Origin of the sequence: Paraburkholderia tropica (assembly GCF_900109265.1) — a bacterium.
Taxonomy (GTDB): domain Bacteria; phylum Pseudomonadota; class Gammaproteobacteria; order Burkholderiales; family Burkholderiaceae; genus Paraburkholderia; species Paraburkholderia tropica.
This window is the reverse complement of the sequence record NZ_FNZM01000011.1, coordinates 285,607-340,868: the sequence shown is the minus strand read 5'-3', so window position 1 is coordinate 340,868 and position 55,262 is coordinate 285,607. Positions and strand designations below refer to the sequence as shown.

55 protein-coding genes and 1 tRNA gene (1 of these 56 running past the window's edge) are annotated in these 55,262 nt (G+C 64.1%); 18 read left to right on the top strand and 38 right to left on the bottom strand.

Annotated features, from left to right (window positions below):
* Window positions 1-509 precede the first annotated feature (509 nt).
* From BMY06_RS20525 to BMY06_RS20510, 4 genes are all read left to right on the top strand, one after another.
* Window positions 510-1,724 (top strand): DUF2863 family protein, encoded by a 1,215-nt coding sequence (locus BMY06_RS20525; protein WP_065064632.1) that lies wholly within the window; start codon window positions 510-512, stop codon window positions 1,722-1,724.
* A gap of 206 nt (window positions 1,725-1,930) precedes the next feature.
* Window positions 1,931-2,869, top strand: coding sequence for a response regulator transcription factor (locus BMY06_RS20520; protein WP_074984837.1), 939 nt, complete (start codon window positions 1,931-1,933; stop codon window positions 2,867-2,869).
* Between the two features lie 10 nt (window positions 2,870-2,879).
* Window positions 2,880-3,554 carry an energy-coupling factor ABC transporter permease gene (locus tag BMY06_RS20515; protein WP_065064652.1) on the top strand — a complete coding sequence of 225 codons (675 nt, stop codon included), beginning with the start codon at window positions 2,880-2,882 and terminating at the stop codon, window positions 3,552-3,554.
* A gap of 311 nt (window positions 3,555-3,865) precedes the next feature.
* Window positions 3,866-4,573: a BspC domain-containing protein gene (locus BMY06_RS20510; RefSeq protein WP_074984835.1), complete on the top strand. Its 708-nt coding sequence runs from the start codon at window positions 3,866-3,868 to the stop codon at window positions 4,571-4,573.
* A 114-nt stretch (window positions 4,574-4,687) separates the two neighbouring features.
* Here BMY06_RS20510 and BMY06_RS20505 read toward each other — a convergent pair whose 3' ends face one another.
* Both BMY06_RS20505 and yaaA read right to left on the bottom strand, forming a co-directional pair.
* On the bottom strand, window positions 4,688-5,851 hold the full coding sequence (locus BMY06_RS20505) for a M14 family metallopeptidase (RefSeq protein ID WP_065064626.1): 1,164 nt from the start codon (window positions 5,849-5,851) through the stop codon (window positions 4,688-4,690).
* Window positions 5,852-5,921: 70 nt separating this feature from the next.
* Entirely contained in the window at window positions 5,922-6,719 is a 798-nt protein-coding gene (gene yaaA, locus BMY06_RS20500; RefSeq protein ID WP_065064624.1) for a peroxide stress protein YaaA, read from the bottom strand.
* A gap of 65 nt (window positions 6,720-6,784) precedes the next feature.
* On the opposite strand from yaaA, the gene BMY06_RS20495 reads away from it, so the two are divergent.
* Window positions 6,785-7,276 carry a putative toxin-antitoxin system toxin component, PIN family gene (locus BMY06_RS20495; RefSeq protein ID WP_065064622.1) on the top strand — a complete coding sequence of 164 codons (492 nt, stop codon included), beginning with the start codon at window positions 6,785-6,787 and terminating at the stop codon, window positions 7,274-7,276.
* Window positions 7,277-7,349: 73 nt separating this feature from the next.
* Window positions 7,350-8,543: a pyridoxal phosphate-dependent aminotransferase gene (locus BMY06_RS20490; RefSeq protein ID WP_074984834.1), complete on the top strand. Its 1,194-nt coding sequence runs from the start codon at window positions 7,350-7,352 to the stop codon at window positions 8,541-8,543.
* A 94-nt stretch (window positions 8,544-8,637) separates the two neighbouring features.
* Here the strand turns inward: BMY06_RS20490 and BMY06_RS20485 are convergent, their stop codons facing one another.
* Entirely contained in the window at window positions 8,638-9,279 is a 642-nt protein-coding gene (locus BMY06_RS20485) for a glutathione S-transferase family protein (RefSeq protein ID WP_065064618.1), read from the bottom strand.
* Window positions 9,280-9,551: 272 nt separating this feature from the next.
* Here BMY06_RS20485 and BMY06_RS20480 point away from each other — a divergent pair, with 272 nt between their 5' ends.
* The 4 genes from BMY06_RS20480 to BMY06_RS20465 all read left to right on the top strand — a co-directional run bounded on the left by BMY06_RS20480 (window position 9,552) and on the right by BMY06_RS20465 (window position 13,567).
* A complete protein-coding gene (locus tag BMY06_RS20480; RefSeq protein WP_074984832.1) occupies window positions 9,552-10,343 on the top strand; it encodes an oxepin-CoA hydrolase, alternative type in 792 nt (263 codons plus the stop codon).
* On the top strand, window positions 10,340-11,059 hold the full coding sequence (locus BMY06_RS20475; protein WP_074984831.1) for a histidine phosphatase family protein: 720 nt from the start codon (window positions 10,340-10,342) through the stop codon (window positions 11,057-11,059). Before BMY06_RS20480 ends, BMY06_RS20475 begins: the two co-directional genes overlap by 4 nt.
* Window positions 11,060-11,098: 39 nt before the next feature.
* A complete protein-coding gene (locus tag BMY06_RS20470; RefSeq protein ID WP_074984829.1) occupies window positions 11,099-12,214 on the top strand; it encodes a phosphotransferase in 1,116 nt (371 codons plus the stop codon).
* Window positions 12,215-12,307: 93 nt separating this feature from the next.
* Window positions 12,308-13,567, top strand: coding sequence for an acyl-CoA dehydrogenase family protein (locus tag BMY06_RS20465; protein ID WP_065064610.1), 1,260 nt, complete (start codon window positions 12,308-12,310; stop codon window positions 13,565-13,567).
* Window positions 13,568-13,636: 69 nt separating this feature from the next.
* Here the strand turns inward: BMY06_RS20465 and BMY06_RS20460 are convergent, their stop codons facing one another.
* Window positions 13,637-14,206 carry a hypothetical protein gene (locus BMY06_RS20460; protein ID WP_074984871.1) on the bottom strand — a complete coding sequence of 190 codons (570 nt, stop codon included), beginning with the start codon at window positions 14,204-14,206 and terminating at the stop codon, window positions 13,637-13,639.
* 200 nt (window positions 14,207-14,406) lie between these two features.
* Here BMY06_RS20460 and BMY06_RS20455 point away from each other — a divergent pair, with 200 nt between their 5' ends.
* Window positions 14,407-15,123, top strand: coding sequence for a glutathione binding-like protein (locus tag BMY06_RS20455; protein ID WP_074984828.1), 717 nt, complete (start codon window positions 14,407-14,409; stop codon window positions 15,121-15,123).
* A gap of 121 nt (window positions 15,124-15,244) precedes the next feature.
* Here the strand turns inward: BMY06_RS20455 and BMY06_RS20450 are convergent, their stop codons facing one another.
* From BMY06_RS20450 to BMY06_RS20315, 28 genes are all read right to left on the bottom strand, one after another.
* A complete protein-coding gene (locus BMY06_RS20450) occupies window positions 15,245-15,715 on the bottom strand; it encodes a MaoC family dehydratase (protein WP_065064606.1) in 471 nt (156 codons plus the stop codon).
* The gene (locus tag BMY06_RS20445) at window positions 15,712-16,185 is read right to left on the bottom strand and encodes a MaoC family dehydratase (RefSeq protein ID WP_065064604.1); all 474 of its coding nucleotides are present in this window, start codon (window positions 16,183-16,185) and stop codon (window positions 15,712-15,714) included. Before BMY06_RS20445 ends, BMY06_RS20450 begins: the two co-directional genes overlap by 4 nt.
* A gap of 68 nt (window positions 16,186-16,253) precedes the next feature.
* A complete protein-coding gene (locus BMY06_RS20440) occupies window positions 16,254-17,381 on the bottom strand; it encodes an acyl-CoA dehydrogenase family protein (RefSeq protein WP_065064602.1) in 1,128 nt (375 codons plus the stop codon).
* An 11-nt stretch (window positions 17,382-17,392) separates the two neighbouring features.
* Window positions 17,393-18,601, bottom strand: a complete 1,209-nt coding sequence (locus BMY06_RS20435) for an acyl-CoA dehydrogenase family protein (protein WP_065064600.1) — start codon at window positions 18,599-18,601, stop codon at window positions 17,393-17,395.
* Between the two features lie 66 nt (window positions 18,602-18,667).
* Window positions 18,668-19,120: a DUF1178 family protein gene (locus BMY06_RS20430; RefSeq protein WP_074984826.1), complete on the bottom strand. Its 453-nt coding sequence runs from the start codon at window positions 19,118-19,120 to the stop codon at window positions 18,668-18,670.
* A 268-nt stretch (window positions 19,121-19,388) separates the two neighbouring features.
* Complete coding sequence (locus BMY06_RS20425) at window positions 19,389-19,982, bottom strand: NUDIX domain-containing protein (protein WP_065064597.1); 594 nt, start codon at window positions 19,980-19,982, stop codon at window positions 19,389-19,391.
* A gap of 92 nt (window positions 19,983-20,074) precedes the next feature.
* Entirely contained in the window at window positions 20,075-20,377 is a 303-nt protein-coding gene (locus BMY06_RS20420; RefSeq protein WP_065064595.1) for a DUF2818 family protein, read from the bottom strand.
* Window positions 20,377-21,849: an NADH-quinone oxidoreductase subunit NuoN gene (gene nuoN, locus BMY06_RS20415; protein ID WP_065064593.1), complete on the bottom strand. Its 1,473-nt coding sequence runs from the start codon at window positions 21,847-21,849 to the stop codon at window positions 20,377-20,379. Before nuoN ends, BMY06_RS20420 begins: the two co-directional genes overlap by 1 nt.
* A gap of 24 nt (window positions 21,850-21,873) precedes the next feature.
* Entirely contained in the window at window positions 21,874-23,373 is a 1,500-nt protein-coding gene (locus BMY06_RS20410; protein ID WP_065064591.1) for an NADH-quinone oxidoreductase subunit M, read from the bottom strand.
* Window positions 23,374-23,386: 13 nt separating this feature from the next.
* Window positions 23,387-25,438, bottom strand: coding sequence for an NADH-quinone oxidoreductase subunit L (gene nuoL, locus BMY06_RS20405; RefSeq protein WP_074984824.1), 2,052 nt, complete (start codon window positions 25,436-25,438; stop codon window positions 23,387-23,389).
* Window positions 25,439-25,449: 11 nt separating this feature from the next.
* Entirely contained in the window at window positions 25,450-25,755 is a 306-nt protein-coding gene (gene nuoK / locus BMY06_RS20400) for an NADH-quinone oxidoreductase subunit NuoK (RefSeq protein ID WP_006052894.1), read from the bottom strand.
* Window positions 25,756-25,772: 17 nt separating this feature from the next.
* Window positions 25,773-26,477, bottom strand: coding sequence for an NADH-quinone oxidoreductase subunit J (locus BMY06_RS20395; protein WP_074984823.1), 705 nt, complete (start codon window positions 26,475-26,477; stop codon window positions 25,773-25,775).
* Between the two features lie 171 nt (window positions 26,478-26,648).
* Entirely contained in the window at window positions 26,649-27,137 is a 489-nt protein-coding gene (gene nuoI / locus BMY06_RS20390; protein ID WP_065064585.1) for an NADH-quinone oxidoreductase subunit NuoI, read from the bottom strand.
* A 14-nt stretch (window positions 27,138-27,151) separates the two neighbouring features.
* Window positions 27,152-28,216, bottom strand: coding sequence for an NADH-quinone oxidoreductase subunit NuoH (nuoH, locus tag BMY06_RS20385; protein WP_065064583.1), 1,065 nt, complete (start codon window positions 28,214-28,216; stop codon window positions 27,152-27,154).
* Complete coding sequence (gene nuoG / locus BMY06_RS20380; protein ID WP_074984821.1) at window positions 28,217-30,550, bottom strand: NADH-quinone oxidoreductase subunit NuoG; 2,334 nt, start codon at window positions 30,548-30,550, stop codon at window positions 28,217-28,219.
* Between the two features lie 112 nt (window positions 30,551-30,662).
* Window positions 30,663-31,991 carry an NADH-quinone oxidoreductase subunit NuoF gene (nuoF, locus tag BMY06_RS20375; protein WP_065064579.1) on the bottom strand — a complete coding sequence of 443 codons (1,329 nt, stop codon included), beginning with the start codon at window positions 31,989-31,991 and terminating at the stop codon, window positions 30,663-30,665.
* Complete coding sequence (gene nuoE / locus BMY06_RS20370) at window positions 31,988-32,473, bottom strand: NADH-quinone oxidoreductase subunit NuoE (RefSeq protein ID WP_065064576.1); 486 nt, start codon at window positions 32,471-32,473, stop codon at window positions 31,988-31,990. Before nuoE ends, nuoF begins: the two co-directional genes overlap by 4 nt.
* 148 nt (window positions 32,474-32,621) lie before the next feature.
* Window positions 32,622-33,875, bottom strand: a complete 1,254-nt coding sequence (locus BMY06_RS20365; protein WP_065064574.1) for an NADH-quinone oxidoreductase subunit D — start codon at window positions 33,873-33,875, stop codon at window positions 32,622-32,624.
* A 9-nt stretch (window positions 33,876-33,884) separates the two neighbouring features.
* Entirely contained in the window at window positions 33,885-34,490 is a 606-nt protein-coding gene (locus tag BMY06_RS20360; protein WP_065064572.1) for an NADH-quinone oxidoreductase subunit C, read from the bottom strand.
* Between the two features lie 22 nt (window positions 34,491-34,512).
* Window positions 34,513-34,992 carry a NuoB/complex I 20 kDa subunit family protein gene (locus BMY06_RS20355; RefSeq protein ID WP_027819582.1) on the bottom strand — a complete coding sequence of 160 codons (480 nt, stop codon included), beginning with the start codon at window positions 34,990-34,992 and terminating at the stop codon, window positions 34,513-34,515.
* Between the two features lie 72 nt (window positions 34,993-35,064).
* Window positions 35,065-35,424: an NADH-quinone oxidoreductase subunit A gene (locus tag BMY06_RS20350; RefSeq protein ID WP_065064571.1), complete on the bottom strand. Its 360-nt coding sequence runs from the start codon at window positions 35,422-35,424 to the stop codon at window positions 35,065-35,067.
* A 163-nt stretch (window positions 35,425-35,587) separates the two neighbouring features.
* Window positions 35,588-35,672 (bottom strand) — tRNA-Leu (locus BMY06_RS20345).
* Between the two features lie 111 nt (window positions 35,673-35,783).
* A complete protein-coding gene (gene secG, locus BMY06_RS20340; RefSeq protein WP_074984820.1) occupies window positions 35,784-36,176 on the bottom strand; it encodes a preprotein translocase subunit SecG in 393 nt (130 codons plus the stop codon).
* Window positions 36,177-36,283: 107 nt separating this feature from the next.
* Window positions 36,284-37,066, bottom strand: coding sequence for a triose-phosphate isomerase (tpiA, locus tag BMY06_RS20335; protein ID WP_065064567.1), 783 nt, complete (start codon window positions 37,064-37,066; stop codon window positions 36,284-36,286).
* Window positions 37,067-37,254: 188 nt separating this feature from the next.
* The gene (locus BMY06_RS20330; RefSeq protein ID WP_074984819.1) at window positions 37,255-38,262 is read right to left on the bottom strand and encodes an NAD(P)H-quinone oxidoreductase; all 1,008 of its coding nucleotides are present in this window, start codon (window positions 38,260-38,262) and stop codon (window positions 37,255-37,257) included.
* Window positions 38,263-38,402: 140 nt separating this feature from the next.
* Window positions 38,403-40,541 (bottom strand): polyribonucleotide nucleotidyltransferase, encoded by a 2,139-nt coding sequence (pnp, locus tag BMY06_RS20325; protein ID WP_074984817.1) that lies wholly within the window; start codon window positions 40,539-40,541, stop codon window positions 38,403-38,405.
* 344 nt (window positions 40,542-40,885) lie between these two features.
* Window positions 40,886-41,155 (bottom strand): 30S ribosomal protein S15, encoded by a 270-nt coding sequence (gene rpsO, locus BMY06_RS20320; RefSeq protein WP_027795476.1) that lies wholly within the window; start codon window positions 41,153-41,155, stop codon window positions 40,886-40,888.
* Between the two features lie 187 nt (window positions 41,156-41,342).
* The gene (locus BMY06_RS20315) at window positions 41,343-42,662 is read right to left on the bottom strand and encodes a branched-chain amino acid ABC transporter substrate-binding protein (protein WP_074984816.1); all 1,320 of its coding nucleotides are present in this window, start codon (window positions 42,660-42,662) and stop codon (window positions 41,343-41,345) included.
* Window positions 42,663-42,810: 148 nt separating this feature from the next.
* On the opposite strand from BMY06_RS20315, the gene BMY06_RS20310 reads away from it, so the two are divergent.
* Window positions 42,811-43,371, top strand: coding sequence for a hypothetical protein (locus BMY06_RS20310; RefSeq protein WP_080180698.1), 561 nt, complete (start codon window positions 42,811-42,813; stop codon window positions 43,369-43,371).
* A gap of 98 nt (window positions 43,372-43,469) precedes the next feature.
* On the opposite strand, the gene BMY06_RS20305 is transcribed toward BMY06_RS20310, so the two are convergent.
* The 6 genes from BMY06_RS20305 to BMY06_RS20280 all read right to left on the bottom strand — a co-directional run bounded on the left by BMY06_RS20305 (window position 43,470) and on the right by BMY06_RS20280 (window position 50,569).
* A complete protein-coding gene (locus BMY06_RS20305; protein WP_074984814.1) occupies window positions 43,470-45,020 on the bottom strand; it encodes a 2-isopropylmalate synthase in 1,551 nt (516 codons plus the stop codon).
* A 344-nt stretch (window positions 45,021-45,364) separates the two neighbouring features.
* Complete coding sequence (gene pssA, locus BMY06_RS20300) at window positions 45,365-46,240, bottom strand: CDP-diacylglycerol--serine O-phosphatidyltransferase (protein WP_065064555.1); 876 nt, start codon at window positions 46,238-46,240, stop codon at window positions 45,365-45,367.
* Window positions 46,241-46,251: 11 nt separating this feature from the next.
* Window positions 46,252-46,905, bottom strand: a complete 654-nt coding sequence (locus tag BMY06_RS20295; RefSeq protein ID WP_035534386.1) for a phosphatidylserine decarboxylase — start codon at window positions 46,903-46,905, stop codon at window positions 46,252-46,254.
* A 138-nt stretch (window positions 46,906-47,043) separates the two neighbouring features.
* Window positions 47,044-48,060 (bottom strand): ketol-acid reductoisomerase, encoded by a 1,017-nt coding sequence (gene ilvC, locus BMY06_RS20290; RefSeq protein WP_065064553.1) that lies wholly within the window; start codon window positions 48,058-48,060, stop codon window positions 47,044-47,046.
* 127 nt (window positions 48,061-48,187) lie between these two features.
* Window positions 48,188-48,679, bottom strand: a complete 492-nt coding sequence (ilvN, locus tag BMY06_RS20285; RefSeq protein ID WP_065064551.1) for an acetolactate synthase small subunit — start codon at window positions 48,677-48,679, stop codon at window positions 48,188-48,190.
* A 114-nt stretch (window positions 48,680-48,793) separates the two neighbouring features.
* The gene (locus BMY06_RS20280; protein ID WP_074984869.1) at window positions 48,794-50,569 is read right to left on the bottom strand and encodes an acetolactate synthase 3 catalytic subunit; all 1,776 of its coding nucleotides are present in this window, start codon (window positions 50,567-50,569) and stop codon (window positions 48,794-48,796) included.
* A gap of 609 nt (window positions 50,570-51,178) precedes the next feature.
* Between BMY06_RS20280 and BMY06_RS20275 the strand changes: the two genes are divergently transcribed.
* The 6 genes from BMY06_RS20275 to BMY06_RS20250 all read left to right on the top strand — a co-directional run.
* Entirely contained in the window at window positions 51,179-51,742 is a 564-nt protein-coding gene (locus tag BMY06_RS20275) for an RNA polymerase sigma factor (protein ID WP_065064549.1), read from the top strand.
* Window positions 51,739-52,170 carry a DUF3619 family protein gene (locus BMY06_RS20270; protein WP_065064547.1) on the top strand — a complete coding sequence of 144 codons (432 nt, stop codon included), beginning with the start codon at window positions 51,739-51,741 and terminating at the stop codon, window positions 52,168-52,170. Before BMY06_RS20275 ends, BMY06_RS20270 begins: the two co-directional genes overlap by 4 nt.
* A 25-nt stretch (window positions 52,171-52,195) precedes the next feature.
* Window positions 52,196-53,017 (top strand): DUF3106 domain-containing protein, encoded by an 822-nt coding sequence (locus tag BMY06_RS20265; RefSeq protein ID WP_074984813.1) that lies wholly within the window; start codon window positions 52,196-52,198, stop codon window positions 53,015-53,017.
* A 154-nt stretch (window positions 53,018-53,171) separates the two neighbouring features.
* Window positions 53,172-53,714, top strand: a complete 543-nt coding sequence (locus BMY06_RS20260) for an RDD family protein (protein WP_065064644.1) — start codon at window positions 53,172-53,174, stop codon at window positions 53,712-53,714.
* A 264-nt stretch (window positions 53,715-53,978) separates the two neighbouring features.
* Window positions 53,979-54,929 carry a UDP-2,3-diacylglucosamine diphosphatase gene (locus tag BMY06_RS20255; protein ID WP_074984811.1) on the top strand — a complete coding sequence of 317 codons (951 nt, stop codon included), beginning with the start codon at window positions 53,979-53,981 and terminating at the stop codon, window positions 54,927-54,929.
* 173 nt (window positions 54,930-55,102) lie between these two features.
* Window positions 55,103-55,262, top strand: partial view of a glycosyltransferase family 4 protein gene (locus tag BMY06_RS20250; RefSeq protein WP_074984810.1) — the 5' portion only. It continues 872 nt past the right edge of the window; the window shows 160 of its 1,032 coding nt (coding positions 1-160); it begins with the start codon at window positions 55,103-55,105; its stop codon lies beyond the right edge, outside the window.

Sequence of the window (55,262 nt, the reverse complement as noted above, 5' to 3'; positions counted from 1 at the left end):
CAGGTCGCATCACCTATCAAGCGCCCACACTTATCGGCTGTAAATTTTTAAAGATCGCGTCGCCCAAACTGCCCGGTTCGACTGCCGCACCGTAGTGCGCTGTACTACCCGGCGTTTGCTGCGTTGCTGCGTCAGCAGCAGAGAAACGAGATTATGAAGTCTCTTTTTCGTTTCGTCAACATCTTTTTTTACGTCGCCGCTTAAAAAGCTTGCTGATCCTGCGAACCCGCTCGTTTCGTCGCGGGCTTCGCGCTGCGGTGTCAGTGACATCGAATTGCGAAGGAGGCGAATTCTAGTCACACGCATGACTTATTGCAAGCGGATTTTTGGTATGTCCTTCAAGCGTCAAACCGAGGCTTCAAACCGCACGACACCCCCAGCAGAAGCCCGCCAACGCATAGAACGGCACGCGGCCGCACGCCCTCTTCTCCCCATCCTGTAGGGCAAACCGATGGCCTGCGCGGAACAGACTAGAATATGGGGTTCTCTGCATCCCAACTCACAGATTTATGCGCTCGCGAATCGCCAAACGCCTCCCCCCTGACGCCGACAAGCTTGTCGGCCTGTCGCTCGCCCTGTTCGCCTCGGGCAGCCGCACCGAAGACCGCTTCTGGGAGGCCAAGCTCGACACGCTCCTAGCGAAGGTCGTGCGAAACGGCAATCAGACCACGCTCGACGCCGCGCTCGATCATCTGCAGCAGAATCATCCGGACGCCTACGGCGCGCTCGCTGACATGGCGGAAACGCATAGCGAGTCGTTCATTCTCGAGCACGAGGGCGAGAAGTACGAAGCGCTGCTGGTTGCCGCGCCCGTGCTCGCCTGGACGCGCTACGTGATTCCGTCGGGTCCGCTGAAGGCCGATGCCTCGGACGCCCTGCGCACGCATCTGCAGGCACACGTGCTGGCGAGCGGCACGCATGTCGCGATGGCGCCCTATCTCTATAGCATCGACCAGCTGCCGCGCCATCACGTGGAAACGTGGCGCCTCGCCCAGCAGCTTTCGCAGTCGGCGCTGACCGGCAACGTCGCGAAGATCAGCACGGGCGAGCTGCCCGAGACGTCGCCGATCCTCGCCGATCCGCGTTTCCTGCTCGCCGTGGTGGCTGCACCGCTCGGCGCGCCGCTGTTCCGCTGGCAGGAAGAAGAAAACGGCTCGCGCATCGAGCGCGGGCAGTGCCTCGAACAATGGGCCACGCAGGGCGGTGCCAATCTGGCCGTCGTCATGCCGGGCTGCGAGTTCGAATGCCTGCTGCCGGACGCGTACTACTCCGCCTGCCGCGACGCCGACGAGCGCGTGCGCCCGCACACCATCCGCACCGCCGTACGCTATCTGCTCGACACGATCGGCGCGACGGCGCAAGACCTGCGCGCCGTTGTCGCTGGCTTCGGCGAGCGCCGCATCGACGAATACCGTATCGGCTTCACGAAGCGCGGCAGCAATGACGTGCTGTACGGCGTCGTCTGGCCGCTCTACGGTCGCGAAAACGGCGACGCGGAGATCGACGAAGAGCCGTCCGAAGAAAGCGACGCCACCGGCCCGCTCGAAGAAATCGTGACGCTGCTCAAGGAATCGGGCATCACCGATATCCGTCGCCACGCGGGCCGCTTCGAGCCGGAATATTGCGACGATTGCGGCGTGCCGCTCTATGCCGATCCGCTCGGTGAAATCGTCCACGCCGAGATGCCGGAAGATGCTGAGCCCGTTCAGCCGCACTTCCACTAAGCAACGCGGCGTATTCCTACCCGCTGCATCCCAAGTCCCGCCACTGTGCGGGATTTTTTTTTGCCCTACGTCCTACGCCATCTGGACAGGCCGTCAAACGGCGGCCTTTTTGTCATCATGGTGCGGTAGTTCCGGTTTCGAGCGACGTGTGCCGAAGGTACGCGCAGCACAACATTTCGAGAGGCAATACACGGGAGGGCAGTGTTATGCGGTTTGCTGTATTCAATCCGGACGCCGAACGGCGCGAAGGGCTCAAGGCGCTGTTAAGACAAATCGACCGTCGCGCGCGTTTCAGCGACGCCCCGGACTGGCGTAGCGCCGAACGCGCGGCGCAACGTTTCACCCCGAATCTGTTCGTGATCGACTGGCACGACGGCATCGTCGCCGGCGAACTGCGTCAGTTCGTGAGCCGGCACCGCACGCTGCCCATCGCCGTGCTCGTCGATCGCACCGAACCGCCGCATAAGGTTCGCGCCCTCCTCTCCGAAGGCGCGCGCGGCATCATCCGCCGCACCACGGATTCGATTCTGATCGTCAAACTGCTCGAACTGATTCTGCTTGGCGGCGACCATCTGCCCGCCGATGTCTTTGGTCCGACGTTCTGCCCGCCCGGTGCGTGGCCGGTTCCGCCACGCCGCAATGCACGCGGCATGCCACTGCCGCGCAAACTCTCGACCCGGGTGGCACTCTCGCCGCGCCAGGAGCAGATCCTGCGTTGCGTGCATATGGGCAGCACGAACAAGATGATCGCGCGCGCACTCGGCATCAGCGAAGGCACGGTCAAGGTTCACCTGGCGAGCATCTTCCAGCAACTCGGCGCGCCCAACCGGGCGGCGGCCGTGGCGATCTACAACGGCTTGCTGTCGAATCAGCTGCAGGTGCTGCGCACGCGTCGCGACAGTCCGCGCAAACCCGCACATGGCGAACACGGCCCCACGCCACTGCGCGCCCGCGTAGAAGCGGAGTTCCGCTATCCGTTGCTGACAGACGACACCTTCGCGCCGCTACCGATGGCCGCGGAGCCCACGCCGCCTTACGGCGACACGGCGCCCGCGCCCTGCAACCCGCCCGGGACCACCCTCGTCGATACAGAAGACCCCGAAGCGCCGCCAGGCAGCGCACACGTTTTGCCCTCCAACGAGTAATATGAAGCTCATGGGGTTCCTCTATACGCCACTACCGTTGTGGGTCATCGTCGGTGCATGGGTTGCATCGGCGGGTCTGCTCGCGTTCGCGCTATGGAACAACCCGTTCAAGCGTCTGCAGGACGCGACGCTCCAGCACGTGTGGCTCGCCATTATCGTGGCCGTCTCCGTGCTGTGGGCGAGTAACGCGTGGCTCGAAGACGGCACCGTGCTGCATCTGCTCGGCGCCACCCTCGTGGTCACGCTGTTCGACTGGGGCCTGGCGCTCATTGCCATGGCCGTGGTCGTCGCCCTCGCGGCGCTGGTGTTCGACTCGCCGTGGGACGGCGTCGCGCTCACCTTCCTCGTCTACGGTGCGTTTCCGGTCTGCCTGTCGGCGTTGCTGCAGCGCGCCTTCACGGCCTGGCTGCCGCGCAATCTCTTCATGTTCATCGTCGGGCAGGGCTTCGTCTCACCTGCCATCGCCGTCTCCGCCGCGGCGTATCTCGCGCTCGGCACGCACATCGCGCTCAACAACGGCTCGATGCTCGCGGTGCCGGCCGGCTACGCGTTCAGCGTGTTCCTGCTCGCGTCCGGCGAGGCCTGGTTCACCGGCATGGCGACCGCACTGATCGCTGTCTACCGTCCCGCGTGGGTCACGACTTACGACGTGCGACGCTATCGCCTCGGCGGCCCTCGCACCTGAGCCAGGCTGAGCAAAACCGAGCGCACCTGAGAGCACCTGAGAGCACCTGAGAGCACCTGAGAGCACCTAAGCAACGCTGACGCAAGCAACGCGTCGCCTCCCTGATGGTTTCCTCGATTGCGGTCCGCCGGTCGTACGCTAGAATGAATCGGCGCCTGCGGCCACACGCCGCGTCGCGCTCAGTGCGTGTGCGGCAACAACGGTCGATCCCACGAGGGCAACGCGCGAAATAATTGTTTCAGGATTGAACTCAACCACGCAGCGCAGCATCTTACGGTGCCAGACGTTCCACCCTCATCCAGAACAATCAGATGGACCGCAACATCGCTTTCCGCCAGTTGCTGCGTACTGGAGGCCGACTGGTCGCCTGCGCCGCGAGCCTGATGCTCGTCTGCACGCTGCCCGCCGAGGCCGATCAGCTCGAGCAGCAAAACGATCTCGTCAACACCTACGTCACGCAGATGCATGCCGATCCGCTGGTCGCGCGTTGCGCCGCGCACGGCAACTTCATCGCCGGCACGTCGAGTGTGCTCGATCACGTCGAATTCCCGCCCAGTTCCTTCGATAGCGCGCACGCCACCGTCACGCCCTGGAACGATTCCTTCGATGAAGGCAAGCAGCGCGTGAAGGTTGATACGATCGTCACCGTCGACGGCATCGGCATTCCGCAAGACAGCAGCCACGCGCCGTACGATCTCAAATTCCGTTGCGGCTACGTCGGTCAGCAGATCCTCGCCTTCAGCTGGAACGATCCCGAACCGCCCGCACGTGCGCGCAGCGAGCGCAGCAGCGCGTCGCCCGGCGCGGCGCACGTGAGCGGCAAACACACCGCCAAGTCGAAAAAGGCGACCGGCAAGAGCAAGGGCACGACGAAGAAGTCGACGAGCAAGTCCAGCCACAAGTCCTCGTCCACCTCGTCGAAGAGCGCCACGAAGTCCGCATCGAAATCGACCACGAAGTCCACCGCGAAAGCCACAGCGAAGAAGTCGTCGACGAAGAAAAAGTCGACGGCGCAGTAAGCGCGGCACGACAGTTCACGCACACAACAGCGCGAACAAAAAAGGGGGAAGCGGCTCACACCGCTTCCCCCTTTTTCATATCGTCACCGTCGTGGCGATGCCGTCAGGCGAACCTCAGGCGAAGGTCTCAACGTGATGGAGAATGGCCTGCAGCATCGCCGCACCGAGCGACGCGCTGCGCTCGCCGTTCCAGCCCACGCGCTCGTCGGGCAGATTCGCGTTGTCCTTGAACGGCATTTCGAGCGTGAGCGAGAGACAGCCGTAACGATGGCCGATGTACTTCGACGCCAGCTTGAGCGCGTCCTCGCGATAGCGGCTCGCTTCGTAGCCGTGCTTGTCCTGGAAGTCGGGGCTCGCGATCTTGAAGGCGTCGATGAACGCCTTCTGCTCCGTGCGCTGCTGATCCGTGAAACCCGGCAGCATTTCCGATCCCGCCACGAACACATAAGGCAGCGTTTCGTCGCCGTGAATGTCGAAGAACAGATCGCAGCCGGTCTGCTCGATCGCGTCGCGCACCACGAGCACTTCCGGGCTGCGCTGCGCATCCGGCTCCATCCATTCGCGATTGAGGTTCGCGCCCACGGCGTTCGTGCGCAGATTGCCGTGCACGCTGCCGTCCGGGTTCATGTTCGGCACGATGTGGAAAATCGCTCGGTCGAGCAGCTTGCGCGCGACCGGATCGCCCGACCAGTCGCCCCAACCCGCCAGCCGCTTCACGAGACCTTCGACGAACCATTCGGCCATCGATTCGCCCGGATGCTGGCGCGCGATGATCCACACGGTCTGCTTGGGCTTGCCTTCGGGCGTGGTGTCGCCGGGCATGCCGAGCGAGAGCAGCGACATCGGCCGGCCCTCGACGCTCTGGCCGAGCTCGCTCAGCGTGGCGTGCGGCAACTGCTGCAGCGCGCCGAGGAATTCCGAGTGGCGCTCCTCGCCGTACGGCTCGAAATACGCGTAGTAAATGCTGTCGAAATCGGGCGTGTGCTCGATGGTCAGCGCCTTGCCGTCGTACGAGGTCGGCACGCGGAACCAGTTCACGCGGTCGTAGCTCGCGACGGCCTGATAGTCGCGCCAGCCTTCGGGAAACGCGCATGCCGATGCGTTTTCGAAGGTCATCGTGCACGGCTCGCCGCGCGCGCCCGTCAGGCGGAAGTAGAACCACTGCGCGAATTCGGACTGATTGTCGGGGCGCACGCGCAGGCGGATGTCGTCGGGCTGCTCGCACGACAGCACTTCGATCGCGCCCGCGTCGAACTGGCTGGAGATGGAAATCGTCATGGCAATATCCTTGGCTGGATCGGTGCTCGCGCGCCGCTCAAACGGTCAATCTATCAATCGGTCAAATCGCTCAATCGGCGATGCGACGGCGGAATACGTAGGTCGAATCGTTCGATGCGCCCGCATCGAATGCATAGCCTTCGCTGTCGAAGGCCTTGAGCGCTTCGGGTTCGGCGATGCGGTTCTCGACCGCATAGCGCGCCATCAGACCGCGCGCGCGTTTCGCGTGGAAGCTGATGATCTTGTAGCGGCCGCCCTTCCAGTCTTCGAAAACCGGCGTAATCACAGGCGCGTCGAGCTTCTTCGGCTTCACGGCCTTGAAGTATTCGTTCGACGCGCAATTCACGAGCACGCGTGCGCCGTGCTTCGCGCTCTTCGCGTGGTTGTGCTCGAACTGCGCGTTGAGCGCGTGCGTGATGCGCTCGCCCCAGAACGCGTAGAGATCTTTGCCGCGCGCGTTCTCGAAGCGCGTGCCCATCTCCAGGCGATACGGTTGCAGCAGGTCGAGCGGACGCAGCAGGCCATAGAGACCCGAAAGCACGCGCACGTGGTTTTGCGCGTAGTCAAGGTCGGCGTGCGAAAGCGATCGGGCGTCGAGACCCTCGTACACGTCGCCGTTGAACGCGAGCACGGCCTGCTTCGCGTTGCTCTGGCTAAAGCGCGTGGACCAGTCGGCGTAACGCTGGAAATTCAGGCGCGCGAGCGGGTCGGAAATGCTCATCAACGTGCCGATCTGCTGCGGCGACAGGCGGCGCAGGCCGTCGATCAGCTCGGCCGCGTCGTCGACGAAATCGGGGATGGTGTGGGTGTCGACGTGCGCCGGCGTGTCATAGTCGAGCGATTTGGCCGGCGACAGAACGATTATCATAGAGGCTTGCAGGGCACGCGGTGCCCATGTTCAAAGGCGAAAGCCCGATTGTAGCGAATTCACGAATGACCGGTTTTACGCCCCGGAATCCCGACGCGCCCATCGTGGTGCTCGACTCCAATGTCTGGCTCGACATCCTCATCTTCGACGATCCCCACACGCGGCCGATCCGCGCCGCGCTCGAACGCGGCGCGCTCACGGCGCTGATCGACGCGCGCTGCCGCGGCGAGCTCGCGTTCGTGCTCGATTATCCGCATCTGCAGGGGCGCGGCGTGGACAAGGCCGGCGCGCTGGCCGCGCTTGCGCCGCTCGTCTCGCTGATCGAGCCGCCCGAATTGCCCGCCGACGCGCGCGCGCTGCCGCAATGCCGCGACCGCGACGACCAGAAGTTTCTCGAACTCGCGCGCGCGAGCGGCGCGGCGTGGCTGGTCTCGAAGGACCGCGCCGTGCTCAAGCTCGCGAAGCGCATCGCGCGCGACTTCGGTTTCCGGATCGGCACGCCCGATGTGTTCGTCGCCGAATGCGGGCTGGGCGGCGCGGCCGAAGCCGCCGCCTGAACCGGCGCACGCAGCCGCGCCGATTTCCCTACAATCAGGCTTTCCTGTTCCTCCGATTCCAGACGACCGCGCCATGAACGCACCGCATCCTTCGCAAGCTCCGTCGACGCAGAACCTGCTCACGCCCTCTTTTCCGTCGCGCCTGCCCGACGTCGGCACGACGATCTTCACGGTGATGAGCGCGCTCGCCGCCGAAAAGGGCGCGGTCAATCTCGGTCAGGGCTTCCCCGATTTCAACTGCGATGCGCGCATCGTCGACGCGGTGGCGCAAGCCATGCGCGACGGGCACAACCAGTATCCGCCGATGGCCGGCGTCGCTGCGCTGCGCGAAGCGATCGCCGGCAAGATCGAGCAGGTCTACGGCCGCCGCTACGACGCCAACAGCGAAATCACGGTGACGGCGGGCGCCACGCAGGCGCTCCTCACGACGATTCTCGCGACCGTGCATCCCGGCGACGAAGTGATCGTGGTCGAGCCGACCTACGACAGCTATCTGCCGTCGATCGAACTCGCGGGCGGCAAGCCCGTGTTCGTGACGCTCGAAGCGCCCGATTACGCGATTCCGTTCGACCGCCTCGCCGCGGCCATCACGCCGAAAACGCGCCTGATCCTCATCAACACGCCGCACAACCCGACCGGCACGGTCTGGCGCGCCGAGGAAATGCGCAAGCTCGAAGAGATCGTGCGCGGCACCAACGTGCTGATCCTCTCCGACGAAGTCTACGAACACATGGTCTACGACGGCCAGCCGCACGAGAGCGTGGCGCGCTATCCGGAACTGGCCGCGCGCAGCTTCATCGTGTCGAGCTTCGGCAAGACGTTTCACGTGACCGGCTGGAAAGTGGGCTACGTGGCCGCGCCCGCGCCGCTCACGGCCGAATTCCGCAAGGTGCATCAGTTCAACGTGTTCACGGTGAATACGCCGATGCAGGTGGGTCTGGCGCAGTATCTGCGCGATCCGCAGCCGTATCTGGACCTGCCCGCGTTCTATCAGCGCAAGCGCGACTTCTTCCGCGCTGGCCTCGCGAACTCGCGCTTCAAGCTGCTGCCGTGCGAAGGCACCTACTTCCAGTGCGTCGATTATTCGGCGATCAGCGACCTGCCCGAAGCGGAGTTCTCGAAGTGGCTCACTTCGGAGATTGGCGTGGCGGCTATTCCGGTGTCGGCGTTCTATCACGAGTCGCACGAATCGGGCGTGGTGCGCTTTTGCTTCGCCAAGCAGGAGAGCACCCTCGCCAGCGCGCTCGAACGGCTCGCGCGGCTCTGAGCGCGTAACATCCCGCCGCCCCGCCAGCGCGATGACGCCGCGAACCGCCTTGAGGCGTGTCCGGTCATCGCACGGCAGGGCGCGCTTGCGCGCGTTACGCGTTCGCTTCGAGGTACGCCTTGCGGTCGGCGCCCACGCGCTGCGCGGCCGGGCGCTCGCTCACGAGCTTGACGTACGCCTTCCAGTCCACGCCGGCCTCGGCGAGGAAATCGCGGCCGTAGACCTTCTGCGTCGCCATGCCGACGAGCGGCAGGCTCACGAACGCCGCCATGTCGGCCACGCCGAACTGCTCGCCGCCCACGTACGGCGCGAACTTCGCGAGCCGCTTGAAGCTCGCCACATAGCGGTTCAGGCGCTTTTCGACCGTCGCCTTCACTTCGTCGCTGGCCTTGCCGCCGAAGAACGCCTCGCCGTACAGCTCGCGCGCGACCAGCTCCAGATGCGTTTCGATGAAGGTGATCAGCTCGCGTTCCTTCGCGGCCTGCCACGGATCGGCCGCGAAGATGCGCTTCTCCGGAAAGCGCGCCGCCAGATACTCGACAATCACTTCCGACTCGCACAGAAAGCCCTGCTCCGTTTCGATGTAGGGCACCTTGCCGCCCGGCGATTCGGCGAGCTGCGCCTCGGCGAGCGGCAGCTTTGTCAGCACTTCCTCGAACGGAATGCCGTGCTCGAGCAGCACGAACTTCACCTTGTTGTAGTAGTTCGAGACCGCAAAACCATGCAGCTTGATCATCCTCGTCTCCTCCTTGGGGGCGATGCGCGGCAATCCCGGATTGCCGAACCGTTTTCATGAAAATGTACGACCGTGCTATTCTAGGCCAATCATGGAGCCAGGCTTCCAATGACTTTCCATCATTTCAATATTGAGACACCCGGCGACGATGCGGCAACGTATCCCGCCGACACCTTCGCGAAACTCGCCGTAAAAGGCAAGTCCGGCAAACGCGCCGCGTGCAGCGTCACGCGCCTGCGCGCCGTTACCATCGCATCGAACGAGGCCCAGTCATGAGCGCCGAACTCCTCAGCACCCGCCCGCACGGCCACGAATCGACGCTCGTGCTCACGCTCTCGAATCCCGGCGCGCGCAATGCGCTGCATCCCGACATGTACGCCGCCGCGATCGAAGCGTTCGACACCGCCGAGCGCGATCCGTCGCTGCGCGCGATCGTCCTCACGGGCGCCGACAACTTCTTCTGCGCGGGCGGCAACCTGAACCGCCTGCTCGAAAACCGCGCGAAAGACCCGTCGGTGCAGGCCGCCAGCATCGACATGCTCGCCCAATGGGTGACGGCCATGCGCCAGTGCAGCAAGCCCGTGATCGCCGCCGTGGAAGGCGCCGCGGCAGGCGCGGGCTTCTCGCTCGCGCTGGCCGCCGACCTGCTGGTGGCCGCCGAGGACGCGAAGTTCGTCATGGCCTACGCGCGTGTCGGCCTCACGCCCGACGGCGGCGGCTCGTGGTTCCTCGCGCAGTCGCTGCCGCGCGCGCTCGCGTTCGAATTGATGGCCGAAGGCAAGCCGATCGCCGCGCCGCGCCTCGCCGAACTGGGCGTCGTCAACCGCCTCGCCAAACCGCACGGCGCGCTCGACGCCGCGCTCGCCTGGGCCGACGAACTCGCGAAGATCGCGCCGAACTCGGTCTCGCGCATCAAGGGCCTGACGAACGTCGCCGTCACGCACACGCTCGACGAGCAGCTCGCCGCCGAACGCGACAACTTCGTCGCCTCGCTGCATCACAGCGACGGCCTCGAAGGCATCACCGCGTTCCTCGAAAAACGTTCCCCGGTCTACAAGCGATGAGCGAATTCCAGTTGCCGCAGCGCCGCCGCATCTATCTGATGCGCCATGGCGACGTCACCTATTTCGACGATTCAGGCCGCGCGATCGATCCGGACACCGTGCCGCTCAACGACAACGGCCGCGCCCAGGCGAGCGCCGCCGGCGCGGCGTTCGCGCAGCAAGGCGTGCGCTTCGACCGCGTGATCGTGAGCGGCTTGCGGCGCACGATCGAAACCGCGCGACATGTGCTCGACGCGACCGGGCAGCAGATCGCCCTCGAAGACCAGCCGGCGTGGCAGGAAATCCGCGGCGGCCGTCTCGCCGACATCGCGCCCGCGGACATCGAGAACGCGTTTCTGCGCGCCTTCGACGGCGTCGTGTCCGAAGAGACGCGCTTTCTCGGCGGCGAAAGCATCGGCGAACTGCTCGATCGCGTGCTGCCCGCTATCGCCGAACTGCGCGCCGATCCCGCCTGGGACACGGCGCTGCTCGTGCTGCACGGCGGCGTGAACCGCGCGATTCTCTCGCACGCGATCACGGCGGGCGGCCGCATGTTCTTCGGCCACCTCGCGCAGACCACCGGCTGCATCAACGTGCTCGATGCGGGCGCGGCGCCGCACGACTGGGTCGTGCGCGCGCTGAACCATGCGCCGCCCTCGCCTTTGCATCGCGACACCCGCAACACCACGATGGAGATGCTGTACGCGCAATATCTGCGCTATCGCCCGCAGCGCTAGCGCGTTGCACCGACGGCTTACACAAGAACGGAGACAAACATGGCGCAAGCCACCCCGGATGGAGACAAGAACGCCGCCGACAAGTCCACCGACTTCTCGGCGTTCGAAGGCACGCGGCCCGTGGCCGACCGTCAACGTTTCGATATCGACGCCTTGAGCGCATGGCTCGCGGCGCACGTCGCGGGCTTCGCCGGACCGCTCACGGTCGAGCAGTTCGCCGGCGGCCAGTCGAATCCCACCTTCAAGCTCGTCACGCCCACGCGCAGCTACGTGATGCGCGCGAAGCCGGGGCCGAAGGCGAAGCTGCTGCCTTCGGCGCACGCCATCGAACGTGAATATCGCGTGATGGATGCGCTCGGCGCCACCGATGTGCCCGTCGCAAAGATGCTCGCGCTGTGCGGAGACGAAGCCGTGATCGGCCGCGCGTTCTATGTGATGGAGTTCGTCGAGGGCCGCGTGCTCTGGAATCAGGCGCTGCCCGGCATGACGCGCGAAGAACGCGGCGCGATCTACGAGGAAATGAACCGCGTGATCGCCGCGCTCCACAACGTGAAGCCCGACGCCATCGGTCTCGCGGACTTCGGCAAGCCCGGCAATTATTTCGCACGCCAGATCGATCGCTGGAGCCGTCAATATCAGGCCTCGGAAACCGAGTCGATCGACGCGATGAATCGCCTGATCGAATGGCTGCCGCAGCATATGCCCGACGATCAGGGCTCGCGCGTGTCGGTCGTGCACGGCGACTTCCGCCTCGACAACCTCATCTTCCATCCGACCGAGCCGCGCGTGCTCGCCGTGCTCGACTGGGAACTCTCGACGCTCGGCGATCCGCTCGCCGACTTCTCGTATCACTGCATGGCGTGGCACGTCGAGCCTGGCCAGTTCCGCGGCATCGGCGGACTCGACTGGCAGGCGCTCGGCATTCCCGACGAGCAGCATTACGTGCAGCGGTATTGCGAGCGCACCGGCCTCGAAATCCGCGGCGACTGGAACTTCTATCTCGCCTACAACATGTTCCGCATCGCGGCCATCCTGCAAGGGATCATGAAACGCGTGGTCGACGGCACCGCCGCCAGCGCCCAGGCCGCCGACGCCGGACGCCGCGCGCGGCCGATGGCCGAACTCGCGTGGCACTACGCGCAAAAGGTGCGCTAGCCGCGCGCCGGATTTCCTGACTCATCATCGGCAAACCGATCAGCAAACCCATCGCACTCGAAACGTATTCGGTGCTCTTTAGCGAGGTCCCAGATGAATTTCGATTACACCCCGAAAGTGCAGGCGCTGCGCGAGAAGCTGCTCGCGTTCTTCGACGAACACATCTATCCGAACGAGTCCGTCTATCACGAGGAAGTCGAGCGCAACCGCGCCGCCGGCAACGCGTGGGTGCCCACCGAAATTGTCGAGAAACTCAAGGTCAAGGCGCGCGAAGCCGGACTGTGGAATCTGTTCCTGCCGGAGTCGCATCGCGGCGCGGGCCTGACGAACCTCGAATACGCGCCACTGTGCGAGATCATGGGCCGCGTGATCTGGGCGCCCGAAGTGTTCAATTGCAGCGCGCCCGACACCGGCAACATGGAAACCATCGAGCGCTACGGCACCGAGGAACACAAGCGCCAGTGGCTCGATCCGCTGCTGCAGGGGCAGATTCGCTCGGCCTTCCTGATGACGGAGCCGGAAGTCGCTTCGTCGGATGCGACCAACATCCAGACGCGCATCGAGCGTGACGGCGACGACTACGTGATCAACGGCACGAAGTGGTGGTCGTCGGGTGCGGGCGATCCGCGCTGCGCGGTGTACATCGTGATGGGCAAGACCGATCCCGATGGTCCGCGCCACGCGCAGCAGTCGATGATCCTCGTGCCGTCCGACGCGGCGGGCATCACGGTCAAGCGCCCGCTCACGGTGTTCGGCTACGACGACGCGCCGCACGGCCACATGGAGATCAAGCTGGAAAATGTGCGCGTGCCGGCGTCGAACATCCTGCTCGGCGAAGGGCGCGGCTTCGAGATCGCGCAAGGCCGTCTCGGGCCGGGCCGCATCCATCACTGCATGCGGCTGATCGGACTGGCGGAACGCGCGATCGAATTCATGGCGAAGCGCGCGCTCGCGCGCGTCGCGTTCGGCAAGACCATCGCGCAGCAGACAGTCACGCAGGAACGTCTCGCCGAAGCGCGCTGCATGATCGAACAGGCGCGCCTGCTCACGCTGAAGACCGCGTACATGATGGACACGGTCGGCAACAAGGGCGCGCGCGGCGAGATCGCGATGATCAAGGTGGTCGCGCCGAGCATGGCCTGCCAGGTACTCGACTGGGCGATTCAGGTGCATGGCGGCGGCGGCGTGAGCGGCGACTTCCCGCTCGCTTACGCGTATGCGCAGGCACGCACGCTGCGTTTCGCCGACGGCCCGGACGAAGTGCACCGCAACGCCATCGCCAAGCTCGAACTCGCGCGTCATCTGGAGCCGGGCGCGGCGTCGCGCGTGGAAATGCCGGTCACGCGCTCGTAAGTTCGGCGTAGCACTCAGCGCCGCATCGTGCGGATGGAACTCCGCTCGATGCGTGCGCTCAGTCAGATCTCAGTTTGCGCTCGCGCGCTGCGCCGCGAGCGATCTGGCCACCGACGCCAGCGTTCTGCGCCGGATCCAGCCGCTGGCCGCACGGATCGCGAGCCAGTACGGCGTCATCAACATCCGGGTGGACCACGACGGGCAATGCACGAACGTCTCGGTCACGAGCCGCGACGCGCGCTCGCCCTCCTCCACGCGAAACCGCAGCACCAGCTTCGCGATATCGGTGCGCGCAAGCGCGAGAAAGGCCGCCGCATCCGCGACATCGACGAGCCCGAAATCCGGACGCCAGAAGCGCCCCGCCAGCCCGAACGACAACTCGCGCTCACCGCGATCGAGCGGCGTGAACGTACTCAGGCCGAACGGCGCGCGCGCCTCGCCATGCAGGCGCTGCACCAGACGCGTCGGCGCTTCGCGCACGCGCATCAGCGTATCGATGACCCAATCGTCGCGCATGTCGAGCGCCACGAGCGCGTCGAGAATGCGCGCCGGCGACGTCTCGTCCACGGACGCCGCGTGTCGCTCATAGAACTGGTGACTCGGCAAAAAGCGCGTGTGTGCGGCAGCGGATGCAGTCATCGTCGACGTGTGCGCATGCGGGTGCAAAGCGCGAAAGTGGGACACTGCGCAACATGATGCCACCGCCGTGCGCCCGCGCGATCCCACGCTGACATTGAGGTCACTTTGCGGGCTTCTGCGCGGCGCGGCGAACTATGCTAATTTGCGCCAGTTCAGGCGCCGACGCCCATACCGTGGCGCCATCGTCCCAAGGAGCCACGATGATCGACGTCTACAGCTGGGCCACGCCCAACGGCCACAAAGTCCACATCATGCTCGAGGAAACGGGCCTCGAGTACCGCGCGCATCCGATCGATATCGGCGCGGGCGACCAGTTCAAGCCCGAGTTTCTCGAGATCAGCCCCAACAACAAGATTCCGGCGATCGTCGATTCCGGAGGCCCGACGCGCGCCGACGGCAAGCCGTTCTCGCTGTTCGAATCGGGCGCGATTCTGATTTATCTCGCGGCGAAAACCGGCAAGTTCATGCCCGACGATCTCGCCGCGCGCTACGACGTGCTGCAGTGGGTGATGTTCCAGATGGGCGGCCTCGGCCCGATGCTCGGCCAGGCGCACCACTTCCGCATCTACGCGCCCGAGAAGATCGAGTACGCGGTCAACCGCTACACGAACGAAGCGAAGCGTCTCTACAACGTGATGGAAACAAAGCTCGAAAAGAGCGAGTATCTGGCCGGCGACGACTACACGATCGCCGATATCGCCGCGTTCCCGTGGACGCGTTCCTGGCAGAACCAGGGCATCGATCTCGACGCGCTGCCGAACGTGAAGCGCTGGCATGAAACCATCGCCGCGCGACCGGCGGTCAAGCGCGGCGTGGAAGTGCTCGCGAACGCGCGCAAGCCGCTGATGGACGACAAGGCGAAGGAAATGCTGTTCGGCGCGACGCAGTACGCGAAGCACGGCGCGAAGGCGGCGTGATTCGCCCGCAGACTCCGCGCCCGCGCTAAAAGAAAAGCGGCGTCCGGTTTGCACCGGATGCCGCTTTTTTCATGGATCGAGCGCGTGGCGCCCAAAGGCTCAGAAGCTCCTCAAAAGCGCCTCAAAAGTAATGCCGCGTGATGAATTCGGCCACGCAGGCCGGACGCTCGCTGCCTTCGCACTCGATCGTCACGTCCCACACGACCTGCGCGCCGCCGCGTTCGACCTCGCTCACTTCCTTCACGCCGAAGCGCCCGCGCACGCGCGCATCCACCGGCACCGGCGACGTGAAGCGCACGCGGTTCATCCCATAGTTCACGCCCATGCGCTGACGCAGCGAAATCGTCGACTCCAGCAGCACCGGCACGAGCGACAGCGTGAGAAAGCCATGTGCGATCGGACCGCCGAACGGCGACTCGCGGCGCGCGCGCTCGGCGTCGAGGTGAATCCACTGATGATCGCCGGTGGCGTCGGCGAAACCCTGCACGCTCGCCGCGCTCACGGTGCGCCAGCCGCTCACGAACGGCTCGGCGCCCACGCGTGCGCGCAAGGCGTCGAGATCGGCGATTTCGATAACGGATGCTTCGCTCATTTCGCCTCTCCAGAATGACGCGCGCCGGGGTGGCGCAAACCGAACAACGCCTTCGAACTGACCGTCACGACGACTTCGCCGTGCTGATTGCGCCCTTCCCAGCGCGTTTCGACGATACCGCGATCCGGCTTGCTCTCCGACACGCGCTTGCTGACGATGCTGTTGACCATCGTGAGCGTATCGCCGACTCGCACCGGCTTGATCCAGCGGATTTCGTCGATGCCCGGCGAGCCCATCGACGTCGAACCGTCGAGGAAATTGCGCACGAGCATGCCCATCATGACCGAGCAGGTGTGCCAGCCGCTCGCGACGAGGCCGCGGAACATCGACGCCTCGCCGCCCGCCTCGCTCACATGGAACGGCTGCGGATCGTATTGCTGCGCGAACTGCACGATCTCGTCGCGCCCGAACGTGTGCGAGCCGACTTCATACGACTTGCCCACTTCGAGGTCTTCGTAACTCACGCCCATCGCTAACTCTCCGTTTCATGATGCCGCCGACGCTGGCGATGCTAGCGACGCCGGCGTCGGCGCGCGGCTCAGGCGGCCGCTTGTGCGAAGCCCGGCAGCGAGGCGAAGCGTTCGAGGTGGTAATCGACGTCGCCGAGCGTGGTTTCGATAATCGCGAGGCGCTTGAACAGATGCGCCGCCGCGACTTCGTTGGTCACGCCCATGCCGCCATGCAGTTGCACGGCCTGCTGACCGACGTAGCGCGCCGCCTGGCCCACCCGCGCCTTCGCCGCCGAAATCGCGCGACGACGCTCGTCGGGCGACTCGCTACTGTAACGCGCGGCCGCGAGGTAGGTCAGCGAGCGCGCCTGTTCGCCGTGGATCAGCATCTCGGCCATGCGGTGCTGGAGCGCCTGGAAGCGCGCGATCGGCACGCCGAACTGCTGACGCGTTTTCGTGTATTCGACCGTTGCGTGATTGAGCGCGTCGATGGCGCCGACCGCTTCCGCGCACAGCAGGAAGGTGGCGTAATCGGCGATGCGCTCCCACATGGCCGCGCCCGTTTTCGCGTCGCCCAGACGGCGGCCCTGCACGGCGTCGAACCGGATCGTGGCGGCGCGCTGGCCGTCGATCGTGCGGTAGTCGCTGAGCGTCACGCCCTTCGCGTCGCGCGCGACCACGAACAACGCGACTTCGCCCGCGAGGCGCGCCGGCACGATCCAGAAGTCCGCTTGCGCGCCGTGCTGCACGACCGACTTCGCGCCGCTGAGCGCGAAACCGTTGCCGGTTTCCTTCGCCGTGGTGGCAAGCGAGAACAGGTCGTAGCGCGCTTCCGGTTCGTGGAACGCGGGCGCGAGCTTGACCTCGCCGCTCGCGACGCGTTCGAGCAATTGCGCGTTTTCAGCGTTGTCCGCGCCAGCGAGCTTGAGCGCCTCGACGCCCACGACCGTCGCCCAGTACGGCTCGATCACGAGCGCGCGGCCCAGTTCCTGCATGACCACGAGCATGTCGAACGGCGTGCCGTCGAAACCGCCCTGCGCTTGCGGCACCGGCAACGCCGTGAGGCCGAGTTCGACGAACGCATTCCAGTGGTCGGCCGAGACGCCCTCGGGCGTCTTCACGATCGACTGACGCGCTTCGAAGCCGTAGTTCTTGTCGAGATAGCGACGCAGCGCGTCGGCGAGTTGCTGTTGCTCTTCGGTGAAATTGAAGTCCATTGCGCCGCTCCTCAAATCCCCAGGATCATCTGCGAGATGATGTTCTTCTGGATTTCGTTCGACCCGCCGTAAATCGACGTCTTGCGATAGTTGAAGTAGTACGCCGCGAGCGGGGCCGCGTCGTCGTCGCCGCCTGCTGCGTGCGCGTGCTCGCCTTCGAGGAACGCCGGATCGAACGGCGCGGCCAGCGGACCGACCGCATCGACCATCAACTCGGTGAGCGCCTGCTGGATTTCGGTGCCCTTGATCTTCAGCATCGACGCTTCGGGACCGGGACCGCGACCGTTGCTGGTGCTCGCGATCACGCGCTCGGCGGTGACTTCGAGCGCCATCAGTTCGATTTCGACGGCGGCCACGCGCGCGGCGAACACCGGATCGAGCAGCAGCGGCTTGCCGTTCTTCTTCTGGTTCAGCGCGACGGTCTTGAGGAACGCGAGTTCGCGGTTCGAGGCGCCCACGCGGGCGATGCCCGTGCGCTCGTGGCCGAGCAGATATTTCGCGTAAGTCCAGCCGCGGTTCTCCTCGCCGACGAGATTCTCGACCGGCACCTTCACGTCCTCGAAGAACACTTCGTTGACCTCATGGTCTTCGTCGAGCGTGATGATCGGACGCACGGTAATGCCAGGCGTCTTCATGTCGATCAGCAGGAACGAAATGCCTTCCTGCTTCTTCGCGGCGGGGTCGGTGCGCACGAGGCAGAACATCATGTCGGCGTGCTGGCCGAGCGTGGTCCAGGTCTTCTGGCCATTCACGACGTAATGGTCGCCCGCCGCGTCCTGGACACGAACGGCGCGCGTGCGCAGCGAAGCGAGATCGGAACCGGAACCGGGTTCGGAATAGCCCTGACACCACCAGTCTTCGCCCGAACGGATGCGCGGCAGATAGCGACGCTTCTGCGCTTCGTTGCCGTACTTCATGATGACGGGCGCGACCATCGACACGCCGAACGGCAGCACCGGCGGCGCGCCGATGCGCCCGCATTCCGCGTCCCAGATATGGCGTTGCGCTTCTGTCCAGCCGGGGCCGCCGAATTCGACGGGCCATGCGGGTACGGACCAGCCCTTCTGGCCGAGCAGCGCGTGCCAGCTGGCGATGTCGTCGCGCGAGAGGCGCTTGTGATTCAGGACTTTGTCGCGCATGGCCTGAGGCAAATTGGCCTCGAGCCAGGTGCGGACTTCGGCGCGGAATGCGTCGTCGGTGGGGGAGTAATCGAGATCCATGCGGGTTGTCTCCTGGCCGCGGCTGGTTGGGGACGATCCCCCCAGCCTCGACGAAGACCCGCATGGCTATTGCAGCGGACCCTTCAGCGCGGCCGGCACCGGCAGCGGCATCACATCGATGCCTTCTTCGACGAGAGCTTGCGCATCCTCCACGGAAGCGACTCCGCGAATGTTGCGCGACGGCGCTTCGTTGTAGTGAATGCGCCGCGCCTCCTCGACGAAACGGTCGCCTACGTTCTCCGTCTTCTCCAGGACCTCGCGCATCACGCGCATCACCTGCGCCTGCCACTGCGCCGCCTGCTCAGCGTGTTCGCCCTGAGCGCGGGGCGGCGTGTCGGACGCTGCGCGCGCGCCCGACAAATTCAGCCGGGGCGCGGACGGCAGGCGCGTGACTTCGTTCGCGCCGCACATCGGACATTCGACCAGCTTGCGCTCGCGCTGCGACTCGAAGTCGTCTGCGGAAGCGAACCAGCCTTCAAACCGATGGCCGTCTGGGCACTGTAGATCGAGGACCTTCATGGGGAATCAAGGCTTGCGTTGAAGTGTAGCGTAAATCGAAAATTTGTGAACGACCGTTCGTAAATTTTTGGGGTGGGGTATTCACTGCCCTGCCCGCTTCGGTTGTGGCATCGATGCGCCGGGAATGCCGGTGATGGATTGTAGCGCCGCCCGATTTTGCGCGCTGATGCAGCCGGGCCGACAACCGCGCGCCAGAATGCACACGGCGGCCTCGCGGGCCGCCGTGTTTGCTGTACACCTCATGCGTGGGTGCCGCGCGGATTCGGGATCAGCCCTGCTCCGCCTTGCCGAGCGGCCACTCGCCCGACAGCGCCTTTTCGAGCCAGAACGTGCCGATCACCGTCTTCACGTCGGTGATCTTGCCGTCACGCACCCATTCGAGCAGTTCGGGCAGCGTGGCCGTGAAGGTTTCGAGGAATTCGCCTTCGTCGAGCTTCGACTCGCCCGCCGTGAGGCCACGCGCGAGATAGATGTCGATGAACTCGGTCGAGTACGAAATGACCGGGTGAATCTTCGTCAGATAAATGTATTCGCGCGCCGTGTAGCCGGTCTCTTCCTTCAATTCGCGGATCGCGCATGCGAGCGCGCCTTCCTGCGGATCGAGCTTGCCTGCCGGAAACTCGGTCATCACGCGCGACAGCGGATAGCGATACTGGCGCTCCATCAGCACGCGCCCGTCGTCGAACAGCGGAATCACCATGACCGCGCCGGGATGCTGCACGTATTCGCGCGTGGCGTGCTTGCCGTCCGGCAGCGCGACCGTATCGCATTTGAGCGTGAGAAATTTGCCCGCGTGGAGCGTCGTGCTTTCGACGCACGTCTCGGCGAGCGCCGGGTCGTGTTTCTGATCTTCAGCAGCCATGTTGAAACCTCGGAAAGACGCGTGATCGGGAAGGCGCGGGAAAGCCGCGAGAAACTGACAACGCGCGCCTCGTGCGGGACGAGGCGCGCGCATCACGCCTGACGGCGTTTGACGAGATATTGCCAGGCGAAGCCGGGAAACGCGAACACGACAAAAAGACTGAACGTGATGGCGTAGAACTGCCAGCCCTGGTCAAAGCGGTTACCGGCGCGCGCTTCCAGCAGGAAGCCGAACGCACCGACCACGAAATACAGCACGATCAGTTCGGCGATGCGGATCCACGCGCTCTTCTTCTGCGCGCGCACCGGCACCAGGCCGAACAACCGTTGATTGAAGAACGGCAGGTTGGCGCCTGCAAGCGCCAACAACACAATAAACCAGCCAGCAGACGACATTACAGCGGCAGCGTATGCGAAACGGCTTGCAGGCAGACGGACATCAGCGGACCCGGGATGATACCCAGTGCCAGCACGGCCACGCCGTTGAGCGTGAGCAGCGCGCGATTGCAGCTATGGCTTTCGATCGGCGTGGTGTCGGTCGGCGCGTCGAAGTACATCAGCTTGACGATACGCAGGTAGTAGAACGCACCGAACAGCGACGTCACGACGGCGAGGATCGCGAGCCACGTGAGGCCGGCGTTCATCGTCGCTTCGAGCACGGCGAGCTTCGCATAGAAGCCGACCGTCGGCGGAATGCCGGCGAGCGAGAACATCATGACCATCATGACCGCCGCGAACATCGGGCTGCGGTGATTCAGGCCCTTGAAGTCGTCGAGCGTTTCGGCTTCGAAGTCGCGACGCGACAGCAGCATCACGATACCGAACGCGCCGAGCGTGGTGATCAGGTAGACGATGCTGTAGAACATGGCCGAGCTGTATGCGCTGGCCGCGCCCGTCGCCTTGTTGTCGACGATGCCGGCGAGCAGGCCGAGCAGCACGAAGCCCATGTTCGAGATGGCCGAGTACGCGAGCATGCGCTTGACGTTGCGCTGGACGATACCCGTGATGTTGCCGACGATCATCGACAGCGCCGCCAGGATGATCAGCATTTGCTGCCAGTCCACGGCCAGCGGCAGCAGACCCATGACCAGGAAACGCACCGCCCAGGCGAACGCCGCGACCTTCGGGCCGCCGCCGGTCAGCAGCGACATGGCCGTGGGCGCGCCTTGATAGACGTCGGGCACCCACATGTGGAACGGCACCGCGCCCATCTTGAACGCCACGCCCGCCACGATGAACACCACGCCGAACAGCAGCACGATGTCGTTGATGTGGCCTGACGCAACCGCCTTGAACACTTCGCCGAGTTCGAGCGAACCGGTCGCGCCGTACAGCATCGAGATGCCGTAGAGCAGGAAGCCCGATGCGAGCGCGCCCAGCACGTAGTACTTCATGGCCGCTTCGTTCGACTGCGTCGCGTCACGGCGCAGCGCGATGACCGCGTACAGCGACAGCGACATCAGCTCGAGGCCGAGGTACAGCGTGAGGAAGTTGTTGCCCGAGATCATCACGAGCTGGCCGAGCAGCGAGAACATGCCAAGCAGGAAGAACTCGCCCCGGAACATGTCGCGGTCTTCGAGATACTTGCGCGAATAGACAATCGACACGGCGTAGCCGAGCGTGACGACCGCCTTCATGGCACTGGCGAACGCATCCACCACGTACATGCGCGTGAAGTAGTAGTACACGTGCGGGTCGAACGCGTTCACCGCAAACCAGATACCGGCGATGACCGTGGTCAGCAGCGCGATAAAGTAGGTCGTGCGCCGGCCCGAAGGACCGGAGAACGTGTCGTTGAGCCACGCGACGATGAGGCCGGTCATCACCAGCGCGTCGGGTAGCAGAGCGTTCATAGGGGCGTTTGGCATGATCTTTTGTTCCTCCGCTCGGTATTACTGTGACAGCGGCAGTTTCGACACTGCGACGTGGGAGAGGAGGTTTTCCACGGAGACGTGCATCACATCGGTAAAGGGCTTCGGGTAGATGCCCATGAAAAGCGTGAACAGCGCGAGCACCGCAAGAATGAAGTATTCGCGACCGTTGATGTCCTTCAGCTCGCGAACATGATCGTTCGAGATGGCGCCGAAGTACACCCGCTTGTACATCCACAACGTATAGGCCGCGCCCAGGATCAGCGTGAACGCCGCCCCGAATGCGATCCAGAAGTTGAACTTCACAGCCGCCAGAATCACCATGAATTCGCCGACGAACCCGGAGGTGCCCGGCAGGCCGCAGTTGGCCATGGCGAACAGCATGGCCAGCGCCGCGAACTTCGGCATCGTGTTGACGACGCCGCCGTAATCGGCGATCTGACGCGTATGCATGCGGTCGTACAGCACCCCGATGCACAGGAACATGGCGCCCGAGACGAAGCCGTGCGAAATCATCTGGATGATCGCGCCTTCAATCGCAAGCTGGCTCGACGGGCCGAACATAAAGAAGCCGAGCGTGACGAAGCCCATGTGGGCGATCGACGAATACGCGACCAGCTTCTTCATATCCGCCTGCACCATCGCCACGAGACCGATGTAGATGACAGCGATCAGCGAGAGCGTGATGATGACCGGCGCCAGGTAATGACTCGCGTCCGGCGTGACCGGCAACGAGAAACGCAGGAAACCGTATGCACCGAGCTTCAGCATGATGGCGGCCAGCACCACCGAGCCGCCCGTGGGCGCCTCGACGTGCGCGTCCGGCAGCCACGTATGAACCGGCCACATCGGCACCTTCACGGCGAACGCGAAGAAGAACGCGATGAACAGCAGAATCTGCGGCGTCATGGCGAGCTTGGCGTCCTGCCAGGTGGCGAGGTCGAACGTGTGCGTCACACGGTACATGTACAGCAACGCGACCAGCATCAGCAGCGAGCCGGCCAGCGTGTACAGAAAAAACTTGAAGGCCGCATACACGCGATTCGGGCCGCCCCAGATACCGATGATGATGTACATCGGGATCAGCGTGGCTTCGAAGAACACGTAGAACAGCAGGCCGTCAGCCGCGCAGAACACGCCGATCATCAGACCCGACAGGACAAGGAAGGCGGCGAAATACTGCGCGACGTCTTCCTTGATGACCTGCCAGCCCGCGATCACGACGATCACGGTAATGAGCGCCGTCAGCACCACGAACCACATCGCGATGCCGTCGACGCCCAGGTGATAGGCGATGTTGAACCGGTCGATCCAGACCGCCTTCTCCTCGAACTGCAGCGCAGCCGTGGTGGTGTCGAAGCCCGAAACGAGCGGAAGCGTGACGAGGAAACTAAGCACTGAACCGATAAGCGCGAGCCAGCGGGCTCGGCCCGGGTTCCGGTCGGAACCCACTACTAGAACGACGACGCCGAATAAAATCGGCATCCAGATCGCAATACTGAGAATCGGAGTTGCGTGCATGCGTTTCCTCGCCTTATTTGCCGCTGAGCGTTACAAACAGGGTAAGGAGGCCAAGCATGCCAATGATCATGGCAAATGCGTAGTGGTAGATATAGCCGGATTGCAGGAATCGAATAACAGTCGCAAACCAGCCGATAAACTTGGCGCTCCCATTTACGACGCCGTCGATCACGACGACATCGCCCTCCTTCCACAGACCGCGACCGATTGCGACCGCTCCGCGAGCGAAGACGATTTCGTTGATCTTGTCGAGGTAATACGCGTTAGCCAGCAGCTTGTAGACCGGTGCGAACGTACGCTGCACGACGGCCGGCAGATCCGGGCGCTTCATGTAGAAGAACCACGCCACCACCACACCCGCCAGCGCGAGCCAAACCGGCAGACCCGAGAACGCATGCGCGCCCATCGCGGCCCAGCCCTGGAATTCCGAAGCCATTTCCGTGAGTGCTTCGTGGTTCTGACCGATGAAGATCACCTTGTCGAACGCCACGCCGTTCTGGAAGAACGAGCCGAACAGCAGCGGCTGGATCGCGTACGCACCGGCGATCACCGACGGAATCGCGAGCAGCACCAGCGGCACCCAGATCACCCACGGCGACTCGTGCGGCACGTGCACGTGATGCTCGTCGTGACCATGATCGCCGTGACCGTGGCCTTGCGCCGCCTCGATCGCCATCGGCGATTCCGGATGCTTCGGACCGCGGAAACGCTCCGGACCGTGGAACACGAGGAAGTACATGCGGAACGAGTACAGCGCGGTCACGAACACGCTCGCCACGACCGCGAAGTACGCGAAGCCCGAACCCGGCAGGTGCGAGAGCTTCACGGCGTCGATGATCGAGTCCTTCGAATAGAAGCCCGAGAAGAACGGCGTGCCGATCAGCGCGAGCGAACCGACCAGCGAGGTGATCCACGTGATGGGCATGTACTTGCGCAGGCCGCCCATGTTGCGCATGTCCTGGTCGTGGTGCATGCCGATGATGACCGAACCCGCGCCGAGGAACAGCAGCGCCTTGAAGAACGCGTGCGTCATCAGGTGGAAGATCGCGACCGGATACGCCGACACGCCGAGCGCGACCGTCATGTAACCGAGCTGCGAGAGCGTCGAGTAAGCAACCACGCGTTTGATGTCGTTCTGCACGACGCCGAGGAAGCCCATGAACAGCGCGGTGATCGCACCGATCACGACGATGAACGACAGCGCCGCTTCGGAAAGTTCGAACAGCGGCGACATGCGCGCGACCATGAAGATACCGGCCGTGACCATGGTTGCCGCGTGGATCAGTGCGGAGATCGGCGTCGGGCCTTCCATCGAGTCGGGCAGCCAGACGTGCAGCGGGAACTGCGCCGACTTACCCATCGCGCCGATGAACAGGCAGATACACGCGACCGTGAGCAGATTCCACGAGGTGCCCGGGAACGTCAGCGCCGCGATTTCGTGGCCCTTCGCGAACACGTCGTTGTAGTTCAGCGAGCCGCCGTAGGCGAGCAGCAGACCAATGCCCAGCAGGAAGCCGAAGTCGCCCACGCGGTTCACGAGGAACGCCTTCATGTTCGCGTAGATGGCGCTTTCACGCTTGAAGTAGAAGCCGATCAGCAGGTACGAGACGAGGCCCACCGCTTCCCAGCCGAAGAACAGCTGCAGGAAGTTGTTGCTCATCACGAGCATCAGCATCGAGAAGGTGAACAGCGCGATGTACGAGAAGAAGCGCTGGTAGCCCTCTTCCTCGGCCATGTAGCCGATCGTGTAGATGTGCACCATCAGCGACACGAAAGTCACGACGATCATCATGAGCGCCGTCAACGAGTCGATCAGGAAGCCGACCTCGAACTTCAGGCCGCCGACCGACATCCATTCGTACACCGTGGCGTTGAAGCTCGCGCCGTTCAGCACGTCCAGGAACGTGATGCACGAGAGCACGAACGCGATCGCCACGCCGAGAATGGTCACCGTATGCGCGCCCGCGCGCCCGACCGTCTTGCCGAACAGACCGGCAATGAGGGAACCGGCGAGAGGCGCAAGCGGAATCGCCAGCAATAAGGATTCGTTGAGTGTTGTTGCCATAGCAGCCTGCCTTAGCCTTTGAGCTGATCGAGGTCCTCGACGTTGATCGTGTCGAGGCTGCGGAACAGAGTCACAAGAATAGCCAGACCAATCGCGGCTTCCGCGGCCGCAACAGTTAGCACGAAGAACACGAAAATCTGTCCGTGAACGTCACCGAGGTAATGCGAGAACGCGACGAAGTTCGTGTTCACCGCCAACAGCATCAGCTCAATCGCCATCAGGATGATGATGACGTTGCGCCTATTAAGAAAGATTCCGACGATCGAGATCGCGAAGAGGATCGCGCCGAGCACGAGGTAATGGGCCAGAGTCAACATGTTTCGCTCCTTCGCGCTTAGCTCTTCGTTGCCGGTGCGGCCGGGGCAGCGGGCGCCGCGCCGGCGGCAGGCGCCGCAGCTGCCGCGTCTTCCGGCGCCGGTTCCGGCTCCGGCACTTCCACGACGGCCTGCATCTTCACGAGACGCACGCGGTCTTCGCGACGCACGGCCACCTGCTTCGAGACGTTCTGGCGCTTGCTGTCCTTCGGCTCGCGCACGGTCAGGCTGATCGCGGCGACGATCGCCACCAGCAGCACGAGGCCCGCGACTTCGAACGCGAAGATGTAATCGGTGTAGATGATCTTGCCGATCAGGTGCGTGTTCGACAACGACGCCGCAGCGGCCGCCGAGGTATCCGGCACCGGTGCGCTCGTCGCGCCGTAGCCATGCCACAGGATCAGCGCGGTTTCGACCACGATGATCGCGCCGACGATGGTCGCCACCGGGATGAAGCGCTTGAAGTCGCGGCTCAGCACGTCGATGTTGATGTCCAGCATCATCACCACGAACAGGAACAGCACCATCACCGCGCCCACGTAGACGAGCACCAGCAGGATTGCGAGGAATTCGGCCTCGAGCAGCATCCAGACCGCCGCCGCGTTGAAGAACGCGAGCACGAGAAAGAGCGCCGACGAGACGGGATTGCGCGAGGTGATCACCTTCAGCCCTGATAGCGTGAGCAGCAGCGCGAAGATGTAAAACAGGACGGTCGTGAATTCCATGATTACTGGTTCATCGTTGAGGCCATCGTGAGGCGGATTGCGCGGCGCGGACTGGCGGCCAGACCAGAGTGCGCCGCGGCGGCGGTCAGACTGCGGCGCGCGGCGTTTTGCGGCACGCGCGTTCCCCGCAGCCGGCCCGAACCGCGGGCCGATGCAGCGTCAAGCTTAAGATCAACGGTACGGTGCATCTGCTGCCTTGTTCGCCGCGATCTGCGCTTCGTAGCGGTCGCCGACGGCCAGCAGCATGTCCTTCGTGAAATACAGATCGCCGCGCTTCTCGCCGTGATACTCGAGAATGTGCGTTTCGACGATCGAGTCGACCGGGCAGCTCTCTTCGCAGAAACCGCAGAAGATGCACTTGGTCAGGTCGATGTCGTAGCGCGTCGTGCGGCGCGTATTGTCCTCGCGCACTTCCGATTCGATCGTGATCGCCATCGCGGGGCACACGGCCTCGCACAGCTTGCACGCGATGCAGCGCTCTTCGCCATTTTCATAGCGGCGCAGCGCGTGCAGACCACGGAAACGCGGCGACATCGGTGTCTTCTCTTCCGGGAACTGCACGGTGACCTTGCGCTTGAACGTATAACGGCCCGTCAGCGCCAGACCTTTGAGCAGTTCGGTCAGGAAGAACGTCTTGAAGAAGTTTTGAATCGCGTTCATGTTTCGTTCGCCCCTTATTTCCAGATGCTCAGCGGCGACATATACCAGAAGCCGACCACGATCAGCCACACCACGCAGACCGGAATGAACACCTTCCAGCCCAGACGCATGATCTGGTCATAGCGGTAACGCGGGAACGTGGCACGTGCCCAGATGAACACCGACAGCAGGCAGAAGACCTTCAGCACGAGCCAGAACACGCCCGGGATGAAGTCGAGGAAGCCGAACGGCGCGCTCCAGCCGCCGAGGAACAGCACCGAAGCCAGCGCCGAGATCACGATCATGTTGATGTACTCGGCGAGGAAGAACAGCGCGAAGCCCATCCCCGAGTAGTCGACCATGTGACCCGCGACGATTTCCGACTCCCCTTCCACCACGTCGAACGGGTGGCGGTTCGTTTCGGCGATGCCCGAGATGAAGTAGACGACGAACATCGGCAGCAGCGGCAGCCAGTTCCACGAGAGGAACGTGATGCCCCAGCTCGCGAACATGCCGCGCATCTGACCCTGGACGATGTCCGAGAGGTTCAGGCTGCCCGACACCATCAGCACCACGACGAGCGCGAAGCCCATCGCGATTTCGTACGACACCATCTGCGCCGCGGCGCGCATCGCGCCGAGGAACGCGTACTTCGAGTTCGAGGCCCAGCCCGCGAGAATCACGCCGTAGACGCCGATCGACGAGATCGCCATCACGTAGAGCAGACCCGCGTTGATGTTGCCGAGCACCGCGCCCGCCTGGAACGGAATCACCGCCCAGACCGCGAAGGCCGGCACCACCACCATGATCGGCGCGATCATGTAGACCCAGCGGCTCGCCTGCGCGGGCTGAATGACTTCCTTGAGCAGCAGCTTCAGCACGTCGGCGATCGGCTGCAGCAGGCCGCCGGGACCGACGCGGTTCGGGCCGAGACGCACGTGCATCCAGCCGATCAGCTTGCGCTCCCAGAGGATCAGGTACGCCACGCACAGCAGGATCACCACCGCGACGACGAGAATGCGCACCAGCGCCCAGACCGTGGGCCAGGCCACGCCGAGCAGCTGGCTGCCGCCTGCATTGATCGTATCGAACAAGCTCATTTACGCCTTCTCCACCAGCAGTTCACCGAACAGGCTGCCGAGCTGCGCGCCGGCCGGCGTGGCCGCCGACACGCGCACCGTCGTCGGCGCAAGATTCGCATCGCGCGTTGCCGGCGCGGTCACCGACAGCTCGCCCTGGCGCACGCGCACGGCGTCGCCTTCCTTCAGGCCGAGCTGATCGAACAGCGCTGCCGGCAGGCCGACCGTGTTCGCGACGCGGGCCGCCATCGTGAGTTGCAGGGCTTCGCCACGGCGCACGATCGGGTCGGCGCTGTAGATGGGCACGTCGGCGACGCGCTCGAAGCGCCCTTCCGCCGCCTTGGCGACGCTGCCGCGCGCGACCTGCGCCACGGCCTTGTTCGACAGACGCGTGTCGAAGCTGCCGTCGCCGAGCGCCTTGCGGCGCACTTCGTCGGCCGTTTCGTATTCGAAGCCGGGCAGCTTCATGAGCGTGCCCAGCACACGCAGGACCTTCCAGGCCGGACGCGTGTCGCCGAGCGGACGCACCACGCCGTTGAAGGTCTGCACCGTGCCTTCGGCGTTCACGAACGTACCCGAGGTTTCCGTGAACGGCGCGACCGGCAGCAGCACGTCCGCGTAGTCGAGGCCCGTCTTGTACGGCGAGAACACCGCGACCATTTCGGCCTGCGAGAGCGCGGCGCGCGCGGCGGCCGGATTGGCCGTGTCGAATTCCGGTTCGACGTTGAACAGCAGATAGCCCTTGCGCGGCTGCTCGAACGCTTCGCGTGCGTTCAGGCCGTCGCGGCCCGGCAGTGCGCCCACGAGGTGCGCGCCGACCGTGTTGGCCGCTTCCGTGAGGAAGCCGAGCGTCGCGCCCGTGTGTTCGGCGATGAACTGCGCTGCTGCGTGCAGCAGCGCAAAATCGGGATGCTGCACGACGGCGTTGCCGATCAGCACGAAGCGGCGTTCGCCCGTCGAGAGCGAAGCGGCAACCTGCTTCGCCGCGTCGTTCGACTGCGTGCCCGCGAAGGCTTCCGGCAGCGCCACGCCCTTCGCTTCCGACACCGCGGCCGCGATCGTGGCGAGTTCGTCGAGCCATGCCGACGGCGCGGCGACGATGCGTTGCGCGTTCGGGATCAGCGAGCCGTCGCCCGTTGCGTTGAGCAGCGTGATCTGCGCGCCGCCCTTGGCAGCCTGACGCAGACGCGCGGCGAACAGCGCGTGGTCGCGGCGCAGGAACGAGCCGATCACGAGCGCCGAGTCGGCGAGCGAGAGTTCTGCGATCTTCGTGCCGAGCCACGGCGCGCCCGAAAGCGGCGCCGAGAAGTCGCTCTGACGCAGACGGAAGTCGACGTTCGGCGTGCCGATCGCGTCGGCCAGCTGCTTGACCAGATAGAGTTCTTCAGCCGTGCTGTGCGGGCTCGCGAGCATGGCGAGATGGCTCTCGCCGTGTTCGTCGCTGATGCCCTTGATGCCCTTCACCACGTAGTCGAGCGCGGTCTGCCAGTCGGTTTCCACCCACTCGCCGCCTTGCTTGATCATGGGGTGCGTGAGGCGATCTTCGCTGTTCAGACCTTCGTACGCGAAACGGTCCTTGTCCGAGATCCAGCATTCGTTGATGGCTTCGTTCTCGAACGGCAGCACGCGCATCACGCGGTTGTTCTTGACCTGCACGACGAGGTTCGCGCCCGTGCCGTCGTGCGGACTCACCGACTTGCGGCGCGACAGTTCCCACGTACGCGCCGAGAAGCGGAACGGCTTGCTCGTGAGCGCGCCCACCGGGCACAGATCGATCATGTTGCCCGACAGTTCCGAGTCGACGGTCTTGCCGAGGAACGTGCTGATTTCCGAATGCTGGCCGCGGCCGAGCATGCCGAGTTCCATCACGCCGGCGATCTCGTCGCCGAAGCGCACGCAGCGCGTGCAGTGAATGCAGCGCGACATCTCTTCCATCGAGATGAGCGGGCCCACGTTCTTGTGGAACACCACGCGCTTTTCTTCGCTGTAACGCGATGCCGATTTGCCGTAGCCCACCGCCAGATCCTGCAGCTGGCATTCGCCGCCCTGATCGCAGATCGGGCAGTCGAGCGGGTGGTTGATCAGCAGGAATTCCATCACGGCTTGCTGACCCTGCACGGCCTTGTCGGACGTCGTGCGCACGATCATGCCTTGCGACACCGGCGTGGCGCACGCAGGCACGGCCTTCGGCATCTTCTCGACATCGACGAGACACATCCGGCAGTTGGCCGCGATCGACAGCTTCTTGTGATAGCAGAAGTGCGGGATGTACGTGTCCACCCGCTGCGCGGCCTGGATCACCATGCTGCCCTCGGGCACCTGCACCTTCTTGCCGTCTATTTCAAGTTCAACCATGATGGTTAATCGTCCCTAACCTGTTACCGCTCAATTTCACAGCGGTCTACCCCGTTGCGTCGAGCCACGCGGCCCGCGCACAACGCGCTAACGCTTACGTCTGCCCGTACCCTCAGGCGGCCACCGATTCCGAGGCCGCGTGCGAGCCGGCATGTCCGCCGACGAGACAGCGCTTGTTGTGCACGTGATATTCGAATTCGTCCCAGTAATGCTTGAGCATGCCGCGCACCGGCATGGCCGCTGCGTCGCCCAGCGCGCAGATCGTGCGGCCCATGATGTTGCCCGCGACCGAGTTCAGCAGATCCAGGTCTTCCTGACGGCCGAGGCCGTGCTCGATGCGGTTCACCACGCGGTACAGCCAGCCCGTGCCTTCGCGGCACGGCGTGCACTGGCCGCACGACTCTTCGTAGTAGAAGTACGAGAGACGCAGCAGCGAGCGCACCATGCAGCGCGTTTCGTCCATGACGATGACCGCGCCGGAGCCGAGCATCGAGCCCTGCTTGGCGATCGAGTCGTAGTCCATGTCGGTCTGCATCATCAGGTCGCCCGGAATGACCGGCGCCGACGAGCCGCCCGGAATCACGGCCTTCAGTTTCTTGCCGCCACGCACGCCGCCGGCGAGTTCCATGAGCGTCGCGAACGGCGTGCCGAGCGGAATCTCATAGTTGCCCGGACGCTCGACGTCGCCCGAGATCGAGAAGATCTTGGTGCCGCCGTTGTTCGGCTTGCCCAGTTCCATGTAGGTCTGCGGACCGACGGTCAGCAGGAAGGGCACCGCCGCGAACGTTTCGGTGTTGTTGATCGTGGTCGGCTTGCCGTACACGCCGAAGCTCGCCGGGAACGGCGGCTTGAAGCGCGGCTGGCCTTTCTTGCCTTCGAGCGATTCGAGCAGCGCCGTTTCCTCGCCGCAGACATACGCGCCGTAACCGTGGTGCGCGTGCAGCTGGAACGTGAAGTCGGTGCCCAGAATGTTGTCGCCGAGGTAGCCCGCCTGGCGCGCTTCTTCCAGCGCGGCCTCGAAGCGGCGATAGACCTCGAAGATCTCACCGTGGATGTAGTTGTAGCCGACCGTGATGCCCATCGCGTACGCGCCGATCGCCATGCCTTCGATCACGGCATGCGGATTCCAGCGCAGGATGTCGCGGTCCTTGAACGTGCCCGGCTCGCCTTCGTCCGAGTTGCAGACGAGGTACTTCTGCCCCGGGAACTGACGCGGCATGAAGCTCCACTTCAGACCAGTCGGGAAGCCCGCGCCGCCGCGGCCGCGCAGACCGCCTGCCTTGACGTCGGCGATCACCTGCTCGGGCGGAATTTTCTCTTCGAGAATACGGCGCAGCTGCTTGTAGCCGCCGCGCGCGACGTAGTCCTCGAGATGCCAGTTCTCGCCGTTGAGGCCCGCGAGAATCAGCGGTTTGATGTGACGGTCGTGCAACGAAGTCATTTCGAAAGCTCCTCGAGCAGCTGGTCGATTTTCTCGCGGCTCATGAAGCTGCACATGCGGTGGTTGTTCACAAGCATCACCGGTGCGTCGCCGCACGCGCCCATGCACTCACCTTCTTTCAAGGTGAACTTGCCGTCGGACGTGGTTTCGCCGAAGTCGATACCGAGCTTCTGCTTCAGGTAGTCGGCGGCGCTCTCCGAGCCGCCATCGGGGCCGAGCTGGCACGGCAGATTCGTGCAGAGCGTGATCTTGTGCTTGCCGACGGGCTTCGTCTCGAACATCGTGTAGAACGTGGCGACTTCCTCGACGGCCACCGGCGGCATGCCGATGTAGTCGGCCACGAACTGCATGAGTTCGGGGGACAGCCAGCCATGCTCTTCCTGAGCAACGGCCAAAGCCGCCATCACGGCGGACTGTCGCTGATCGGCGGGGTACTTCGACAACGCGCGATCGATTTCTTTCAGGCCTTCAGCTGAGATCATTTTCTGTCACGGCTCGTTAATTCATTTCACACCAGACACAACCCTGCCGCGCGTGTAGCGCACTGCTCGCTGCGACAGACGTGGTATTCCCGGTATTCTCGCGCGGCGCGCCTCCTCTTGCTTCGGGGGCGCACCGGCTGTTGCTGCCTTAGCGGTCGATTTCGCCGAACACGATGTCCTGCGTGCCGATGATCGTGACCGCGTCGGCAATCATATGACCGCGCGCCATCTCGTCCAGCGCGGCCAGGTGGGCGTAACCCGGGGCGCGGATCTTCAGACGATACGGCTTGTTCGCGCCATCCGACACCAGGTAGATGCCGAATTCACCCTTCGGATGTTCCACTGCTGCGTAGGCTTCGCCTTCGGGCACGTGGAAGCCTTCCGTGAAGAGCTTGAAGTGGTGAATCAGCTCTTCCATGTTCGACTTCATGTTCACGCGCGACGGGGGCGCAACCTTGTGATTGTCGACCATCACGGGACCCGGATTCTTGCGCAACCACTCAATGCACTGTTTCGCGATGCGGGTCGATTGACGCATCTCCTCCACACGGACGAGATAGCGGTCGTAACAGTCGCCGTTCACGCCGACCGGAATGTCGAAATCGAGCTGGTCGTAGACTTCGTACGGCTGCTTCTTGCGCAGATCCCACTCGATGCCCGAACCCCGCAGCATCGCGCCCGACAGACCAAGCTGCATCGCACGCTCGGGGCTCACCACGCCGATGCCCACGAGACGCTGCTTCCAGATGCGGTTGTCGGTGAGCAGCGTTTCGTACTCGTCGACACAACCCGGGAAGCGCGTGAAGAAGTCGTCGATGAAATCGAGCAGCGAGCCCTGGCGCGCCTCGTTCATCTTGGCGAGCGCCTTCTCGTTGTGGATTTTCGACGCCTTGTATTGCGGCATCGCGTCGGGCAGATCGCGATAGACGCCGCCCGGACGGTAGTAGGCCGCGTGCATGCGCGCGCCCGACACCGCCTCGTAGACGTCCATCAGGTCTTCCCGCTCGCGGAACGCGTAGAGGAACACCGCCATCGCGCCCACGTCGAGACCATGCGAGCCGATCCACATCAGGTGGTTCAGCACGCGCGTGATTTCGTCGAACAGCACGCGGATGTATTTGGCGCGGATCGGCACTTCGATGCCGAGCAGCTTTTCGATGGCCATCACGTAGCCGTGCTCGTTGACCATCATCGACACGTAGTCGAGACGGTCCATGTACGGCACGGACTGCAGGAAGGTCTTGCTTTCGGCAAGCTTCTCGGTCGCGCGGTGCAGCAGACCGATGTGCGGATCGGCGCGCTGGATCACTTCGCCGTCGAGCTCGAGCACGAGGCGCAGCACACCGTGCGCTGCCGGGTGCTGCGGGCCGAAGTTGAGCGTGTAGTTCTTGATCTCTGACATGCGACCCTCTTAGTGTTTCCTCAGACCGCCGTAACGATCCTCGCGGATCACGCGCGGCGTGATTTCGCGCGGCTCGATGGTGACCGGCTGGTAGACCACGCGCTTCTGCTCCGGGTCGTAACGCATTTCGACGTAGCCGGAGACGGGGAAGTCCTTGCGGAACGGATGGCCGATGAAACCGTAGTCGGTCAGGATGCGGCGCAGGTCGGGGTGGCCTTCGAAGACGATGCCGAACAGGTCGAACGCTTCACGTTCGTACCAGTTGGCCGAACTCCAGATTTCGACGAGCGAAGGCACGATGGGCACGTCGTCGTCCGGCGCGTAGACGCGCAGACGCAGACGCCAGTTGTTCGTGACGGAGAGCAGATGCGACACAGCCGCGAAGCGCGGGCCTTCCCAGGCGCCGTCGCCATAGGTTTGGTAGTCGACGCCGCACAGGTCCATCAACTGCTCGAAGCGGAGCGACGCATTGTCGCGGAGTTCCTGCGCTACGTTCAGGTAATCTACCGCCTTTATGACCAAGGTCAACTCACCGAGCTTTTCAGTGAGAGTGACGATGCGCGCACCAAGGGCCGCTTCGAGGTTCGCTTTCAGGGTCTCGAGTTTGCTTGCCATATTGTGGGGAGGCGCTTGGCCTTTATTGACGGGCGATGGTGCTGGTGCGGCGAATCTTCGCCTGCAACTGGATCACCCCGTAGACCAGAGCTTCCGCGGTGGGCGGGCAGCCTGGCACATAGACATCGACCGGCACGATGCGGTCACAACCGCGCACGACCGAATACGAATAATGATAGTAGCCGCCGCCGTTGGCGCACGACCCCATCGAGATCACCCAGCGCGGTTCGGCCATCTGGTCGTAGACCTTGCGCAGCGCGGGCGCCATCTTGTTGCAGAGCGTGCCGGCCACGATCATGACGTCGGACTGCCGCGGGCTCGGACGGAACACCACGCCGAAGCGGTCGAGGTCGTAGCGGGCCGCGCCCGCGTGCATCATCTCGACCGCGCAACACGCAAGCCCGAACGTCATCGGCCACAGGGAGCCGGTGCGCGTCCAGTTGATCAGCTTGTCAGCCGTGGTGGTGACAAACCCTTCCTTCAAGACCCCTTCGATACTCATGTGCTTTCCACTCCAGCGGACGGCCTGCAGTTGTCCCTACAGTGCCGCCCATGCTAACCGGCGATTAACCCCTCATTCCCAGTCGAGACCACCTTTCTTCCAGATGTAGGCAAAGCCCAGCAGGAATTCGAGCAGAAACACCATCATCGACAGAAAGCCCGGCCAGCCGATATCGCGCAGGGCTACGCCCCACGGAAACAGGAATGCCGTTTCGAGATCGAAGATGATGAAGAGAATGGCCACGAGGTAATACCGTACATCGAACTTCATGCGCGCGTCTTCGAACGCTTCGAAGCCGCACTCGTACGGAGAATTCTTTTCGCTGTCGGGCCGGTTGGGACCGAGGATCTTGCCGATTGATACCAGCGCTACGCCCAGACCAAGACCTACGAGAAGGAACAACAGGACGGGGTAATAGGTAGCGAGGTTCAAGGCTATCCTCTATCGGTTGGTTCTGAGGTTCCGCAGGAACACATCATGTCGCACTGCGGGAATCACTTTACGTACTTCGCGCTGCGAACGAAACAAACACGACGTATAAAGCAAAAATGCCAGCCGAAGCTGAAGCAAGCGGCTGGCATTTTGTAGATACATTTGGTGCCGACGGCGAGACTCGAACTCGCACAGCTTTCGCCACTACCCCCTCAAGATAGCGTGTCTACCAATTTCACCACGTCGGCACTGCATGCAATCCGGGACAACAATTTATTGAAACCCGCGAATCGCTTCAAGACTTAAATTCTAACTTGTTCCTGACGTTTGTTCAATGCACAAAAACAAGTTTTTTGAATTTATTTCGGTACGTCGTTGCCGCTGCTCGATGCTGCCGAAGCCGCCGCCGGAGCGCTTGCGACAGGCGCTGCGGTAAGGCTTGCAGCGACCGGAGCCGAGGCCACGACCGGGGCAGGAGCCGAAGCACCCAACACACCCGCCGAAGGCTTCGCATGATACGACCCCAAGTAGGTTAGCGCAAGCGTCGACAGGAAAAAAACTGTTGCGAGAACTGCAGTAGTCCGCGACAGGAAGTTGGCCGAACCGCTCGCGCCGAACAGGCTGCCCGACGCGCCGCTGCCGAATGCCGCACCCATGTCCGCGCCCTTGCCATGCTGCAGCAAAACGAGGCCGATCACCCCGAGCGCCGACAGAAGCTGAACGACGATAATCAACGTTTTCAAATACAGCATCACACTCACCTGAGTCCTTGTTGAGCGCCTGCCTCCCCTGAGACACGCGCATATGCTGCCCGCGCCCGGCGCCCGCTAGAGCGCCGCACACCGGCCTGGCTTCACCTTCAGCCCGCGACGCTCGCGCCCGCCGCAGCGGCCGCGCAGATCGCGAGAAAATCCTGCGCCTTCAGCGCTGCGCCGCCGATCAGGCCGCCGTCGATGTCGGCCTGACGGAACAGCTCCGCCGCGTTGTCCGGCTTCACGCTGCCGCCGTAGAGCAGCGGCACGTCGGCCACTTGCGCGCCCTTCGCCGCGAGCTTCGCGCGCAGGAACGCGTGCACCTGCTGCGCCTGCTCCGAGCTTGCGCTCTTGCCCGTGCCAATGGCCCAGACCGGCTCGTACGCGACGACGATGCGCGCCGCCTCTTCCACCGACAACACCGCCAGCACCGCATCGAGCTGCGCGCCGACGACCTGCTCGGTCGCACCGCTCTCGCGCTGTTCCAGCGTTTCGCCCACGCAGACGATCGGCGTGATGCCGACCGCCAGCGCGCGCTGCGTCTTGACCGCGACGAGCTCCGAGCTTTCGCCGTGATAAGCGCGACGCTCCGAGTGACCAACGATCGCGAAACCCGCCTCGAAGTCGGCGATCATGCCGGCCGCGACTTCGCCCGTGTAGGCGCCCTGTTCGTGCGCCGACACATCCTGCGCGCCCCACACGACCCGGCTGCCGCCGAGCAACGCCTGAGCCTGCGCAAGATAAGGGAACGGCACGCACACGCCGACGCGCACGTCGGCGGCCAACGCCTGCGCGCCTTGCGCGACGCCTTCGAGCAGTGCCGCATTGGCCGCCAGGCGGCCATGCATCTTCCAGTTACCGACTACGAGCTTCGATCGTTGATTCGTCATTGTTTCGGTTGCTGTTAAAAGCGGACGCAAAACACACTATTTTACTGTGCGTAATCCGGACGGGTCAAACCGGCAGACACCCGATCGGCGAAAAAACGCGCCGAAAAAGCCTCGAAAAATCAAGCTCGAACCTGTTTGCGCGCCTTGATGACGTCGGTTCCCGCCACATTCGAGGTCCGTTTGGCGGATCAGGACCAGTCGAGCACGATTTTGCCGATGTGCTCGCTGCTCTCCATGAGCGCATGGGCTTCGGCGGCCTGCGCGGCCGGAAACACCTTGAACACGACCGGCTTGATGCGACCCTCTTCAATCAGCGGCCACACATTCGCCTTCAGTTCCTGCGCGATCTGCGCCTTGAAATCGACCGAGCGCGCGCGCAACGTGGAGCCCGTGACCGTCAGACGGCGGCGCAGGATCTCGCCCATGTTGAGTTCGGACTTCGAGCCGCCGAGCGTCGCGATCAGCACGATACGGCCGCCGGTCGCGAGCGCCGACAGTTCGCGCGGCACGTAGCCGCCCGCCACCATGTCGAGAATCACGTCCACGCCGCGATCGTGCGTGAGCGACTTCACGACCTCGACGAAATCCTCGGTGCGATAGTTGATCGCCCGTTCCGCGCCGAGCGCCTCGCAGGCGCGGCACTTCTCGTCCGAGCCCGCGGTCGCGAACACGCGGAAACCGAGCGCGTGCGCGATCTGGATCGCCGTCACGCCGATGCCGCTCGAGCCGCCCTGCACCATCAGCGTTTCGTTCTCGCCACCCTCGCCTTTGCCGAGCTGCGCGCGCTGAAACACGTTGCTCCACACCGTGAAGAACGTTTCGGGCAGCGACGCCGCCTCGACGTCCGTCAGACCTTGCGGCACCGGCAGACACTGGCCGAGCGGCGCAACCACGTATTCGGCGTAACCGCCGCCCGCGATCAGCGCGCACACGCGGCCGCCGATCTTCAGGCCGAACGGATTGTGCTTCTCGTCGAGCGTGCCGCCGACGATCTCGCCCGCCACTTCGAGGCCAGGCAGATCCGAAATGCCCGGCGGCGGCGCATAGGACCCCTTGCGCTGAAACACGTCCGGACGATTCACGCCCGACGCGCTCACCTTGATCAGCACTTCGCCGGCCTTCGGCTCGGGGGTCGGGCGCTCGGTCAGCTTGAGCACGTCCGGCGTACCGAATTCGGTTATTTCAACGGCCTTCATCTCGGGTCTCCCAAGGGCTGCGCGCCCCGGTATGAACAATGTCGCGCCCGCAAGGCGGACGCACGGTAATCTCTTCCGACATTCTCATAAAAAAACGGCCGGCGCGCTCATCACGCTGCCGGCCGTTTCAGCTTGCCGCCTTACTGCTGCGGTTCGCCTTGCGGTGCATTGCCTTCGTTCAGCAGAGCCTTCGCCGACAGACGCACACGACCCTTCTCATCCGTCTGGATGACCTTGACCTTAACGATCTGGCCTTCCTTCAGGTAGTCGTTGATGTCCTTGATGCGCTCGTTGGCGATTTCGGAGATGTGCAGCAGACCATCCTTGCCCGGCAGCAGGTTCACGATCGCGCCGAAGTCCAGCAGCTTGAGGACTGCGCCTTCGTACACCTGGCCCACTTCGACTTCGGCCGTGATGTTCTCGATGCGCTTCTTCGCTTCGGCCATGCCTTCGCTCGAGGTCGAAGCAATCGTCACGACGCCGTCGTCCGAGATGTCGATCGTCGTGCCGGTTTCTTCCGTCAGCGCGCGGATCACCGAACCGCCCTTGCCGATCACGTCGCGGATCTTTTCCGGGTTGATCTTGATGGTGATCATGCGCGGAGCGTAAGCCGACAACTCCGTGTTCACGCCCGACACCGCCGAGGTCATCTTGCCGAGGATGTGCAGACGCGCTTCGTGAGCTTGCGCGAGCGCGACCTGCATGATTTCCTTGGTGATGCCCTGGATCTTGATGTCCATCTGCAGCGCGGTCACGCCAGCTTCCGTACCCGCAACCTTGAAGTCCATGTCGCCGAGGTGATCTTCATCGCCGAGGATGTCGGTCAGCACCGCGAACTTGTTGTCTTCGAGGATCAGGCCCATCGCGATACCGGCAACGTGCGCCTTCATCGGCACGCCGGCGTCCATCAGCGCGAGGCAGCCGCCGCAGACCGAAGCCATCGACGACGAACCGTTCGACTCGGTGATTTCCGAGACGACGCGGATCGAGTAGCCGAATTCTTCAGCGCTCGGCAGGCACGCGACCAGCGCGCGCTTGGCCAGACGGCCGTGGCCGACTTCGCGGCGCTTGGGCGAACCAACACGGCCCGTTTCGCCGGTCGCGAACGGAGGCATGTTGTAGTGGAGCATGAAGCGGTCGCGGTACTCGCCTTCGAGCGCGTCGATGATCTGCTCGTCGCCCTTCGTGCCGAGCGTCGCGACGACCAGCGCCTGCGTTTCGCCACGCGTGAACAGTGCCGAACCGTGGGTGCGCGGCAGCACGCCCGTACGGATTTCGATCGGGCGAACCGTGCGCGTGTCACGGCCGTCGATACGCGGCTCGCCGTTCAGGATCTGCGAACGGACGATCTTGGCTTCGATGTCGAACAGCATGTTGCCGACGGTCGCCTTGTCGGCCGCCGTCGTGCCGGCCGCAGCCGCATCTTCTTCGAGCTTCGCCGACGTTGCTGCGTAGACTTCCTTCAGCTTGGCCGAACGTTGTTGCTTGTCGCGCAGCTGGTACGCGGCGAGCAGGTCGCTGTGAGCGATTTCCGCGACGCGCGCGATCAGCGCTTCGTTCTTCGGGGCCGGCTGCCAGTCCCACTCGGGCTTGCCGCCGTCGCGAACCAGTTCGTGGATCGCGTCGATCGCCGTTTGCATCTGCTCGTGGCCGAACACGACCGCGCCGAGCATCACGTCTTCCGGCAGCTGGTCGGCTTCCGATTCCACCATCAGCACCGCGCGCTCCGTGCCGGCGACCACGAGGTCGAGGCGCGACTGCTTGCTTTGCGAACGCGTCGGGTTCAGGACGTATTCGTTGTTGATGTAGGCCACGCGTGCGGCGCCGACCGGGCCGTTGAACGGCAGACCCGAGATCGCCAGCGCAGCCGACGCGCCGATCAGCGCGGGGATGTCAGCCGGGACTTCCGGGTTGATCGACAGGACGTGGATCACGACCTGGACTTCGTTGTAGAAGCCTTCCGGGAACAGCGGGCGCAGCGGACGATCGATCAGGCGCGAGATCAGCGTTTCGCCTTCCGACGGACGGCCTTCGCGGCGGAAGAAACCGCCCGGGATCTTGCCGGCCGAATAGGTCTTCTCGAGGTAATCGACGGTGAGCGGGAAGAAGTCTTGACCCGGCTTGGCGGTCTTCGCGCCGACGACGGTCGCGAGCACCACGGTGTCTTCGACGTCGACGATGACGGCGCCGCTCGCCTGACGGGCAATTTCACCGGTTTCGAGGCGCACATTGTGCTGGCCCCATTTGAATTCCTTCACGACTTTATTGAACATGGTCATGGTCACTCACTCCTTACTCATTTGTTATGCGGCGCCCGCACACGCGGACGTCACGGCAAGTCAAGGTTCCGGCACCGCGCGGGAAGAGGAGTGTTATGCCATTCCAGCGGAGCGCGCGGGTGCGTTGGGCGCGCCCTCGCGGCCAATGGCCGCGCACGATCTGCTGGAATGACACAAAGCTCTGCCCCGAAGTGCGGCCCTGGCTGCTTTGTGCTGCGGTACTGCGTTTTCCTGCTACTGCCTTGTACTGCCAGCCGATACGCATCGCGAGAAGCGTACCGTTCAAAAACAAAATGCCTGTATCAGTGGAACTGACACAGGCATCTTTCTGGAAGACCTTCCGGTTACTTGCGCAGACCCAGCTTTTCGATCAGTGCGCGGTAACGATCAGCGTCCTTGCCCTTCAGGTAGTCGAGCAGCTTGCGACGGCGGCTCACCATGCGCAGCAGACCACGACGGCTGTGGTGATCCTTTGCGTGCGACTTGAAGTGGCCAGTCAGTTCGTTGATACGCGACGTCAGGAGTGCAACCTGAACTTCGGGCGAACCCGTGTCGCCGGTGCCGCGCGCGAATTGCGCGACGATGTCGGACTTCTTGATATCTGCTACGGACATTTGCTTTTCCTTTGAAACAAACAAGCGGTCACGGAAGAACGGCCGTGCCGTGGTTAGTTGCAACTACGAGGTTTTTACAGCGGCTTCTACTGCGCTTTTACTGCGATACAGCCTTGCCGAGATTTTCGACAAGGCCCGTATTGTAGCACAGCGACCATGCGCCGCGAACCCACCTGTCACGACGCGTTCATGGGCGTTTCATCTTGCAGACCGTCGACGGCGCGGTACGCTCCGCCGGCAGCGCCAGCACGGTGCGAAAACCGTAGCCGGAGCCCTCGTTGTCGAAGCGCACGCCCGGCGTACCCTGCTTGTCCATCTGCATGACGTAAAGGGGCTGGATCGCCTGATGATCGTCGGCGCGCATCAGGATCGGATGGAAGCCGTTGTCGAAACGCAGCCCTTCGAGCGCCTTCGCGACCGCCGCCGGATCGGCCGAGGCCGCCTTCGTCATCGCCTGGGCGAGCATCTCGACCATCATCGACATGCGCAGCACCGGGTAGTCGTCCTGCGCCGCCGGATAGCGCGCGCGGAATGCCGTGTACCACGCGTCGGAGGCCGCGCCGCCCGCGTTCGGGTGCCAGTCGGCCACGGCGATCACGTGCTTGACGCCCGCGTCGCCGAGCGCGGCCGGGGCGCCGAGGCTGTTGCCGTAGAAGGTGTAGAACTTCGCGTCGAGGCCCTGCTCGCGCGCCGCCTTCACCAGCAGCGTGAGGTCGTTGCCCCAGTTGCCCGTGACGACCGCGTCGGCGCCCGCCGCGCGGATCTTCGCGATATACGGCGCGAAATCCTTCACGCGGCCGATCGGGTGAAACTCGTCGCCGACGATCGCGATATCGGGCCGGTCCTTAGCCAGCGCCGAGCGCGCGAGCGTGCTCACGTCGTGGCCGAAGCTGTAGTCCTGATTGAGCAGGTAGACCTTCTTGACCGATTTGTCGGCGGCGATCACGTCCGCGAGCGCGTCCATGCGCATGCCCGCGTGCGCGTCGAAGCGGAAGTGCCAGAAGCTGCAATTCGCGTTGGTGAGCGCGGGATCGTCGGCGGAATAGTTGAGGAACAGCTCGCGGTTATCGGGCTCGCGCGTGTTCTGACGGTCGATGGCCGTCACCAGCGCCGCCGCCACCGCCGAGCTGTTGCCCTGCATGACGAAGCCGATGTGGCGGTCCTGCGCCGCGCGCAATTGCATCAGCGCGGCTTCGGTGCTGCCCTTGCTGTCGAGCACGACCAGTTCGAGCGGATGCCGCCCGTCGGGCAGCGCCACACCGCCCTGCGCGTTCACGCGCTCGACGCCGAAACGCAGGTTGCGCTCGACCGCCGCGCCCGCATCGGCAAACGGGCCGGACATGCCTTCGATCAGCGCGAGCGGGATCGGCTTGCCTGCCGCAACGCCGCTCGCCTCGGCGGCGTCCACCGTACGCAACGCGCCCGGGGCCGCCACGCTCAGGAGCGCCGCCGCCAGCGTCAACAGCGCCGGGGCGTGGGTGAAATATCGCGTGAATCGTGCCGTCATGCGCTCTGCCCTCTCGCTACGCAAACTCGAATAAAGCGCGGATCATAGGGCGCACCGGCGCACGCCCGCAAGCCCGCCGTGATCGCGACGTGTCAAAATAACGGCTCCATATTCGGCGCCGGTTCGCACGGCGCCCCGGGGAGCATTCATGTTCGACCGCCTTTCCTCCGCCATCGCCACGCTGCGCGGCTTCACGCGCGAGGCGCCGCGCGCGCCGCGCCGCGTCCTGCTCGCGGGCCTCGGCGCGCTCGCGCTCGCGGGCTGCGCGCAGCCCTGGCAGCAGTTCCACGCGGGCGACGACGCCCAGTCCGTGATCGCCCGCTTCGGCCCGCCGCGCGAAGTCTACGACCTGCCCGACGGCGGCAAGCGCCTGATGTGGCCCACGCAGCCGATGGGCGAAGTCACCACGGCCGCCGACATCGACAAGAACGGCAAGGTCGTCAACGTGCGCCAGGTCCTGCAGCCGAACGAGTTCTACAAGGCCGAGATCGGCAAATGGACGCGCGCCGATGTGCTCGTGAACTTCGGCCGCCCGGTCGATACGTCCTATTTCCCGCTGATGAAGAAGGAAGCATGGACTTATCGCTATCTGGAAGACGGCGTCTGGTACATGCTCTACAGCTTCTATTTCGACGATCAGGGCATCCTGCGCCTCACGCAGAAAACGCCCGATCCGCTGCACGATCCGGATCTGCGCGCCCGCTTCTGATCCGGACCGCGCCCGGCAAAACAAAACCCCCGCGCTCTCGCGAACGCGGGGGTTTTTCATTGGCGCGCGCCGCACGAGGCGACGCACCGGCCGAACGCTTACGAAAGCTGCGGATTGAGCTTGTTCGTGTCCGACGAGTAGAGCTTGTTGAGCGCCGAGATGTACGCCTTGGCCGACGCCGCGACGATATCCGGATCGGTGCCCACGCCGTTCACGATGCGGCCGCCCTTCGACAGACGCACCGTCACTTCGCCCTGCGCCTGCGTGCCGGTCGTGATCGCGTTCACCGAGTACAGCAGCAGTTCCGAACCGCTGCCCACTTCGGTTTCGATCGCGTTGAAGGTTGCGTCGACCGGGCCGTTACCCGCGGCTTCGCCCGTCACTTCCGAGCCGTCTGCCGAGAACACGATGCGCGCATGCGGGCGCTCGCCGGTTTCCGAACGCTGCGAGAGCGCGATGAACTTGTAGTGTTCCTTCTCTTGCTGCTCGGCCGATTCCTCGGTGACGATCGACATGATGTCTTCGTCGAAAATCTCCGACTTGCGGTCGGCAAGTTCCTTGAAGCGGGCGAACGCGCTGTTGAGTTCGGCTTCGCTTTCGAGCTGCACGCCGAGTTCCTGCAGACGCTGCTTGAACGCGTTGCGGCCCGAGAGCTTGCCGAGCACGATCTTGTTCGCGGTCCAGCCCACATCTTCCGCGCGCATGATTTCGTAGGTGTCGCGCGCCTTGAGCACGCCGTCCTGGTGAATGCCCGACGCGTGCGCGAACGCGTTCGCGCCCACCACCGCCTTGTTCGGCTGCACGACGAAACCGGTGATCTGCGAAACGAGCTTCGAGGCCGGCACGATCTGCGTGGTGTCGATGCCGAGGTCGAGGCCGAAGTAGTCCTTGCGGGTCTTCACGGCCATGACGATTTCTTCGAGCGACGTATTGCCCGCGCGCTCGCCGAGACCGTTGATCGTGCACTCGACCTGACGCGCGCCGCCGATCTGCACGCCGGCCAGCGAGTTCGCCACGGCCATGCCGAGGTCGTTATGGCAGTGCACCGAGAACACAGCCTTGTCCGAGTTCGGAATGCGCTCGCGCAGCGTCTTCACGAGATTGCCGTAGAGTTCCGGCACGCCGTAGCCGACCGTATCGGCGATGTTGATCGTGGTCGCGCCTTCGTTGATGACGGCTTCGAGCACGCGGCACAGGAAGTCCATGTCCGAGCGGCTGCCGTCTTCGGGCGAGAACTCCACGTCGTTGGTGAACTTGCGCGCGAAGCGCACCGCCAGCTTCGCCTGTTCGAGCACCTGCTCCGGCGACATGCGCAGCTTCTTCTCCATGTGCAGCGGCGACGTGGCGATGAAGGTGTGAATGCGGAAGTGGTCGGCGGGCTTGAGCGCGTCGGCGGCGCGCTGGATGTCCTTGTCGTTCGCGCGGGCGAGCGAGCAGATCGTGCTGTCCTTGATCATGCCGGCGATCGTGTGGATCGCGTCGAAGTCGCCGTTCGAGCTGGCCGCGAAGCCCGCTTCGATGATGTCGACCTTCATCCGCTCGAGCTGCTTCGCGATGCGGATTTTCTCTTCCTTCGTCATCGACGCACCGGGCGACTGCTCGCCGTCGCGCAACGTCGTATCGAAAATGATGAGCTTTTCTGCTGCCATTTTGGGTCTCCGGGGGGACTTGTTCAGTGTCTAAAAACGGATTTTGGGTGTTCGCGCCACCGATGGCGACGCTGACAATGAACGAGGCTTACGGAGGGCGAGCGAGATCAGCGCGGCAGGCGCGCTAGCGCTAGCGTGCTTAGCAGCGCGCCGGCTTGAAGGGAAAAGAGGGGGAACTGGATGGTGTCCATCGCCCGACTATAGCCGGAAACCGGCGATAGCGCAATCCGATAAGTCCTGCGGGCGCAAAGCGCCGCCCGGCGTTGCCGTGACGCGAAAAAGAAAAAGGGCCGCGCTCGCGCGTGGCCCTTTCATCGTATTCGCGACAGAAGTCGCCGCGCGCCCTAGCGCTCGCGCGGCGACGAACGCGCCGGATTGGCGCGCCCGCGCAGCCCCTGATACGCCCAGAAGACATAGCCCGACAGGCCATAGAGCACGAACAGGCCGAACAGCATCAACGGCGGATCCGACGACACCAGCACGAACGCCACCACCACGAGCAGCGTGGCCGCGAACGGCACGCGATGCCGCACGTCGAGCGCCTTGCCGCTGTAGAACGGCGCGTTGGAGACCATCGTCACGCCCGCGTAGATCGTCAGCACGAAGGCGACCCACGGCAGCCAGGACAGCTTCACCGGCACGCGGTTATCGGTCGCGAGCCAGACGAAACCGGCGATCAGCGCCGCCGCGGCCGGGCTCGGCAGGCCCTGGAAGAAACGCTTGTCCACCGAACCGATGTTGGTGTTGAAGCGCGCGAGCCGCAGCGCCGCACCCGAGCAGTAGACGAAGGCCGCAAGCCAGCCCCAGCGCCCGAGATCCTTGAGCACCCACTCGTACATCACGAGCGCCGGCGCGACGCCGAACGACACCATGTCCGAAAGGCTGTCGAACTGCTCGCCGAACGCGCTCTGCGAGTGCGTCATGCGCGCGACGCGCCCGTCCATGCCGTCGAGCACCATCGCCACGAAAATTGCGATGGCCGCCACTTCGAAGCGCACGTTCATCGCCTGCACGACGGCGAAGAAACCGCAGAACAGCGCCGCGGTCGTGAACGCGTTCGGCAGCAGATAAATGCCGCGCTTCTTCAGGAAATCCTGGCGCGCGGCGCGACGGCTCGCCGCCACGCCGACCTGATCCTGCACCGCCTTGTTGCGGCGAAACGGACGCGGCAGCGGGCCGCCGGCGGGATTGCGGGGACGACGCGGTTTGAATCCGGCCATACCTGCCCTCCTTATGCCGATTGGGTCGGCAGCTCGGCGAGAATCGTCGACGAGGCGGACACCTTCTCGCCGATCGACACGCGCGGACGGCTACCCACCGGCAGATACACATCGACGCGCGAGCCGAAGCGGATGAAGCCGTAGCGCTGGCCGCGCGAGAGCGGCTCGCCTGCGCGCACGTAGCAGAGAATCCGGCGCGCGATCAGGCCCGCGATCTGCACCGAGGTGACGGTCGTGCCGTCGGCCATCGTCAGCACGACGGCGTTGCGTTCGTTCTCGGTCGAGGCCTTGTCGATGGCGGCGTTCAGGTACGCGCCCGGGAAATATTCGACCTTCGCGACGGCGCCGTCGACGGGCGAACGCTGCGAGTGGACGTTGAAAACGTTCATGAACACGCTGATCTTCAGCGCTTCACGGTTGGCGTACGGGTCGTGCGCGGTTTCCACGGCGACGATGCGGCCGTCGGCGGGGCACAGGACGGCGTTGGCCTGGGTGGGAATCGGGCGCGGCGGATCGCGGAAGAACTGAACGACGAAGATCAGGATCAGCCAGAACGGCCATGCGAGTCCGAAGCCTGCGACCGCATGGATCAAGAGCGCCACGACGGCCGCAATGGCGATGAACGGCCAGCCTTCGCGCGCGATGATCGGATGAGGGTAATTCATGGTGGCTTCGCTGTTATTTTAAAAACCGTAGGATAGCAAAAGCCGCCCAGGCTTCGTCCCACCTGGGCGGCTTTTCTTGGCACTCACTGTCGCGAAGCAGTATAAAACCGCACGCGAGGTCGTACTCAGTCCGTCAGATTAGTTCTTCGACTGGTCGACGAGCTTGTTTGCAGCGATCCACGGCATCATCGCGCGGAGCTTCGCACCGACCACTTCGATCTGGTGCTCGGCGCCCAGGCGGCGGCGCGATTGCAGCGTCGGCGCGCCGGCCTTGTTTTCGAGAATGAAGCTCTTCGCGTATTCGCCGGTCTGGATGTCCTTCAGGACTTCCTTCATGACCTTCTTCGTTTCGGCCGTGATCACGCGCGGGCCCGTCACGTACTCGCCGTATTCGGCGTTGTTCGAGATCGAGTAGTTCATGTTCGCGATGCCGCCTTCGTAGATCAGGTCGACGATCAGCTTGAGTTCGTGCAGGCACTCGAAGTACGCCATTTCCGGCGCGTAACCTGCTTCGACCAGCGTTTCGAAGCCGGCCTTGATCAGGTCGACCGTACCGCCGCACAGCACGGCTTGTTCGCCGAACAGGTCGGTTTCGGTTTCTTCGCGGAAGTTCGTTTCGATGATGCCGGCACGGCCGCCGCCGTTCGCTGCCGCGTACGACAGGGCGATGTCACGTGCTGCGCCCGACTTGTCCTGGTGGACAGCGATCAGGTGGGGCACGCCGCCGCCTTGCGAGTAGGTGCCGCGAACCGTGTGGCCCGGCGCCTTCGGCGCGATCATGATGACGTCCAGATCCGCACGCGGGATCACCTGGCCGTAGTGAACGTTGAAGCCGTGCGCGAACGCGAGGGCTGCGCCGTTCTTGATGTTCGCGTGAACTTCCTTCGCGTACACGTCGGCGATCTGCTCGTCCGGCAGCAGCATCATGACGACGTCGGCGTTCTTCACCGCTTCGGCCACTTCCTTGACCTGGAGACCGGCGTTCTCAGCCTTGCTCCACGATGCGCCGTTCTTGCGCAGGCCAACCGTGACGTTCACGCCGCTTTCCTTCAGGTTCAGCGCGTGAGCATGGCCTTGCGAGCCGTAACCGATGATGGTGACCTGCTTGCCCTTGATGAGGGAGAGATCGGCGTCCTTGTCGTAGAAAACTTTCATGTTGGTTCCTTGGCGAGAGTCTGGTGAATTTCGGTACTGCAATTAGCTAGTGCTGCGCCGGATGCGTCGTCGCTTGTCGCGGGCCGCGCATCCGGTCAAGTTCCGGTGCAAGATCGACTGAGTCGGGTCACACCTTCAGAATGCGCTCTCCGCGCCCGATGCCCGAGCCGCCCGTACGGACGGTTTCGAGAATCGCGGTGCTGTCGAGCGCCTCGATGAACGCGTCGAGCTTGTCGCTCGCACCCGTCAGTTCGATCGTGTAGGTCTTTTCGGTGACGTCGATGATGCGGCCACGGAAAATATCCGCCATCCGCTTCATCTCCTCACGTTCCTTGCCGACCGCCCTTACCTTGATCAGCATCAGCTCGCGCTCGATGTGGGCGCCCTCGGTAAGGTCGACCACTTTCACCACCTCGATCAGGCGGTTCAGATGCTTCGTGATCTGTTCGATCACGTCGTCCGAGCCAATGGAAACGATGGTCATGCGCGACAGCGAACGGTCTTCGGTCGGCGCCACCGTCAAGGTTTCAATGTTGTAGCCGCGTGCGGAGAAGAGGCCGACCACGCGCGACAGCGCGCCCGGCTCGTTTTCCAGCAGAACGGAAATGATATGTCTCATGATGTGATCCGCGATTTATCCAGTGAGCGTGGTTGCCGCCCTTCCCCGCGAACCCGCGCGCCCGTTGTGTGGACGCGCGCCGCGCGAGGTTGGAACGGCGCCGTGCAAAAACCGTTACAGGTCTTCCGAGCCGAGCAGCATCTCGGTGATGCCCTTGCCGGCCTGAACCATCGGCCAGACGTTTTCGGAAGGGTCGGTCTGGAAATCGAGGAACACCGTGCGGTCCTTCAGGCGCAGCGCTTCTTTGAGCGCCGGCTCCACATCGGCCGTCTTTTCGATCCGCATGCCGACGTGGCCATACGCTTCGGCGAGCTTCACGAAGTCAGGCAGCGCATCCATGTACGAATGCGAATAGCGCTTGCTGTATTCGATCTGCTGCCACTGGCGGACCATGCCGAGGTAGCGGTTGTTCAGCGAAATGATCTTCACGGGCGTGTCGTACTGCTTGCAGGTCGACAGCTCCTGAATGCACATCTGGATCGAGCCTTCGCCCGTGATGCACAGCACGTCGTCGTCGGGGTGGGCCATCTTCACGCCCATCGCCGCCGGCAGGCCGAAGCCCATCGTGCCGAGACCACCGGAGTTGATCCAGCGGCGCGGCTGGTTGAAGCGGTAGAACTGCGCGGCCCACATCTGGTGCTGGCCGACGTCCGAACACACGAAAGCATTGCCGCCCGTGAGTTCCCACGCCTTTTCGACCACGAACTGCGGCTTGATGATGTCGCTCGAACGGTCGAACTTCAGGCAGTTCTTTTCACGCCAGCCTTCGATGTCCTTCCACCAGTCGGCAAGCGCGGCCGTGTCCGGACCGTGTTCGGCGTGCTGCAGTTGCTCGATGAGCTCCTTGAGCACTTCCTTGACGTCGCCGACGATGGGGATATCGACCTTCACGCGCTTCGAGATCGACGACGGGTCGATGTCGATGTGAATGATCTTGCGCGGACGCGACGCGAAGTGCGCCGGGTCGCCGATCACGCGGTCGTCGAAACGCGCGCCGATCGCGATCAGCACGTCGCAGTGCTGCATCGCCATGTTGGCTTCGTAGGTGCCGTGCATGCCGAGCATGCCGAGGAACTTGCGGTCGCTCGCGCGATAGCCGCCCAGACCCATCAGCGTGTTCGTGACCGGATAGCCGAGCAGGTCGGCGAACTGGTTCAGTTCGCGCGCCGCATCCGCGAGGATGATGCCGCCGCCGGTGTAGATGTACGGACGCCTGGCCGACAGAAGCAGCGACACCGCCTTGCGGATCTGCCCCGAGTGGCCCTTGGTGACCGGGTTGTACGAGCGCAGCGAAACGCTCTTGACCGGTTCGTACGCGCACGGCGTCTTCGACACGTCCTTCGGAATGTCGATCAGCACGGGGCCGGGACGGCCGGTGCGCGCAATGTAGAAAGCTTTCTTGACGGTGGCGGCGAGGTCGCGCACGTCCTTCACGAGGAAGTTGTGCTTCACGCAGGGACGCGTGATGCCGACCGTATCGCACTCCTGGAACGCATCTTGACCGATGGCGGCAGTCGGCACCTGGCCGCTGATGATCACCATCGGGATCGAGTCCATGTAGGCCGTTGCGATGCCGGTCACCGCGTTGGTGACGCCAGGACCCGAGGTCACGAGACACACGCCGACGTTGCCGGTCGAGCGCGCATAGGCGTCGGCCGCGTGCACGGCTGCCTGTTCGTGGCGCACGAGAACGTGCTGGATTTTGTCCTGCTTGTACAGCTCGTCGTAAATGTAGAGCACCGAGCCGCCGGGATAGCCCCAGATGAATTCGACCTGCTCGTCGGCGAGCGCCTTCATCAGCACGGTTCCGCCGATGGAGTTTTGAGCTTGAGGGTCAGATTCTTGCGAGGGGGGGACCGACGTGGAGAATTCCGCGCTGGGCATGTTCATCATTCACCTTTCGAATTTTCGGCAAAAAATTGATCGGGTGCTCTCTGCCGGGCTTGTGGCTCGGGTTCAAGCGGCGCGTCCAGTTGACAGATGAGCTTCTTGGGCTCATCTCAATTGAGACAGTCACTTATGTTGCGAACCGTCGAAGATAGCGGCTCGAAAGCATTCGGTCAAGCGCTTATTGTCGATTCGTGGCGCATTTTCGAATCACAGGTACAAAGGTTGCGCAGGCGCCGGACATCGGCATGGGCCGGCGAGGCGGCGAAACGCGAGCGCAAGGGAGCAAAACGGGAGCGCAGCCAAAGCGAAAAACGCAATTAAGGCGCTGTTAAGGCGCAGTCGCTTACTAATACGCTGCGCCGGCTTGCCAACAACCTTCAAACCGACTCCATCTGCGCATCCTGTGCGTTCACCCGCACCGGCGCGCCGCGGATCGGGTAAAGTGCGCGGCAGCGGCGCCGGACATGATCCGCGCCGCGCCCAAGCTGACGCGACACGGCTGCGTGGACGCCCGGATCACCCGCCGGCGCGAAAATTTGCTAGCATCCGCGAGTTTTACGACATTTTTCGAACGATTACGCGTACGCTGGTGGCGGCGCCCTGCAACGGATGGCATCAGACAAGGAACTCGCCGATTTCCTGGCGGGCGTCGAAAGACGCGCGTTCAAGCAGACGGTCTACGCCGTGCGCGACGACGACGCCTCGCTCGACATCGTGCAGGACGCGATGATCAAGCTCGCGGAAAAATACGGAGACCGCCCCCCCGCCGAGCTCCCGCTGCTCTTCCAGCGTATTCTGCAGAATACGATGCACGACTATTTTCGTCGGCAGAAAGTACGCAATACGTGGGTGAGCCTGTTCTCCTCGCTGAGCGGCGCCGACGACGAGGATTTCGACCCGCTCGAAACCTTCGAGGCCGAATCGGGCTCTCCCGGCGCGGAAAGCAGCGAGCAGCAGATGGAGCGCGCCCAGGTCCTCCAGCTCATCGACGACGAAATCCAGAAATTGCCAGCACGTCAACGGGAGGCGTTTCTGATGCGTTACTGGGAAGATATGGATGTCGCCGAAACCGCCGCTGCCATGGGCTGTTCCGAGGGCAGTGTGAAAACGCACTGCTCGCGGGCCACGCATACGCTGGCTCAGGCGCTCAAGGCCAAAGGAATCACGCTATGAGCTCCGCTCTCGATAAACAAGAACTAGAGTTCGTGCAGGAGTTGCGCCGCGCGCTCGACGAGAGCGCCGCCAGCCTGCCCTCTGCCACCACTGTCCGATTGTCCGCCGCCCGCAAGGCCGCGCTCGCCCGCAAGAAGGCCGAGCCCGTGCTCGTGCGCGCGCCGGCGCTGGCCGCCGCGGGTGTCGGCGCCATCGGTGGTGTGCCGGGCGGCCTGCCGGCGCCGCGCCGCCGCTCCGCACTCGCACGCTTCGCGCTCGCCTGGCCGCTCGCCGCGCTGGTGGCCGGCCTCTTCGCGATCGCGTACTTCGAAGATCAACAACGTACCGCGGAACTCGCCGATATCGACGCGGCCATGCTGAGCGACGACCTGCCGCTCACGGCCTATCTCGATCACGGCTTCAACGCGTACCTGTCGCGCTCGCATTAATACGGAAAACCGGGGGATTGACGGGGTGAGTTACAAGCGCGGCCTGGCCGTTGTCATTGGATCTGTGGTCGCGGCGCTGGTGTCGTATGCAGCGACCTACCCGCGCTTTCATCCCGAGCTCGCCGCGCCGGAAGCCGCCAACGCGGCCAATGCGCCCGCTCCGGGTTCCACCGCCACCGTCGCCGAGCCGGCGGCCACTGCACCGTTCGCGCAGCAACCCGGCAGCGGCAGCCCGCTGGCGTGGTCGCGCCTGAGCGACGCGCAACGTGTCGCGCTCGCGCCGTTCGCCAGCGAGTGGGACCGTTTCAGCGATGAACGCAAGCGCAAATGGCTGCGGATCGCCGCGCGTTATCCGAAGATGACGCCCGAAGCGCAAAAACGCTTACAAGAACGCATGGCCGAATGGGTGCGCATGACGCCCGAACAGCGCCGCGTTGCGCGCGAGAACTATCAGGTGTCGAAGGAACTGCCCGCACAGGCGCGTCAGCGTGCGTGGAAGGCGTACCAGGAACTCTCCGACGAGCAGAAGGCGAAGCTCGCCGCCAGCGAGCGCAAGCGCCGCACGGTGGTCAGCGCGCCGCCGAGCGGCAACAAGAGCGAAATCCGCGACATCGAGCGTCTCGTCAACGAACGCGAGCATCGCGCCCGTGCACGCGCCGCCGGCAACGCGTCGGGTGTGAACGGCGTGCCCGCGCCCGTGGTGCCCGAGCAACCGGGCTCGACCGGCCAGAACAGCGGCACGGCCGCGGCGGCCGCCGCCAGCATTCCGGCGGCCGGCAGCTTCGAGCCCGCGGTTCCGGTGCCGGTGTCGCCCGCCGAAGCGCCTGCGGCATTCAAGGGCTCCTGAGCCCGGCGTGCGCCGCCGCTTCGCCTGGCGTTAAGCCTGGCATTAGCACGCGTTTCGCCCTGCCCCCGTTCGCGGTTATTCTTGCGGTGTCCCGCCCTCATTCCGACACCGCCGACACCGCGACGCCAACGTGAACGACCGCGCTTCCACTGCTCTGCCCGTTGCGGATTCCGCCGATCGCGCCGATCCCGCGACCGCCGCTTCACGCATCCCCGCCGCGCCCGCACCCGTCACCCTGCGACGCCGCCTCGCCTCGCTCGTCTACGAAAGCGTGCTGCTGTTCGGCGTGATCTTCATCGCCGGGCTCGCATTCAGCCTCGTCATGCAACAGCGCAACGGCTACACCTACCATCGGGCGATGTCCGCGTGGATCGTGCTGGTGGCCGGGCTCTACTTCGTCGGCTTCTGGCATCGCGGCGGCCAGACGCTGCCGATGAAAACCTGGCGCATGCGCGTCGTCGGCCCCGATGGCGCGCCGCCGACGCTAGGCCGCGCGACGCTGCGCTACCTGGCCGCGTGGCTCTGGTTCCTGCCGCCGCTCGTGCTGCATCCGCTGCTCGATCTCACGATTCCCCACACGCTTGCGCTCGAAGCCGTCTGGTTCGCGCTCTGGGCCGGCGCCGCGCGTTTGGACCGCGAGCGTCGCTTCCCGCACGATCGACTTGCGGGCACGCGCATCGTCGCCGTGCCGCGCTGAAAGCCGACAAACCACCGCACGCGGCGGAGCGAAATCATCCGGCTGAGCCGCCGCGTTGCCGCCAAACCACGTCATCGATATGTCATGAGGCGGTACGCGCGCGTCAACGTTCACGCGCGCCACGACGCAACGCCAGGCCCCGCGCGGACTTGGCGCTCGCCCGCAAACGCAGCCGAGGGCGAGTAACAAGACCTTCTTGTGACTGTCACGGCGTCGTCATGGCCACATGGCGCAATGCGCACATTGCAACCTGCCGCGTGTGCCATGGCCCAAAAGACGACCGCGACCCCACTTTTCCGGCAGACTTCCGGCCCTGGCGCCGATCCCGCCGCCTTCCACCCCGGTCCGGGCGCCGCGTCGCTCAACCCGCCTCCGCTGCCCTTCCAGGGCGACACGTCGCCCGATGCACACGACGACGATCACCCCGCCCCGACCCGCTACCGCACGATCTGGCTATCCGACATTCATCTCGGCACCAACGGCTGCCAGGCGAACTATCTGCTCGACTTCCTGCGCCATAACGAGTCGGAGTACCTGTACCTCGTCGGCGACATCATCGACGGCTGGCAGTTGCGCAAGGGCTGGTTCTGGCCGCAGGCGCACAACGACGTCGTGCAGAAAGTGCTGCGCAAGGCGCGCAAGGGCACCCAGGTCGTCTACATCCCGGGCAATCACGACGAAGGCGCGCGCCAGTTCTGCAACCTCGCGTTCGGCGACATCCACGTGCGCGAGGAAGCGTTCCACACCACGCTCGCCGGCAAGCGCCTGTGGGTCGTGCACGGCGATCTGTTCGACGGCGTGATCCAGCATGCGAAGTGGCTCGCCTATCTCGGCGACTCGGCCTACACCGTGATCCTCGTGCTGAACCGCTGGTTCAACCGCATCCGCGCGAAGCTCGGCTTCCAGTACTGGTCGCTCTCGCAGTACCTCAAGCATCAGGTCAAGAACGCCGTGAACTTCATCTCGTCGTTCGAGCGCGTGATGACCGACGAAGCGCGCCGCCGCGGCTGCGACGGCGTGGTTTGCGGCCACATCCACAAGGCCGAGATCCGCGAAATCGACGGCGTGCTGTACTGCAACGACGGCGACTGGGTCGAGAGCCTGTCGGCGCTCGTGGAGACCTTCGAGGGCGAACTGCGCATCGTCTACTGGACGGTGATGCAGTCGCCGCAGGTGCAGACAGCGAGCCGCAAGGCGCGCGTGAGCGCGGCCTGAGCGGCGCGGCCGCCTCGCCGGATTCACACGGGCCCCGCTTGAACATGCGCCGTCTTTTATCCGCACGCACGCCGTGAACGCGCAGTAAACACATCGGGCACGGCGCCGGCCGCGCCCGTCCGACACGGCGCGCCGACGCCACACCAACCGCACCACCAGAGGGCCTCCGACCGATGAAGATCATGATCGTGACCGATGCATGGGAGCCGCAGGTCAACGGCGTAGTCCGCACGCTCAAGAACACCACGCGCGAGCTGATCGCGCTCGGCCATCAGGTCGAACTGCTCACGCCGCTCGAATTCCGCACGATTCCGTGCCCGACCTATCCGGAAA

What these genes read in the sequence shown, in the direction of transcription:
- BMY06_RS20425 (WP_065064597.1), bottom strand. Translation starts at nt 19,982, where the DNA reads ATGGCTGCTGAAGATCAGAAACACGACCCGGCGCTCGCCGAGACGTGC.
- BMY06_RS20510 (WP_074984835.1), top strand. Translation starts at nt 3,866, where the DNA reads ATGGACCGCAACATCGCTTTCCGCCAGTTGCTGCGTACTGGAGGCCGA.
- ilvC (WP_065064553.1), bottom strand. Translation starts at nt 48,060, where the DNA reads ATGAAAGTTTTCTACGACAAGGACGCCGATCTCTCCCTCATCAAGGGC.
- BMY06_RS20520 (WP_074984837.1), top strand. Translation starts at nt 1,931, where the DNA reads ATGCGGTTTGCTGTATTCAATCCGGACGCCGAACGGCGCGAAGGGCTC.
- BMY06_RS20465 (WP_065064610.1), top strand. Translation starts at nt 12,308, where the DNA reads ATGAATTTCGATTACACCCCGAAAGTGCAGGCGCTGCGCGAGAAGCTG.
- BMY06_RS20275 (WP_065064549.1), top strand. Translation starts at nt 51,179, where the DNA reads ATGGCATCAGACAAGGAACTCGCCGATTTCCTGGCGGGCGTCGAAAGA.
- BMY06_RS20365 (WP_065064574.1), bottom strand. Translation starts at nt 33,875, where the DNA reads ATGTCAGAGATCAAGAACTACACGCTCAACTTCGGCCCGCAGCACCCG.
- BMY06_RS20310 (WP_080180698.1), top strand. Translation starts at nt 42,811, where the DNA reads ATGTTCGACCGCCTTTCCTCCGCCATCGCCACGCTGCGCGGCTTCACG.
- BMY06_RS20430 (WP_074984826.1), bottom strand. Translation starts at nt 19,120, where the DNA reads ATGAAGGTCCTCGATCTACAGTGCCCAGACGGCCATCGGTTTGAAGGC.
- BMY06_RS20435 (WP_065064600.1), bottom strand. Translation starts at nt 18,601, where the DNA reads ATGGATCTCGATTACTCCCCCACCGACGACGCATTCCGCGCCGAAGTC.
- BMY06_RS20395 (WP_074984823.1), bottom strand. Translation starts at nt 26,477, where the DNA reads ATGGAATTCACGACCGTCCTGTTTTACATCTTCGCGCTGCTGCTCACG.
- nuoL (WP_074984824.1), bottom strand. Translation starts at nt 25,438, where the DNA reads ATGGCAACAACACTCAACGAATCCTTATTGCTGGCGATTCCGCTTGCG.
- BMY06_RS20315 (WP_074984816.1), bottom strand. Translation starts at nt 42,662, where the DNA reads ATGACGGCACGATTCACGCGATATTTCACCCACGCCCCGGCGCTGTTG.
- BMY06_RS20440 (WP_065064602.1), bottom strand. Translation starts at nt 17,381, where the DNA reads ATGGACTTCAATTTCACCGAAGAGCAACAGCAACTCGCCGACGCGCTG.
- tpiA (WP_065064567.1), bottom strand. Translation starts at nt 37,066, where the DNA reads ATGACGAATCAACGATCGAAGCTCGTAGTCGGTAACTGGAAGATGCAT.
- nuoI (WP_065064585.1), bottom strand. Translation starts at nt 27,137, where the DNA reads ATGAACGCGATTCAAAACTTCTTCAAGACGTTCTTCCTGACCGAACTG.
- secG (WP_074984820.1), bottom strand. Translation starts at nt 36,176, where the DNA reads ATGCTGTATTTGAAAACGTTGATTATCGTCGTTCAGCTTCTGTCGGCG.
- yaaA (WP_065064624.1), bottom strand. Translation starts at nt 6,719, where the DNA reads ATGATAATCGTTCTGTCGCCGGCCAAATCGCTCGACTATGACACGCCG.
- BMY06_RS20450 (WP_065064606.1), bottom strand. Translation starts at nt 15,715, where the DNA reads ATGAGCGAAGCATCCGTTATCGAAATCGCCGATCTCGACGCCTTGCGC.
- BMY06_RS20475 (WP_074984831.1), top strand. Translation starts at nt 10,340, where the DNA reads ATGAGCGAATTCCAGTTGCCGCAGCGCCGCCGCATCTATCTGATGCGC.
- nuoK (WP_006052894.1), bottom strand. Translation starts at nt 25,755, where the DNA reads ATGTTGACTCTGGCCCATTACCTCGTGCTCGGCGCGATCCTCTTCGCG.
- nuoH (WP_065064583.1), bottom strand. Translation starts at nt 28,216, where the DNA reads ATGAGCTTGTTCGATACGATCAATGCAGGCGGCAGCCAGCTGCTCGGC.
- nuoN (WP_065064593.1), bottom strand. Translation starts at nt 21,849, where the DNA reads ATGCCAAACGCCCCTATGAACGCTCTGCTACCCGACGCGCTGGTGATG.
- BMY06_RS20525 (WP_065064632.1), top strand. Translation starts at nt 510, where the DNA reads ATGCGCTCGCGAATCGCCAAACGCCTCCCCCCTGACGCCGACAAGCTT.
- BMY06_RS20480 (WP_074984832.1), top strand. Translation starts at nt 9,552, where the DNA reads ATGAGCGCCGAACTCCTCAGCACCCGCCCGCACGGCCACGAATCGACG.
- BMY06_RS20410 (WP_065064591.1), bottom strand. Translation starts at nt 23,373, where the DNA reads ATGCACGCAACTCCGATTCTCAGTATTGCGATCTGGATGCCGATTTTA.
- BMY06_RS20355 (WP_027819582.1), bottom strand. Translation starts at nt 34,992, where the DNA reads ATGAGTATCGAAGGGGTCTTGAAGGAAGGGTTTGTCACCACCACGGCT.
- ilvN (WP_065064551.1), bottom strand. Translation starts at nt 48,679, where the DNA reads ATGAGACATATCATTTCCGTTCTGCTGGAAAACGAGCCGGGCGCGCTG.
- nuoG (WP_074984821.1), bottom strand. Translation starts at nt 30,550, where the DNA reads ATGGTTGAACTTGAAATAGACGGCAAGAAGGTGCAGGTGCCCGAGGGC.
- BMY06_RS20280 (WP_074984869.1), bottom strand. Translation starts at nt 50,569, where the DNA reads ATGAACATGCCCAGCGCGGAATTCTCCACGTCGGTCCCCCCCTCGCAA.
- BMY06_RS20420 (WP_065064595.1), bottom strand. Translation starts at nt 20,377, where the DNA reads ATGTCGTCTGCTGGCTGGTTTATTGTGTTGTTGGCGCTTGCAGGCGCC.
- BMY06_RS20515 (WP_065064652.1), top strand. Translation starts at nt 2,880, where the DNA reads ATGGGGTTCCTCTATACGCCACTACCGTTGTGGGTCATCGTCGGTGCA.
- BMY06_RS20445 (WP_065064604.1), bottom strand. Translation starts at nt 16,185, where the DNA reads ATGGGCGTGAGTTACGAAGACCTCGAAGTGGGCAAGTCGTATGAAGTC.
- BMY06_RS20490 (WP_074984834.1), top strand. Translation starts at nt 7,350, where the DNA reads ATGAACGCACCGCATCCTTCGCAAGCTCCGTCGACGCAGAACCTGCTC.
- BMY06_RS20330 (WP_074984819.1), bottom strand. Translation starts at nt 38,262, where the DNA reads ATGAAGGCCGTTGAAATAACCGAATTCGGTACGCCGGACGTGCTCAAG.
- BMY06_RS20305 (WP_074984814.1), bottom strand. Translation starts at nt 45,020, where the DNA reads ATGGCAGCAGAAAAGCTCATCATTTTCGATACGACGTTGCGCGACGGC.
- BMY06_RS20460 (WP_074984871.1), bottom strand. Translation starts at nt 14,206, where the DNA reads ATGACTGCATCCGCTGCCGCACACACGCGCTTTTTGCCGAGTCACCAG.
- BMY06_RS20505 (WP_065064626.1), bottom strand. Translation starts at nt 5,851, where the DNA reads ATGACGATTTCCATCTCCAGCCAGTTCGACGCGGGCGCGATCGAAGTG.
- BMY06_RS20470 (WP_074984829.1), top strand. Translation starts at nt 11,099, where the DNA reads ATGGCGCAAGCCACCCCGGATGGAGACAAGAACGCCGCCGACAAGTCC.
- pnp (WP_074984817.1), bottom strand. Translation starts at nt 40,541, where the DNA reads ATGACCATGTTCAATAAAGTCGTGAAGGAATTCAAATGGGGCCAGCAC.
- BMY06_RS20495 (WP_065064622.1), top strand. Translation starts at nt 6,785, where the DNA reads ATGACCGGTTTTACGCCCCGGAATCCCGACGCGCCCATCGTGGTGCTC.
- BMY06_RS20295 (WP_035534386.1), bottom strand. Translation starts at nt 46,905, where the DNA reads ATGAATTACCCTCATCCGATCATCGCGCGCGAAGGCTGGCCGTTCATC.
- nuoE (WP_065064576.1), bottom strand. Translation starts at nt 32,473, where the DNA reads ATGATCTCAGCTGAAGGCCTGAAAGAAATCGATCGCGCGTTGTCGAAG.
- BMY06_RS20360 (WP_065064572.1), bottom strand. Translation starts at nt 34,490, where the DNA reads ATGGCAAGCAAACTCGAGACCCTGAAAGCGAACCTCGAAGCGGCCCTT.
- pssA (WP_065064555.1), bottom strand. Translation starts at nt 46,240, where the DNA reads ATGGCCGGATTCAAACCGCGTCGTCCCCGCAATCCCGCCGGCGGCCCG.
- nuoF (WP_065064579.1), bottom strand. Translation starts at nt 31,991, where the DNA reads ATGACTTCGTTGCACGACCGTCACATCAAACCGCTGATTCTCGCGGGC.
- BMY06_RS20455 (WP_074984828.1), top strand. Translation starts at nt 14,407, where the DNA reads ATGATCGACGTCTACAGCTGGGCCACGCCCAACGGCCACAAAGTCCAC.
- BMY06_RS20255 (WP_074984811.1), top strand. Translation starts at nt 53,979, where the DNA reads ATGGCCCAAAAGACGACCGCGACCCCACTTTTCCGGCAGACTTCCGGC.
- BMY06_RS20270 (WP_065064547.1), top strand. Translation starts at nt 51,739, where the DNA reads ATGAGCTCCGCTCTCGATAAACAAGAACTAGAGTTCGTGCAGGAGTTG.
- BMY06_RS20485 (WP_065064618.1), bottom strand. Translation starts at nt 9,279, where the DNA reads ATGATCAAGCTGCATGGTTTTGCGGTCTCGAACTACTACAACAAGGTG.
- rpsO (WP_027795476.1), bottom strand. Translation starts at nt 41,155, where the DNA reads ATGTCCGTAGCAGATATCAAGAAGTCCGACATCGTCGCGCAATTCGCG.